Source organism: Streptosporangium heterodermiicola (assembly GCF_051390675.1).
Lineage (GTDB): Bacteria > Actinomycetota > Actinomycetes > Streptosporangiales > Streptosporangiaceae > Streptosporangium.
Genome location: NZ_JBPJSR010000013.1, coordinates 115,344 through 170,531 on the forward strand (window position 1 = coordinate 115,344; position 55,188 = coordinate 170,531).

A 55,188-nucleotide genomic window follows, 5' to 3' on the forward strand; every position below is an offset into this window, starting at 1 on the left:
CCGAAGAGCCCGAAGAGCCCGAAGACCCCGAAGACCCCGAAGAGCCGCTGCCGTGCGGGTCGAGCCCGACGATCATGGCATCGGCCGGTCATGCGGCGGCCTGACCACCAAGACACGCGCGCTGGCCGACGGCAGGGGCCGCCCGCTCGTGGTGCTCGTCAGCCCTGGTCGGGCCGGGGACCCTCCCACGTAGGTCCTTCGGTCGCTAGAGTCGAAGCCGTTGCGGAATCCCGTCCGCCTGGGGAATCGAGGAGCACTGATGGCTACAACGATGACCGGAGCTTCCGTTCGCCCCTCGGTGACCGCGGTCGCAGGCTTGTGACGCCGCGCGTGTAGCGGCGAAGCCGGCACACATCCCGGTCGCCGGGGCGAGGTGACACGTGTCACCGGCCCTTGGCGCCGTCTGGCGTCTCCGTTCGCCTTTCCGGGAGTTCTGCCGTGTCCGCTCGTCGTTCCTCACTGCTCCGTGTACGTGTCCTGGCCGAACGCCTGATCGCTGCCCCGTTCGGCAGGGGATCTCAACGGCCCAGGTCGGCTCCGCCCGCTCCTAACTCCGCCGATCAGACCGTCGACCGGAATGTCCGCCTGCTGAGCTGGTTCAACTTCTTCGGCGACTTCCGCATGTACGGGCCGATCATGGTCATCTACTTCGCGCAGGTCACCGGCTCGTACACCGCTGCCGCCAGCCTCCTGGCGGTGAAGATGCTGTCTTCGGCGGCGTTCGAGGTCCCTACCGGGATGCTCTCCGACCGCCTCGGCCGACGCGGCACGATGATCGCCGGTGCCGTCGTCATGGTGGCCGCCCATCTCGGGTACGCCGGGGCTCCGGGCTACGGTCTCCTCCTGGCGGCTGTCGTGCTGGAGGGATTGGCGACCTCGCTGTGGAGCGGCAACAACGAGTCCCTGCTCTACGACACGTTGCTCGAAGCCGGCCGGGAGGAGGAGTTCCCCCGGCACTCGGGCCGGGTGAACTCGATGTTCCAGATCGCGCTCGCACTGGCGGCGGCCATAGGGGGCGTGGTCGCCGGCGCGTGGTCGCTTCGTGTGGTGGTCGTGCTGTCGGTCGTGCCGCAGGTGCTGTGCGTGCTCGTCGCCTTGCGGGTCCGGGAACCGCGGGTGCACGACCCGCTGGAATCGAACGTGCTGGCGCATCTCGGGTCGGCCCTGCGCGGCATCCGCGGTAATCCGGTGCTCCGCCGGATGACTCTGGTGTCGGCGCTTCGCTACAGCGGCGAAAGCGCGGCCCAGTTGTCGCCTGTTTTCGTGGCAGGGCTGTGGCCGCTCTGGGCGCTGGGCCTGTGGCGCACCTTCGGCCATGGCGTGGCCTTCGTCGGCTTCCGCGTCAGTGGCTGGGTGATCGGCCGGGTGGGCGCGGCCCGCACCTTGCTGTTCGGTGAGCTGTTCGACAACGTGGCGAACCTCGTGGCGCTGGTCAAGCCGACGGTGTTCTCGCCCGTGCTGCTCGGATCACCGGCCTACGGCATGTCGACGATCGCCCAGCAGACGTTGCTGCAGCGCGAGTTCACCGACCGGGAACGCGCGACGATGGGTTCGCTCGCGTCGCTCCTCGGCAGCGTGCTCTACGCGCTCGTCGCCCTGGGAGCCGGCCTGGTGGCAGACCGCTGGGGCATCGTTCCGGCGTTGCTCGCGATCCAGGCGGTGGTGCTGGTCGCACTTCCGCTCGCCCGCTCGGAGGCGTCCCGCCTGACGAGCAGGTGAACACCGAGGAGCGGAAGTGGTTCTTCGAGGGCCACGGCACGGTAGACGTCGACGCCCGCCTCCCGGCGCACTACCGATGCTCCCGGCCGGTGCGGGACCTCGCGGGGTTCGCCGGTTGCCGGGAACCGCTCCTTTTCGTTTGGGGCCCTTTTCCATCGCCTGGACGAAGACATCGAGGACCCGAGTGGCCGGGCACTGTTCCGGCTGTTGACAGGTGCCCGGACAGCAATCAAAGTATGCGTTTGTACCTCTCAATGCAGCAGTTGCAAGCGGCGCTCGGCGGCGCGGCCGGGTGGAAGAACCGGCCACGCTCGTGGACCGGGAAAAATTCAAGTCGCATGGAGGTAAAGATTGGCCGGCATTCGAAGTAGAGCGCACGACCGGCGGCGGGGAGTGGCCGGAAGACTCAACGGACGGCGTGGAAGAATCACCGCGTTCACGGTGCTCACGGCCCTGATCTCAAGTTTAGGCGTGACCGTAACGCCGGGCGTCGCGCATGCCGACGGACCCGGTCCGCGGATTTCCTGCCCGACCGACCCCACTATCGTTTGGCGGCTGGCGTTCTACGGCCGCACCCCCTATTTGGCGGGGTACCGATACACCGCGGTTTCCACTGCTTCGACGTTCAACGTGAGTGACGCCCGTGTCGTGGACAACGCCCTTGACACGCCAATCAATGCGACGTTCAGCTCATCGCAGTCACGAACCTGGCGGATCAGCGTCACAGTGGGCGCGACAGCCGAGCTGACCGGATATTTGCAGACCAATGTCAGCACGCAGATCGTGCAGGAACGGACCACCGCCATCGGTGTGGACGCCAGCCTCGTCGTCCCTCCGCGCAGCAGGGTGACCGGGCAGTACGGTGTGCAGGCGTACGACGTGGTCTACGACGTCCAAACGGTGTTCTCCTGGCCGGCGGTCGTGGGACGACCGCGCGAGCAGTGCTTCGACCGGGGCACCCAGCGGGGCACCACCAACGCTCCGACCGTCACCGAAGGCTGGCGCTTCACCGCGGGCTGACCGGAACCGGCGCGGAGGCAACGGAGGCGGCGGAGGCGGCGGAGGCACCGAGACAATCGGTCCTCCGCATGCCGTTTTCTTAACCACGGCTCAGCCGGGCGCCGCACTGTTCGCGTCCCTGCGGGAGCGCAGCCCCTGCCCGTCGGCGGTGTTCGCCCGTCGTTTTCCTCGGGTGGAGTCGCGCCGCCGGGCGGCTTAATGAAACGGGGTTTTCGAAGAAGGACGTGCGGTCGACGGGGGTCGCCCGCCAATATTCCGGGGCGGCCGGCGGGATCGAGAACTTTCAGATCGGGTGTTCTGCGCGTACGCAAGCCAGAAAGGATGTGCTCTGGTCGATCGAGAACCCTACCCGCCCACACCGTGGAGCGGTCGAAGAATGCTTCCGGTGCGGTGAAGAACGATACCGGGCTCGATCACTGTCAAATGCGCGGCCACCGGGCCTGGTATCGGCATATAACACTCTGCGCGGCAGGCCCGTACTCCTGGTCCACCCCCAGCAGGTGGCTGAAAAAGAGGGTCCTGTCCACATCGGCCACCGGGAATGGCGACGCTGAGCATCAACAAGGTCCGGCGTTCACGGAATCGCGTTGTATTACACGCCGTTCGTATTAAGGGCCATGTCCTGAAGCGGTCCGAACGGAGAAGGCGAACCCGGCAACGAGCCCGCGACGGCCACCGCCGCAGACGTGAAAGACACAACCTGTCGTCGCAGTACTAGACCGCGTCTCGCGGGCCGGCGGTCAGGGTGAGGCTGCCGGGGATCGCGGCGAAGGCGTCGCGGACGTGGGCGGCCAGGTCGGCGCGGGTGGCGGGACCGGGCTGGGATGTCCACGTCTCCAGGGCACGATGGAACGCGGCGACGAGCATGTCGATGGCGAGTCGCGGGCGCAGGTCGTGCGGGTCGGCCAGGGCGAGCCTGTGGTGCAGGATCGCGAGCGCGGCGCGGCTGGTGCGGTCGCAGAAGTGCAGGCCGTGCGCGTCCATGGAGGGGGTCTTCTCCGCGAGCAGGTGGCTGAGCCGGACGCGACGCGCCCAGCCCTCGGCCGTCATGCGGCCGAGGGTGGCGAGCAGGGCTTCCTGCAGCATCTCCAGGACGGAACGGCCGCCGGAGGCACGGGATTCGAGGTCGTCGAGGAAGGCCGTCCACATGTCGTGGAGGGGCGCCGTCGCCACGTCCTCCTTGCTGCTGAAGGTACGGAAGAAGGTGCGTTTGGAGACCTCGACCGCCTCGCACAGGTCGTCGAGCGTCGTGCCGTCGAAACCCCGCTCGGTGAACAGCTCCAGGGCGGTGTCGATCAGCGCCTGGCGGGTGCGCAGCTTCTTGCGTTCGCGCAGTGGCAGCCGGTCGGCCGGGGCGACCGGCGAGGTCGGCGAGGTCGGCGAATGAGGTGGGGCCGGGGTAGTCATCGCGGCCAGTGTAGCGGAGCGCGAATGCCTCTTGTAGGTTTATGCCACTCAGTGGCGTTATGGTGGCCGTCGACGGTTACCGCTGTTTCGGTGAGTCTTCGGCGAGCCGGTGGTTGCCGCTGTCCCGGAGAGTTGTCCCAGCGAAAGGTGCATCACCCATGCGTGCTCTGCTTGTCGATCGTTCCGTGCCCGGTGGGTTGCGGCTCGGTGAGGTCCGCGATCCCGAACCCGCCCCGAACCAGGCGCTGATCCGGGTGACGGCGACCTCCCTCAACCACGGCGAGGTGAAGTCCGGCCTGGAGAACGCCCCCGAGGGAACGGTGCCGGGGTGGGACGCGGCCGGGGTGGTGGAGCGGGCCGCCGCCGACGGCTCCGGCCCGGCCGTGGGCACCCCCGTGGTGACACTCGCCGGCGACGGCGCGTGGGCGGAGTTCCGGGCCGTCGACACGGAGCTGATCGGCACGGTGCCTCAGGGGGCCGACCCCGGCGCGGTCAGCACGGTCCCGGTGGCGGGGGCCAGCGCGCTGCGCGCCCTGCACCGGCTCGGTCCCGTCGTCGGCAAGCGGGTGCTGGTCACCGGTGCCACCGGAGGGGTCGGGCGGTACGCCGTGCAGCTCGCCCGGCTGGGCGGCGCGCACGTGACGGCGTCCACCGGCGACCCGGTCGCGCACGGGGACGGCCTGCGGGCACTGGGCGCGCACGAGGTGGTGGCGGGACCGTCCGGGATCGGCGACCCGGTGGACGGCGTCGTGGAACTGGTCGGCGGACGGCAACTGGTGGACGCTTTCGGCAAGCTCGCCGCGGGCGGCACGCTGGTGTCCGTTGGGCACACGACGGACGAGGGTGAGCACTTCCCGTTCGGGGCGCTGCTCGGCGACCAGGGCCGCCACGACCGCTCGGTCGTCACCTTCTTCCTGCTCGGCTGTCCCGGGCTGGCCCCTGACCTGACCTGGCTGGCCGGGCAGGTGGCGACCGGAGCCCTGGCTCCGCGGATCTCCTGGCGGGGTGGCTGGGACAAGGCCGCGGAGGCGGTCGAGGCACTCCTCGGTCGCCGGCTGCACGGCAAGGCGGTCCTCGACATCGGCTGAACCCGCCGTTCCGGCCCGCGGCCACCGCGGTCGTAGTCGCGGTGAGATGGACCACCGGGTTCCCGGGAAACCGGCGACGCCGTGGACGGGTTCTCCCCGTGCCACCGATTCCTTTTCCTGACACCGGCCGTCGGTAACGTGTGGGGACGTCAACGAGAGGACACGGAGATGGACGGCAGGCATCCCGCACTCGCGCGGCTCGACGTGCTCGTCGGACGGTGGACGGTGCAACCGAAGGTCGACGGCGTCGGCTCGGCGTGGACCGAGTTCGCCTGGCAGGAGGGCGGCGCGTTCCTGCGCCAGTACACCGACGCCGATCCGATCCCGCCCACCACGCCGGACCCGTGGCGGGACCACGCGCCCTTCCCGACCACCACCGTGATCGGCCTCGACGACGCCGCCGGGGAGTTCACCACGCTGTACGCCGACGCCCGGGGCGTGTACCGGGTCTACCGGATGACGTTCGCCGACGACGTGTGGACGATGTGGCGGGACGCGCCCGGGTTCAACCAGCGCTTCACCGGCACGCTGAGCGCCGACGGCGACACCGTGGACGGGCGGTGGGAGATGTCGGAGAACGGCGTGACGTGGAACCTCGACTTCGAGCTGACCTACACCCGCGTGCGCTGAGGGACCCGATCGCGTCCGCGTGCGGTGAAGGGCCGGACCGCGTCCGCGTGCGGTGAAGGGCCGGACCGCGTCCGCGTTCCGGACCCCGCCCGCGTGCGTCCGGAGGCATCCAGGGTGCGCACACTCGCGTCCGGTGGGTGCCGGTCCGCGTCCGTGCGCGGTGAAGGGGGCCCGGGCGCCTCCCTCCGGATGACGCCCGGGACCGGGGGTCAGGGACGGCCGTGGTCCTCGCGGAGGCGCGTCTTGAGGAGTTCGCCGCTCGCCTTGCGCGGCAGCGCGTCCACGAACGAGACGTCGGCGGGGCACTTGAAGTGGGCCAGACGCTCCCTGGCCCAGGCGATCAGCCGCTGGGCGGTGACCGGCTCCGCGCCGGGGGAGGTCCGCACGGCCCTGCCCGGCCTGCGCGTCCTGCTGGTCCACGGCGCGTCGGCTGACGGCGCGTCGGCTGACGGTGCCTCGACTGACGGTGCCTCGACTGACGGTGCCTCGGTTCACGGCGTGTCGGTTCACGGCGCTCAGGCCGAGGGCGCCCCGGATCGTGGCGCGGCCGCCGGTGACGGTCCGGCCGGAGGCGGATCCCTGCCCGCCGGGGCCGTCGACCTGGACGCCGAGCTGGCGGCCGTCGTACGGAACAAGGCGGACGGGACCGAGACGGACGGGACCGAGGCCGACAGGGCCGAGGTGGACAGGGTGGACAGGGTGGACAGGGTGGACAGGGTGGACAGGGTGGACAGGGTGGACAGGGTGGACAGGGCGGACAGGACGGTCCGGGCGTATGCCGAGGCGCATCCCGCCGACCCCCCGCCGTCCAGGACGTGGCGGTCGTCGGCTACCCGGACGACGTACTGGGGGAGAGGGTGTGCGCGGTGGTGGTGCCGCGCGAGGGGAGCGCCCTCACCCTCGGCGAGCTGGTCGGCCACCTGCGCGCCGACCGCATCGCCTCGTACAAGCTGCCGGAACGCCTGGAGCTGCGGGACACGCTGCCCCGCAACCCCGTCGGCAAGATCCTCAAGCGCCGTCTCAGGAGCGAGATGGCGCACGCACCGGAAGCGGCCGGGGAAAAGGGAGTGTGAGACATGGACGACGACGCGAAGCTGCCGGTGGTACGGGACATGGTCGAGGCGTGGAACGACCTCGACTGGGACCGCGTGGTCGGGCTGTTCGCGCCGGACGGCGTGCTGCACAGCGTGATGCGGGAGCCCCTGCGAGGACGCGAGGCCATCGGTGAGCGCCTCGCCGTCCTCGCCGACGGCCTGGAGCGGCTCACCCCGCACGTGCGGGCGCTGGGGGTGGTCGACGGCCGGGTGTTCCTGGAACGCCTCGACGTCTTCGACGTCCGGGGGCATCACGGGGAGGTTCCGGTCGTCGGCGTGCTGAGCGTGGCGGACGGGCTGGTCACCGAATGGCTGGAATACTACGACCGGGCCACCCTGCTGCGCGGGATGGGTCTCGGTACGGACTTCGCGGCATGACGACCCCCGCTCCGCACGGCCCGGGGACCCCCGGCTCCGCGACACGGGGTGCCGGGACGCCGGGCTCCGAGGTGTCCTGGCCGGGCGCGTCCGGCCGCCGTCCGTCCGGGTCCGGCTCGTGGGGGGGCCGGACCCGGCGGGCCGTACGGCTCGGCATGGACGCGCGGGACGGCTGGGGCTCGCTCCTGAGAGCCGCCGTGCGGCGGTTCGGCGGGCGGACCGCGATGGTCGCGCACGGGGACGGCGGACCTACCGCGAGCTCGGTTCCAACGCCGCCAGGCTCGCCAACGCCCTGCACGGGCTCGGGGTCCGCCCCGGCGACCGGGTGGCGCTGATGGCCGGGGACCGGGCCGAGGCGCTGGAGGCGTACATGGCCTGCGCGTTCGGCGGGTTCACCGCCGTGCACGTCAACGACCGGCTCAGGGCGGGCGAGGTCCAGGCGATCGTCGACGACGCCGACGTGCGGGCGTTCCTGCACACGGACAGCCGGACCGAGGTCGCCGAGGCGATCGCCGGGCCCGGCATCCTGGTCAGCGCGGGGCGGGAGCCCGCCCGGGGCGCGCTGCGCTACGCGGACCTGCTCGCCGGGGCCTCCGACCGGCTTCCCGAGCCGGGTCCCGGTGGGTTCCCCGCCGTGATCGGCTACACCAGCGGGACGACGGGCGACGCCAAGGGCGTGGTGGTCGAGGACGCCACGCTGGCCAGGATCATCCGGCACATGCCCTTCCACTACCGGCTCGCGCCGGGCGGCGGGTGCGCGTTCACCGGCACGTTCTCCTTCGTGGCCGGGTTGTGGGGGGTCATCCTGCCGCACCTGTACCTCGGCGGCACTCTCTCCTTCATGGCCGGGCTGACGCCGGACGCGTGGGTGGACGCGATGATCCGCGAGCGGTCCGCCTTCACGTACGTGCCCAGCCCGCTCGCCCCGGCCTTCGTCGCGGAGGTCCGGCGCCGCCCCGAGGTGCTCGGCACCCTCCGCGCGGTGCTGCACTCGGCCTCCGCGCTCCCGCCCGGTCCCGGCTCGCGCCCGCGTCCACGCGTGACCCCGGCTCGGCTCCGGCCCGCCGGGCGGACGTCCCGGACCGTGGTCGGGAAATCGCGCACCGTATCCGTGGTGTGCTTCCTCGCGTAATGTGCGAGGTATTGGATACTTCGTGTCATCGCATACTTACCGAGCGCAGAAATCGCCGATCGCGCGAAATCCGTGCCGGGCGTACGGCAATCAATGGCCGTGACCTCTTTGTGGCCGATCGTATCCATGAACCGTCATCCCCTTCCTCAAGGGTAGATCGTTCCTATTCCGGGGAAAACCCGTATGGAATGCGGCGAGGGCCAGGTCGGGGCCGCTGGGGGCGGGCGTCACGGATCTCCTGGACGGCGGATTCCCAGCGTGTCCGGATGATCGCAGCCTGCTTCCGGAGCGTTCCGTGGGCGAGGGAATCCAGAGGGTGCCCGGATGACGTGAAATTAGTTCGGATCTGTTTCATGAAAAATATTCAGATGAAATCCATGCCGATAGGTTGATTCCTGACCCATAATCGCCGTCAAGAACATTAAGGATCGTGAAAAGGGAGCGCTGCGTTGTACGGCAGAACCTCTCCGCTGTTCATCGGCCGGAAGCGGGAGCTCGACTTCCTCGGCGAGGCGTGGGGGGAGGCCAGACGCCGCGACGCGCGGATCGTGGGTGTCCGGGGGGCGTCGGGAATCGGCAAGACCGAGCTGGTCGAACGCTTCCTGCGCACCGTGCCCGGCGTGCGGACCGTCCGCGCCTTCGGCGACGAGGACGCGCTCGTCCACCCCTGGGGAGTGCTGGAGCAGATCGCCGAGCAGCTGCCGACCCCGGCGCTCGCCAGGACGCTGTCGGGCCAGGCCGAGGCCGCCTTCATCGGGCAGGCCCTCGCGGCGGAGTTCGCCGCAGCGGACGCGCTGATCGTGGTCGTCGACGACGCGCACTGCGGCGACCGGCAGTCGATGGCCGCGCTCCGCCTGGCGGCCCGGCGCCTGCGCAACGCCCAGGTCATGCTCCTGGTCGTCCACCAGGCTCCCGGGTACGCGACGGGAGCGGCGCCGGACGCCCCCCGCCTGGAGCTCCACGAGGGCTGGGAGCGGATCTTCGACTCGGCGCAGGGCCGCCTGCTCCAGGTCGACGGGCTCCCCGCCGACGACCTCGTGAGACTCGCCGTCGCGACCGGCCACGACGGGCTCACCCCCTCCGGCGCCAGGAGGCTGCACGAGCACACCGACGGCAACGCGCTGCACTCGGTGCTCCTGCTGGACCAGGTGGAGATGCACTCGATCAACTTCGGCAACGGCCCGCTGCCCGCCCCCCGGGGCATGACGCAGGCCGTCGTGGCGCGGCTGGCGTCGTGCGACCGCCGTACCCGCGAGGTCGTCGGCGCGGCGGCGGTGCTCGGCCGCCGCTTCGGCCTGGCCGACCTGCGCGCGCTCTCCGGCGTCGCCGACGCCACGACGCCCCTCGAAGAGGCCGCCGACGCCGGGCTGGTCAAGGAGATCCCCGGCACGGGAGGGCAGGAGTTCGCGTTCACCACCCTGCTCGTCTGGGACCGCATCTACTACGACTCCGGCGTCGAGCGCCGCCGGGCGCTGCACCGCAGCGCCGCCCTGCTCGGCGGTCCCGGCGCGCTGTGGCACGGGATCGCGGCGTCCGGCGGCGGTACGGACGGCGAGCTCGCCGCGCTCGCCCAGGAGGAGGCCCAGTCCCTGCTGTCGCGCGGCAGGCTCCCCCTCGCGGCGGTGTACGCCCGCCACGCCGCGGAGCTGACCCCGCCGGGGCCCGACAGGGTGGCCCGGATACTGACGGCCGCGGAGACCCTGCTGGTCTCCGGTGACGCCACCGTCGCCCGGCGCTACGAGAGCGAGATCCTCGCGATGCCGCGAGGTCCCTGGCGCGACTACGTCGCCGGTTACCAGGCCCTGATCTCCGGACGCGTCGCGGAGGCCAAGCTGTTGTTCGTCCAGGCCCTGGGCGCCGTCGGGCACGACAGGGCGGAGAGCCCGCAGGCGCCCGCGGACCTGCGGGCGCGCATCGCGGCCCAGCTCGCGATCATCGGGGTCGTCGAGATCTCCTACCCCGAGATGGTCGAGTACGGCACGGCGGCCGTCGCGGCGGGCAGCCACGAACCGTGGGTGCGCGCGTTCGCCTGGTTCGCCCAGTCCCTGGGCTGGACGCTGGCCGGACGTGCCGAGGAGGCGTTGGCGTCCCTGGTGGACGCCGACCTGCCGGGTTCGGTGGCCGGGCTGGACGGGCTGGTGGCCCGCGGGATGATCCGGCTGTGGACCGACGACCTGGAGGGCGCGTCCGCCGACCTGCGCGAGAGCGTCGCGCGGGCCACGCGCGGCGAGGCGCTGCGGGTCGGCCAGGCGCTCGGCTTCCTGGGCGAGGTCGAGTACCGGCGGGGCAGACTCGACGACGCCGTCCAGTTCACCCGGCTCGCCGTCGGCGACGCCGAGGAGAACGAGCGGGTCTGGGACTACGCGATCCTGCACTCCCTGGCGTGCTTCCCCCGCGCGGCCCGGGGCGAGTGGGACCGGGCACAGGAACACGCCCGCCAGGCCGCCGACTGGGCGCCGATCGTCGAGAGCAGGGCGAGCCTCGCCTACGCGGCGGGCGCGCGCGCGTCGATCGCCCAGGCCCAGGGCGACGTCCAGCGGCTGCTCAGCGCGGCCGAGGCCATCGAGCTGCACTACGACTCCCTGGAGCCGGGCACCCACCTGTTCGGCCCGATCGGCGCCGACGCGCTCTCCCAGCTCGGCCGGGTCGACGAGGCGGACGCCTCGCTGGGCGTCTTCACCGACAGGGCCGCGTCGAGCGGGCGCCTCTCGACCCTGATGTCCATCGCCAGGGTGCGGGGCCAGATCGCCGCAGCCCGGGGCGACCACGCGGGTGCCGTACGGGAGTGCGAGGAGGCTCTCTCCCTGGCCCGCGAGGTGGGGCTGCCGATCGAGGCGGGCAGGATCGACCTGGTGATGACGCGCTCCCAGCACGCCCGGGGCCGTCACGCCGAGGCGGAGCGGCTGCTGAGGCGGGCGCTGGTCGCCTTCAACCGCACCGGCGCCGCTGCCTACGCCGACCTCGCCCTGAAGACGGCCGGGGAGCTGAGGCTCTCCGTGGACGGCCCCAACGCCGCCTTCAGCAGCCTCACCGGGGCCGAGCGCGAGGTCGTGGCGATGGTCTGCGAGGGCCTGACCACCCCCGAGATCGCGCGGAGGCGCTCGGTGGTGGTCAGCACCGTGGAGACGCAGCTGAACCGCATCTACGCGAAGCTGAACGTCGGCAACCGGCGCGAGCTCCGCGCCGTCCTGTCCGACCCCGACGAGTAACCGGCCCCGGAACCCGGCCCCCGGCGCCGCGCACCGGCACCAGGCACCCGGCGTCCGGCTCGCGGCTCGCGGAGAGCGGTGCCTTGGCCGTGCCCGCGTACGGGAAACACGCACGTCGGGGTACCGGAGTCGGGCATGTCGAGGTTTGTCGTGTCATCCGTAGGGGTGGTACCTGGACGCTTTCCCGATCCCCGGTGATTACCGTGGGCGCTTGCCAGAGCGCCGGGAGAGCGGCGCCGCCGACAGGAGGCCGGAATGCGGTTGACCATCGACGTCCAGAGGACCGCCACCGGTCACATCGCCGGGACGGTCGAAGCCGATGACTCCGCGCCGCCCGTCCCCTTCCACGGCGTCATCGAGCTGGTCACCCTCCTGGAAACCCACCTGGACGGATGACCGGGCGAGAGGGCGCCGGAGGCAGTCGTCCGCGCAGTGTCACGCAGGGGGGAGAGCATCAGATGGGCACCACGTCCCACCTCGGGAGGGAACACCGCCGCCGGCCACAGGTCATGACGGCCCCGCGAGCCGTGCGGGGCACGCGGGACGTACCGGCCACGCAGGGCGCGCAGGTCCGGTGGGCCGGGCGGAACGGCCGCGCGGCATCGGCCGGGGCCGCCGCGTGAACACCACCATGACGGTCTTCGCGCCGCCGACCCAGAGCGGCCACGACCTGCTGGACAACTGGATACGGCCGATGTGCGCGAGGCTGGGGGTCCGCCTGGCGGTCGCCCTTCCCGGCGCCGGACAGGACACCGCGCTCGCGGCGCAGCGGGCGTCGACCTTCGTCGTGTGGGACTGCTCGGTCGAGGGGCCCGACGACGTCTACGCGGCCTTCAACATGCGCGCCAAACTCGACCCCGGCAGCATCGTCCTCAGCCGTACCCCGCTGCCCCGCAACGTGCTGACCCGCGCCAGCCACGCCCCCGCCCACGGCGAGACCCTGGGCAACCCGGAGCTGGGCGAGTGGCTGGAACGGCGCCTGCGCCGCGTGCTGGGCACGGTCCGGACGCCCGCGTCGCGCCTGCCCGAGCCCCGGCGGCACTACTGGATGTTCGACAACCCGGCCGACTACTTCCTCAGCTTCCACGGTGATCACCGGCAGGAGGCGGAGGAGTGGCGCGCGGGCTTCGAGAGGGCGCACTCGGTCACCGTGCGGATGGTTCCGCCCCGCGAGTACTCCTACCCGGCCGAGGTGGTCACCCGGCAGCAGATGTGGGAGGGCGTGGCGCGGCTGATGTACGAGATCATCGCGACGGGGAGGGCCATCGTCCATCCCTCGCCGGACTACTTCTCGTCGTTCTGGACGGTGAGCGAGCTGCTGGCCGCGCTGTGGCTGCTGCCGCGCGGCCCCAAACCACCCATGATCACCTCCGCGTACGCCGCCCGGCCCTCCGGCGGCATCCGGCGGCTGGAGCACCTCACCGCCCGTACCGTCCTGGGCGTCCCCCTGCTGGGCGACGCCCACGCCGACCGCTTCGCCAGGCTCATCAACCACGCCGACCCGATCACCACCGCCCCGGAGATCCACAGACCTACGGCGGGCGGGGGAGAGGCCGTCACCGGGACGGTGAAGCGGGTCGGCCGGCACGACCCCGAGATGGCGACCTCACGGTTCTGGGACGAGATGCGCGTGCCCTGCCCGGTCTGCGCCCCCCGGGGCGGGACCGCCGCGAAGGTCGACTGGGACCGGCACATGGACCTGTCGTGGGACGAGCGGGGCGTGGACCACTACGGCTACTTCACCGCGCGGCGCGAGGAACTCCGCACGGGAGGGATCCGCTGCCCCGGGTGCCGTACCCACCTGAGGCTCGTCAACGAGCACGGCGTCCGCACGCTCTGGACACCGCTGCCCGAGGGGGAACCCGAGCGGGACCGGCCGGTCATCCAGTGCGACCCCGTCTGGCAGGTGCTGCCGGACGGACCGCGAGGCGCCGAGCCGCTCTCCGGGCGGAAGTCCGCCGACGCCCTTCTCGACCTCCAGGACAGGGGGTTCGCCGCCGAGACGAGGTGGGTCTCGGCGCACAGCTCCGCCTAGCCGGGCGAGGGGTCCCCTCCGGGGACTCGTCACCCCGCGAATGGGAGCGTTCCAAAACGTCAGAAGACCTGTTCGCCGCCGTCGACGGGCTCGACCCGGCTTGGCCGGCAGGAGGCGAAAGCGCAGTGAGAGGAGGCGAGACGGATCCCGTTCACACCGCTCAAGGAGAGTTCCCACGCTCAGGGAGAGTTCCCACCCCCAAGGAGAACGGATGAACGCCATCCCTTTCCGGCCCGCGGGCCGGGCGCCGGGGTGAGGTCCCGGTGAAGGCGGAGGACGACGGGGGAACCGCCGGGCTCCCCCGGGAAACGCACGGGAAACCGGCGGGGAGGCCGGTCCGGGACCCGGATCCCGGCCGCGTCGCCGACACCTCCAACGACTCCGGCACCCCTGGCACCCCCGCCGCCCCCGGTTCCTCCGGTGCTTCCGGCGGGGCCGCGGACCGCGAGCGCGACCTGGCCCTGTCACTGAGCCGTCGCTCCGGCGAGCTCGCCGCCGCCGGGCGCCACGAGGAGGCGCTCGCCGCGAGCGAGGAGGCGCTGGAGATCATCCGGCGGCTGGCCGGGGACGATCGCGACACCTACCTTCCCGACCTGGCCCTGTGCCTGGCCGGGGCGGCGATGCGGTACGTCCGGCTGGGCCGCAGGCACGACGCGGTCCGCGCGGGACGCGAGGCGGTGGCCGTCAGGCGCGAACTGGCGGAGGCGCGCCCCGGCGAGTATCTGCCCCACCTCGCGGGTTCGCTGAACGGCCTCGCCTGCGACCTGGGCCGGATCGGCAGGCCGGAGGCCGCCCTGGACGCCGCCCGCGAGGCGGTCGGCATCTACGAGGAACTCGCCGCCCGGAACCCGGCGGCACACGAGCCGAGCCTCGCGATGGCGCTGCACACGCTGGCCCAGCGCACGGCGTCGCTGGGGCGGCTGGAGGACGCCGTGGTCCACAGCATGCGAGCCGTCTCGATCCGGCGGCGGCTCGCCACGGAGAACCCGCCCGGCCACTCGGTGGCCTTCGCCACCGCGCTGCACGGCCTCGGCTGGCAGCTGGCCGCGCTGGGACGCCGCGAGGAGGCCATCGCCGCCTACGCCGAGTCGGTGACGATCCGCCACCGGCTGGCCCGCTCGGAGAACGCCCAGGCCGCCGACCACGACTACCTGGCCTCCGTGGCGGGGGAGTGGGCGGACCTCCTCATGGACGCGGGACGCATCCCGGCGGCGATGGAGCCGCTGGAGATCGCCAGAACCGCCTCCCTGCACGCCGGTGACACCGAAAGGGCGAACCGCCTGGCCGCCCTGATGGAACGTGCCGGAAGCAGCCGCGTCTGAGCCTCCGCCTCCCGTACGGGGGCGGCCCCGGCTCCGGCTCCCGTACGAAGAGGTTGGGACGAGATCCGCGGCCCGCGCGGGAGGAGGGGACTCGCGCGGGCCGCGGATCTCGCGAGCGGGAGCGCGGCGAGCACCGGCGTGATCGCGGCGAACAGCCGGTCACCGGGCCGAGGCGGGGCAGAGCGGGGCCGAGACGGGGGCGGAGGCGGGGGCGTGGGTGGCCCGTTCGTGACGAACTACGATTGACGCCGGGCGTGCGGGCGCTGTCCGCCGCACGTCACCGTCCGTCGGCGACGGCCACCGCCGGCATGATCCTCGGCCGGGCCGTGACACAACCATGACACGGCGAGGACGAGGCGGGCACACGGCCGGCCGACAGTGGAAGGGGCCGACCGGCGGACGGGTCATGGGCGAGTTACGGGAGCGTGCTGTGAAACTCGGGGGCGTGTCGCGGGTGTTGCTGATCGAGGACGACCCGGCCGTACGGGAGGGCCTTGAGCTGGCCCTGACCCTGCACGGGTACCGGGTGCGCGCGGTGGAGTCCGGCGAGCAGGGGCTGGACCGGCTGCGTACGGATCTTCCCGACGTCGTCGTGCTCGATCTGATGCTGCCCGGCATGGACGGGTTCGAGGTCTGCCGCCGCATCCGGGCCGCCGGCCAGCTGCCGATCATCATGCTGACCGCGCGCGGCGACGACATGGACGTGGTGGCCGGGCTGGAGGCGGGCGCCGACGACTACGTGGTCAAGCCGGTGCAGCCCCGGGTGCTTGAGGCGCGCATCGGCGCCGTGCTCCGGCGGATTGGCCGGGACCAGGCGGAGCTGGAGCGGCACGGGGACCTGACCATCGACCGGGCCGGGATCGTGGTCGCCAAACGCGGCGTGCCGGTGGATCTCGCCCCGACCGAGCTGCGCCTGCTGCTTGAGCTCTCCGGCACGCCGGGCCGGGTGCACAGCCGGCGACAGCTGCTGGAGTCGGTGTGGGAGCACGGGTACTTCGGCGACTCGCGCCTGGTGGACGCGTGCGTGCAGCGGTTGCGCGCGAAGATCGAGGACGACTCGGCGACGCCCGTCTACGTGCAGACGGTACGCGGGTTCGGGTACCGGTTCGGGCCGGTGTGAGCCGCCGGTGACACCTCGGCCGAGCCTGGGGCTGCGCGCCCGGCTGCTGTTCGCCTTCGCGCTGCTGTGCGTGGTCACCGCGGCGTCGGTGGCCGGCGGGATCTACGTCCAGGCCCGCAACGACATCCTGCGGAGGACCCAGGACGCCGCGGTGCAGGCGATGACCGGCCGCCTGCAGGCGCTCTACCCGTTGCGGAGCGCGGCGCCCGGCCCGGACGAGCTCGGCGAGATCGCCGCGGGCGCGGCCGACCAGAACAGCTTCGCGGTCGCCGTCTACGGCGAGCTGCACTCGCCGATCCCCCCGTCCCCGCCCCCGTTGTCGGGGCCCTGGAGTCCGGACGGGCAGGCGCAGGTCCTGGATCTCGGGGTGATCTCACCGAGGTTGCGGCAGGTGGTGGCCGGCGGCCGTACCGCGTGGCAACGTGTGGTGTGGCAGAACGGGCCCATCCTGATCATCGGCATGCCGATGCTGATCACCGAGCGGGACCGGACGACGCGGGTGTCCGGCATCGAGGTCTACACCGCGCGCAGCCTGCTTCCCGAGCAGCGCAGCATCGACGCGCTCGCCACACGAGCCTGGCTCATCGGCGGGGCGGCCCTGGCGTTCGCGGTCCTCCTGGCGTTGCTGGCCACCCGTGGCGTGCTGGGCCCGGTGCGCGAGCTCGGCCGGGCGGCCCGCCTGCTGGGCGAGGGCGAGCTGCGGACCAGGATCGCGGTGCGCGGCTCCGACGAGCTGGCCGACGTGGCGCGTACGTTCAACGACACCGCCGCGGAGCTGGAACGGCTCGTCGGGCAGCTGCGCGAGATGGAGGCCGACGCCCGCCGGTTCGTGGCCGACGTGTCCCACGAGCTGCGCACCCCGCTGGCCGCGCTCGCCGCGGTCGCCGACGTCCTGGGGGAGGAGGCGGACCGGCTGCCCATGCCCGCCGACAGGGCCGCCAGGCTGGTCAGCCAGGAGACGCTCAACCTCACCGCCCTGGTGAACGACCTCATCGAGATCAGCGGGTTCGACTCCGGCGTCGCGGCCCTCGCGCCGGACGAGGTCGACGTGGCCGAACTGGTACGCGCGACCCTGCGCGTCCGGGGCTGGCCGGAGCTGGTGCGCACCGAGGTTCCGGCCGGGGTGACGGCGCGGCTGGACCCGCGCCGGGTGGACGTCATCCTCGCGAACCTGGTCGGCAACGCCCTGCGGCACGGCGAGCCACCGGTGTCGGTACGGCTGCGCGCCGACCCCGGCTGGATCGTGCTTGAGGTCCGCGACCACGGGCCGGGGCTGGACGAGGGGGTGCTGCCGCACGTGTTCGACCGGTTCTTCAAGGCCAGCGCGGCCAGGGCCAGGTCCGAGGGCAGCGGCCTGGGCCTGGCCATCGCGCGGGAGAACGCGCGGCTGCACCGAGGCGACCTCACCGTCACCAACGCCCCGGACGGCGGCGCCGTGTTCACGCTGCGCCTGCCGCGTCAGCCACCCGATCCGGACGGAAGCGCCGTGTCCACGCCACGCCCGCCACACCGGGCACCCGACCCGGACGGAGGCCCCGGATGAGGACCGGACCCGCCCGCCGCGTGCTCGCCGCGGGCCTCGTGTCGCTCGTCGCCGCGGCCGGCTGCGGCGTGCAACCCAGCGACGTCATCCCCGCCGGTGCCCCGCCGAGCGGGCGCGTCGCACCGGCCACGACGGTCACCCTCTACCTGGTGAAGAACGGCCGGGTCGGCGCGGTGACGCGGCCCGGTGGTCGTCCGATGCTCCCGGCGGACACGCTCGCGCTGCTGGCGGACGGCCCCACCGCGGGGGAACGGGCGGACGGGTTCACCACCGACGTCCCGCCGGAAGCAGGCCCGTTCTCGGTGACCGCGAAGTCGGCCGGTCACCTGGTGGTGACCCTGTCCACCCCGGCCGGCGAGCTGTCCACCCCGGCCGTCGAGCAGATCGTGTGCACGGCCGCCGCCTCGGTGCCGGGAGGCCCCGCCCAGGTCACCGTCGTCGGCGCCGGGCGGAGCGTCGGCCCCCGGAACTGCCCGGGGTGACGGTTACCTCGGGCGGACCGCCGTGCTCGCGGGAAGATCGAGCGGAGCGTACGGCCGAATCGGCCGGTCGGTCGGCCGGTTGGTCAGCGCGAAGTCGGCCGCCGCCTCCGCGTGCAGCCGGGCGCTCGGCAGCAGCGGGACGGCGGTGTCCTTCTCGGTGATCAGGAGCTCGATCTCCGTACAGCCGAGGATGACGCCTTCGGCCCCGTCGGCCGCGAGATCGGCGATGATCCGGGCGTACGCGTCCCTGGAGGATTCCCGGAGCACCCCGCGCACCAGCTCGTCGAAGATCACGTGATGGGCCAGTTCCCGCTGCTCGCGCCGCGGGACGACCACGTCGAAGCCGTGGGCGGCCAGCCGATCCCGGTAGAAGGGCTGCTCCATGGTGAAGCGGGTGCCCAGCAGGCCGACCCTGCGCATCCCCCTGGCGCGGACCTCCGCGCCCACGGCGTCGGCGATGTGCAGCACGGGCACGCTCGCGGCCCGCGCCACGTCGTCGCTCACCCGGCTGAAGGTGTTGCTGCAGACGAGCAGGACCTCGGCGCCGAGATCCTCCAGTTTCCCGCCTGCGCCGGCCAGCAGCGTACTCACCTCGTCCCAGCGGTCGGCGAAGATGAGGTCCTCGACGGTCGTGTAGTCGACCGACCAGATGAGGCTGTTGGCGGAATGGCTGCCGCCGAGCCGCTCGCGTACCCGCTGGTTGATGATCTGGTAGTAGATCACCGTTGATTCCCAGCTCAACCCGCCGATGAGACCGATGGTGCGCATGGAACTCCGTTTCGATGTCTTGACGGCCCGTGCCGGCAGGCCGGCCGGTGAAGGTGACGCCACCGTCAGGTCAGGTCAGGCGGGGCGCCGGCGTGGACCCGCCCGATCCGCCCGGCCCCCCGGTGACGCGTCGGCGGTCAGGCTCCGGCCAGCGCGCGGGCGCAGGCACCGAGCCCGATCTCGCTGGAGGCCTTGACGAACACCACGTCCCCCGGTTCGAGAAGCGAGGTGGCCAGCCTGATGGCCCCGGCCACGTCCTCGGCGGTGTGGACGGCCACGCCCTGGTTCGAGGACTCCGCCGCCTCCGCCATCGCGAGCGGATCCCCCGCCCCGACCGCGATCAGCACGTCGAAGCGGAGGCCGGCGACGAGCCGGCCCATCTCCGCGTGCCGGGCGCGGGAGGCGTCCGCCTGCTGACCCATCGCGCCGAGCACGGCGACGGTACGGCGGGTGCCGGCCAGGGCCCTCACCGCCCGCAGCCCGGCCCGCACGGACTCGGGGCTGGCGTTGTAGGCGTCGTCGACGACGGTGACGCCGTCAGGTCGTTCGACGATCTCCAGCCGGCCCGCGGAGCGCCGCCGCGCGGCGTTCAGCCCGTCGGCGATCTCGGCGACGCCCAGGCCGAGTACGGTGGCGACGGCGGCGGCGGCCAGGGCGTTGGCCACCTGGTGCTCGCCGATGAGGCCGAGCTCGACCGGGGCGCGGCCGGAGGGCGTCACCAGCTCGAACGCGGTTCGCGCGCGGCCGGCCATCCGTACGTTCTCGGCTCGCACCCGCGCCTCCGCCGACCGGCCGTACAGCAGGATCCGGGCCCTGGTGCGGCCCGCCATGCCCATGACGTACGGGTCGTCGGCGTTGAGCAGCGCGAACCCGTCCGCCGGGAGTGCCTCGACCAGCTCGCCCTTGGCCTCGGCCACGTCGGCCGGTCCGGTCCCCATGCGCTCCACGTGCGCGGTGCCGACGTTGAGCACCAGCCCGACCCGGGGCGGTGCGATCCCGGTCAGGTACGTCAGGTCGCCCTTCCTGCCCGCGCCCATCTCCAGCACCAGGTACCGGGTGGCGGCGTCGGCGCGCAGCACGGTGAGCGGCAGCCCGAGCTCGTTGTTGAACGACCGGTCGGTGGCGACCGTCGCGGCGTGCCGTTCGAGCACCTGGGCCAGCAGGTCCTTGGTCGTGGTCTTGCCCACGGAGCCGGTCAGGCCGATCACGGTCGGGTCGATGTGGTCGAGCAGGTGCCTGGCGAGCAGGCCGAGCGCGAGCTGGACGTCCTCGACCACGAGGGCGGGCACGCCGACGGGCCTCGATGCCAGCACGGCGACGGCGCCGCCCGCGACGGCGCCGGCAGCGTGGTCGTGACCGTCGACGCGGGCGCCGGCCGTCGCGACGAACAGGCCGCCGGGCACCACCTCGCGGGAGTCGACCGCCGAGGGCGCCGTCACCGGCGCTCGCGGGTCGCGTACGTCGTACAGGCTCGCGCCGACGACCCGCGCGATCTCGTCCAGCGTCATGGGGATCACGAGCCGCTCCTGGCGAACGCGAGGTCGACGAGGCGGCGCAGCAGGTCCGGGTACGGGACACCGCTCGCGGCCCACGCCCTGGCGTAGACGGAACGGGAGGTGAAGCCGGGCATGGTGTTGATCTCCAGCACGCGCAGGCGTCCCGTGTCCTCCTCGTAGAGGAAGTCGACACGGGAGAGGCCGTAGCCGCCGATCGCCCGGAAGGCGCGCAGGGCCAGCTCGCGCACGTCCTCGGCCACCCGTTCCGGCAGCACGGCGGGGATGGCGGCGATCTCGGCCCGGCTGAGGTACTTGGCCTCGTAGTCGAGCCAGTCGCCGGGCACGATGAGCTCGCCGGGCACCGAGGCGTCCGGGGTGTCGTGGTCGCCGAGCACGCCGCAGATGATCTCGCGCGCGGTCACGCCCTGCTCGACGACGACCACCCGGTCGTGGGCCAGCGCCAGATCCACGCCCGCGCGCAGCTCCTCCATGGAGGTGACGCGTGAGATGCCGATGGAGGAGCCCATGTTGGCCGGCTTGACGTACATCGGCCAGTCGAGCGACTTCACCAGCCCCCAGGAGTCGGTGGTGGTGCGCCATTCGTGCTCGGTGAACCACACATGTGGGGTGACCGGAATGTCCTCCGCCAGGAACGCGTGCCGCATCGCGACCTTGTTCATGGCCACCGCGGAGGCCATGACGCCGCAGCCCACGTACGGGATGCCCAGCGTCTCCAGGTGACCCTGGACGACGCCGTCCTCGCCGAACGGCCCGTGCAGCACGGGGAAGACCACGTCCGCCAGATCGCGTCGCAGTTCCACCGGCCACCTGCCCCGCCGGTCGATGATGACGGGGACGGGCTCGTACAGATCCCTCGGCAGAGCGTCGAGCACGGCCTGCGCCGACTGCAGCGACACCTCGTGCTCCGCGGACGGCCCACCCGCCAGCACGGCCACGCGTACGCGTTCGGTCACGATCGATCAACCTTCCTCGGTGGCACGGAGACGGCCGGGCCCACCGCTGGGGCAGGCGCCGGTCGACCCCGTCCACTGTCGGCCGACCGTGTCCCCGTCTCGTCAGCGCCGTGTCATCGTTGTGTCACGGCCACGCCGGCCACCGTCGTCCCGGCTCGGCGAGCCCGGCGACCTTGAGTCCCGGACGCGGGGCGAGCCGGTCTCCCTCGCTGGGCGGCTCGACAGCGGCGATCCCCTCGTTTCCGCGTCACGGCCGGTGGCGCGTTCGATGTCGGATCATTGGTCCGACTCCCCGGATCGCACCCGTGGGCGGACCCGGACGGGACTACAGCCGGTCCGTGTACTCGCCGACGTGGCCCACGCCGGGGTGGGGCCGCCGTCGTGGCGGCCTGCCGCCGCTGTCCGGGCGGTACTCGAAGTGCCACCACTCGTTGTCGTAGACGCGGTACAGGTCGTAGCGGGCACCGTGTTCCTCCAGCCAGCGCGCGCCCTCATGGGGGCGTACGTCCAACGCGACGCCCTTGACGTGGCAGGATTCCGCCGGTGGCAGCACGAGCATGCGCGCCATCGCCGGGGAGCCGGAGCGGCGCACCTCCTCGTCGAACATCCGTTGCTGGACCTGGGGATCGCGGTATCCCGAGGTGAGGCCGATGAGCTGGCCGTGACGCCAGAGCGCCCGGGTGCGCGCCGCGGTGAACGCCGCGAGGGTGCCGCCGGTGAGCCCGGTGAGGTCCTCGGCGGGGAATCGCGTCCGCAACGCCCAGCGGCAGGCCAGTTCGCGGGCGCGGCCGGGACGCCGGACGAACGCCGCGGGCAGCAGGAACACGGCGAGCACCAGCGTGACCACGGCGTACAGCCGGTCACGGGGCCGGGGTGGGATCGTGCGTGGCTCGTTCATGACGAACCACGATCGGCACCGGACGTGCGCGTCCTGTCCGCCGCATGTCACCGTTTCTCGACGGCGGCCACCGTCGGCGCGACCGTCGGCCAGGCCGTGACACGACCATGACACGGCGAAGACGAGCCGGGCACACGGCCGGCCGGCAGCGGACGGGTTACGGGAGCGTGCCGTGAAACTCGGGGGCACCGGCACCCCGGGCCCGGGTGGCCGGGACGCGCGGCCTCGGTTCGGCCGGCGGGGTTCGTGACCCCGGCCCGGATGACCCCTCCATCACCCCGGCCGGGGTCCTACCCGGCGATGGACCGGGTGCTCTGGCGGCCGTGAGCGCCGTTACGAGCAGGGGCGTGGCCGTGGCCGTGGTCGTGGTCGTGAGTACGGTCACGAGCAGGTGCGTGGGCGCGGGCGAGAGCAGGGATCGTCCTCGTCACGCGAAGCATCCGCCCACGCCCTGGCGCGCGCCCCGGTTGAAGGCGCCCAGGCGTTGCGCGGCGGTGCCGTGGTCGCTCACGTCGGTCCAGGGGGTGTCGTCGGCGTGCGCGCGCAGGGCCGCCGCGATCTCCTGGGTGTCGCCGGTCTCGAAGTACAGGGTGCCGTCGTCGCCGGCTCCGAAGAGCGTCGCCCCGGCGAGGCAGTCGGCCTGGAGTTCGAGCTGCCGGGACAGCAGCCTCTCGGGAATGCGGGCCTGGACGGCGTGGGCCCATTCGTGCGCGATGATCAGATAGACCCAGGCGTCCCCCTGCCGGTACCCCATTCGCATGAGGTCGACGTCCCACGCGACGAAGTCGTAGGGCGGCCAGCAGTACAGCGCGTTGTCATCGGGAAGGGGATATCCCCGACACGTCGGCGTGTCGCTCCACCCGCCGTCGTACGCGCCGAGAACGCGCGGGGGCGAATACCTGCCGGGGAAGAATTCCGACCAGTGCGCCGCCCAGAACCGGTTGATGACGTATCGGGCGCTGCGGATGTCCTCGTTGATGTCGTCGAGGCTCCTCGCGTCGGAGGCGTTCACCGGGGCGTTTCCGCTCGTCGTGGCGGCCGCGGTGCCTGTGGGGATCGTGATCAGCACGCTGACGAGCAGCGCGACGAGCGCGAGACGAGTGCTTCTCCATCGTGAGGATGCCATGGGCTTCTCCCCTGTCACTGGCGGCCACATACCGGGCGCAACGGTTTGTCGCGGGGGTTTCAACAGGGCACGGTCACCATATGGGGAAAGGTAATACGAGAGAAGCGCTATCGCGAGATCGTATGGAATATCGTGCTAATTCTTCTCTGGATTCGGTGGATTATAGGCACGTCGTAAATCGGTGCGAAGCGGAAGTGATCCCCGGCGGGCCACTCCCGTCACCGTGACTCCGGAGCGGGAGACGACCGAGACTCCGGAGTGGGAGGCGACCGAGCCCCGGCCGGCGTCGTGCCCGCTCCTCCACGCGAGCGGCGCCGATCTGCCGGCACGCCGGTCAGGACCGCGACAGGGTCATCGCGAAGGCTCGGGCAAGGCACGCAGGGCGGGCCGGCTCAAGACGGTGGCCTCGCGTCTGACGGTCAAGGACCTGGCCGCCCTGGTCGCCTCAGGCCAGGGCGAGACATGAGTCTGGTCCCGCCGATCACGCGGCGGGACCAGGACCCAAAACCTTCATCGGCCCTTCAGCGGCCTTTTCGGCTGTTTAGTATCCGCGCTGCCAGGGCGAACAGTTCGCGGTGCCCGAGCCGGCACACACCCTGAGCTGATCGATGCTGCCGCCGTCGGCCGGTCGCTCCGATCCACAGCCGTCAGCGGACCCGTTGGCGTCGCCGACGGAGTCGCGCAGTCCCTTGGCGGTGATGTACTCCGTACGGATGCCGAGATTGTCGGCCCTGACGTCGCAGGCTCGAACCATGGTGCTGTTGCTGTATGACGTACCGGAGCCGGCCTTGGCTCCATTGACGTACACGACCACCGTTACGTCCGCCGCGCTAGCCGGAGCCGCGGAGAAAAGCATTCCCAGTGCTGCCACCGCGGTGAGCAACATTACGCGCACTGACTTGCCCATAATTCCTCCCTACATCAAGCGGCGAACACCTCGCCGAAACCACTTGTGATGGATCCGCTGCGTTCCCATCACGTAAGAACATCGCAAACATCGGGCGATGTGTCATTGACAATGCGCGCCAATCTTTTGCCGTCCAGCGCACCGTCTCCGCCGGAGGTTCTCCAGCCCGGCCGAGCCCATGCGCTGACCCAGAGGAACGAGTCACTCAAACTTGAGTTCGCACGAGGCCTGGAGTGGCCAACCTTCTGCTTGTGACTGAAAGTCGCATGTCATCACTGGACTTCTCGCCCGATCGCGCGGGAACACGGTCGAGAATCGATTTCGTTCTGAAGAGCGAGCGTATTGTCATCGAAACAAAGACGACGCGGAGGGCGCCCGGCAAGAAGGATGTGGCCGAAGAACTCATCGTGAACATCGAGCGACCTGAGGGGCACCCGGACCGTGGAGCCCTCATTGCCTTGGTCTGTGACCCGGAGCATCGCATCGATAATCCTCACGGATTCGAACGTGATTTAACACGCAGGCACGATGGTCTCATGGCTTATACATACGTGATCCAATGAAAAATGTCCCGGCGTATCTGTAAATCAAAGCGACGGGCAACCCTGTTAATCTTCAAGCAGGTGAGCACCGTCGTGGTGGCGGATGGCCGTCGCCCGGTCCTGGTGCATGGCGTCGAGGACGCGGATGGCGAATGCCTCGGATGCGAGTTCCCGGACCTCGTCGGCGGTGACCCAGCGGAAGGCGCGGGCTTCGTCGGTTTCGGTGAGCTGGCCGCTGACGACCTTGCAGTGGAAGACGAGAGTACGAGTTGAGGAGTTGGTCGTGGCCGAGCTGCCGTTGCCGGATCTGGACCCGACCAGTGATCGGGCCGTTTCTCGGCAGATCGTCGATCACATCAGACATGCGATCGAGCGGGGCGTCCTCGCCGAAGGTGACAAGGTTCCCTCGGAAGCTCACAATGCCCTGGCTTCGCCACTCTGATTTGTCAGACAGGTCTTGGATCGAGCATCTGTGGCGGGCGGCGCGGTCGAGCGTCAATTGGGACTGGACAGCGTTACGCCTGGACGTTCTTGCCCGCCTCGGCGATGAGTTCGATGAGGTCGGCGAGGAGTTTAGGACTGGCAGCGATGGTGGCTCCGGAGCTCATGGTGTGCGGGCTGCCGTCCATGTCGGCAATGGTGGCCCCGGCTTCGCGGGCGATGAGCACTCCCGCCGCGGTGTCCCACGGCTTGTTGCTGAGCATGATGATGGCGTCCGTCTTGCCTTCTGCCACCCAGGCGAGGTCGACAGCGGCTGAGCCGAACATCCGGACGCGTTGCACGCGGGCGGCGAGCTCATGAGTGAGCGCCAGGCGAAGTCGGTTCTTCCTCTCCGCGTCACCGTCCACGGCATAGTCGCCGATGGAGACCACGGCGGCGTGAAGGTCACCGGTCTGGCTCGCGCGAATCTCCCGTTCGTCCGCTTGTGCTCCATGACCTTGTGCCGCGCTGTAGCGGGAGCCGAGGAACGGCAGGTCGATCACGCCGAGGATCGGCATGTCCTTGTCGACCAGACCGAGGGAGACGCCGCACAGCGGGATGCCGCGCAGGAAGTTGGCAGTTCCGTCGACCGGGTCGAGTATCCACATGAGACCGCCTTCGGCAGCGGTTGTGGCCCCCTCCTCTTCGCCGAGGAACCCGATGTCGGGTGTCTCGCGGCTCAGGAAGCTGCGGACCGCGTGCTCCACGGCGTAGTCCACTTCGGTGGCCATGTCGCGGTCGCCCTTGGCGGTGACGGCTCCGGGAAGACGAGTTTTCACGATCTCGGCGGCGATGGTGACGGCCTGCTCGGCGATGGGCAGGAGTGTGTGGGCGTCGACGGTCATACGGGGCTGCTCCGCTCCCACATTGAGGTGAACACCTGGTCGAAGACGGGAAATAGGCCGTCAGCGGCGGTGTTGTCGTTGATCACGATGGTAGGGGAGCCGGCTCCGCGAGCCTGAGGGAGGTACGGCTGCACCACGCATGTGGTTTCGTCCGCGATGAGGATGTTGAAACGGATCGTCTCGTCGTGGACCCGCGACTCAAGTAGCTTGGCCGCCTCTGGCGTGAGTCTCCCCCTGAGACGAGTCAACATGCTGATATTGAGCGTGGTGAGTGTGCCGTCTCTGTAGCCTTCCTCATCCTCGCGGGCGCGGATCGCGCTTCCTTCAGGATTGAGGAACAGACATCGGATCGTGGTTCCGCTTTCGAGAAGTCGTTTGAGCCGGTGATCGGGGTAGTTCTGGCAGAGCACGTTGAGTGACAGTCCGGCGGCGTTGATCTCTCTGGCGCTGTCGAACAGAACTGAGGGTGGATAGACGGAGGTGAACGCCGACCGGCTGCCGAACACCGCCGCCACATCGGCCAGCTGGGGAGCGGGACAGATTTCGGCGATGCGATCTGCGCTCTTCGGCGGTTCGACGTCGCCCCTGGACGCGAGGACTTCACTCTTTCCCAGAGAGAACAGCTCTTCGGCGGATCGGCCGGGGAACATCGTCTCCAGAACTCGGCAGTGATCGGAGTACGGCAGGCCTTTGAACTCTCCGGAGAGCCAACGATGAAGCTGGGCACGACTCGGCCATTTTCCCTGCAAGGTTAAATCTAGCAATCCAGCCGCTTTGTCATATTCCTTGCAAAAGGTCCTATATGTCTGCCAATGGCGTTGCCGTAAAAGCGTCTTCGGCAGAATCTGTCGATCGGTCATGATCAACACCTTGGGTAGGGGGGACTGGCCATGCCGGGTTATCCATGGATGCGAAGCGAGAGGAGACATAGAGGAGACAAAGGGAAACGTGATGAATACAGATGACACACGAACGCCGTCGAGACGTGACGTGGTTCCGCGAAACCCTCACGTCATGGCTGAGCAGCGCATTTCACGCAGCGGACGGCGTTGGAGGCATTTACCCCTCCGCGTGGGCCGCTTGCCACCTCACGCGAAGGCGCGTCCCTGTTCCGGGCGGGTGATGACTGCTCGACGTGCTTGGGGGAGGCGTTCCTCCGCTGTGGTGTGGGAGTGGCGATCGTGAGGGAGCCGTTTGAATTGTTCGAGCCTATGGTTCCCACGGGAATGACCGCGCTGGAGACGGCGGAGTCGCTTCGGTGTGAACTCGCTGTTCAACAGATCGCCTGCGATGTCCACGACGGGTACGGGCTGGCGCTGGTGCCGGTCTGGGTGGGTCTGGTCGTCTGGTGTGACGGGGAGCGGTTCTGGTGGCGTACCGGTTGGAGCCTTCGGCGTGGCCGTTTCGTCTGCGCCTGGCATCCGGCCAGTGATCCCGAGCGGGCCGCAGGCTGGATCGCGGCGATTTACGCGGAACTACAGGAACGGCACACACCACCCTGGCTGCTCCCAGAGGTCGCGGGGATGGATCATGGGCCGCGCTGAAGGGCAGGCGTCGCCGTACGCCGAGCCGGTGACCTGCGGAGCGGGGTTCACCGTGCTGCCCGTGTCTGAGGAGTGCGTCAGCCCGTGGCGCGTCGCCATGCTTCGGCGGGATCACGCGCGGCTGGAGTGGCGGTCACCGGACGACATCCTGGAGCGGGCGCGTCCGGAGGCGTGGACATGCGCGTGCCGGGCCACGTTCTACGAATTGCACGTCGGCGCCGGGCAGGGATTCATCCGGCGGATCCTCCAGGACGAGGGCGGTCACCGGGTTCACGAGACTCGGCTGTGGCGGATCGGTGAGGCTCGGGTCGTCTGGTCGGCGTCGTTAGCCGGGCAGGCCCGGTAGACGAGTGTGGCGATACAGCCGTTCGGTGTGGAGGGCACCGCGAAGGTCGTACCGTCACACTCCTCACCTGAGGGAAGGGGGGCCTGTACGTCGTCCGTGGATCCGGCTCCCGGGTGGTGTGTCAGCCCGCCGGGGGAGCGGAGCTCTCGCGGACGACGAGGTCGGTGGAGAGCTCGACCCTGCGGGGCTCGGGGGACTCGCCGCGGGAGATGCCCAGGGCCATGCGGGTGGCGAGGAAGGCCATCTCCTCCAGGGGCTGGCGGACCGTGGTGAGCGGCGGCCAGGCGGACTTGGACAGGGGCAGGTCGTCGAAGCCGACGACGCTCAGGTCGTCGGGGACGCGCAGCCCGCGCTGCCTGGCCACCTCGAAGACGCCGAAGGCCTGCAGGTCGCTGCCGGCGAAGATGGCGGTGGGCCGGTCGGGCAGCGAGAGCAGGGTGTGGCCGTGGTCGTGGCCGGAGCCGACGAGGAAGTCGCCGTGCAGGATCAGCGCCGGGTCGACCTCGACCCCCGCCGTCTCCAGCGCGGCCCGGTAGCCGTCTATGCGGGCCCGGCTGCACAGCACGTCGGGCGGGCCGCCGATCATGCCGATCCGGCGGTGGCCGAGCTCCAGGAGATGCCGGGTGGCGGTCAGGCCGCCCTGCCAGTTGGTCGCGCCCACCGACGCCACGCCGGGGGCCGGCTCGCCCTCCGGGTCGACGACCACGAAGGGGATCGAACGGGAGTTGAGCCGGTCGTACCGCTGTGCCGAGAGCCGGGAGCCGACGATGATCACACCGTCGGTGCGGCGGGCGGCGAGCCGGTCGAGCCAGTCGCGGCCGGGACCCTCGTGGGTGTGCAGGACGGAGATCACGATGCTGGCCTCGGCCTCCGCGGCCGCCTTCTCCGCGCCGCGGATGAGCTCCATCGCCCACGGGCTCTCCAGCTCGGCGAAGATCAGGTCGATCAGGCCCGCCGGGCCGTCGGCGCCGGTCGCGCGCCGGATGTAACCGTGCTCGCGGAGGAGCCGCTCGACCCGCCTGCGGGTCTCCGGCGACACCTCGGACCTGCCGTTGATCACCTTGGAGACCGTGGGGGCGGAGACGCCCGCCTCCTCGGCGATACGGGCGATCGTCACCCGGGGCTTACCTGGCATGCCCGGCAGCATATCCGAAACCTTTCGGAGTGTGCCCGGTGGCCTGGGAATACGTCTTCTTCCCTCACCGTGGAGATCTCGCGCGATGAGCCGATCGCGCTTGAGGGTTTTCTCCGCGCCCGAAGATAGAAAATTTTTGCGATCGGCAGAAATGTTCACCGGCTCGCGTCACGGCTGTGAGCGCCGTACGCGGGGACCGGCTACCGGTGAGGTACGCCGGAGAAGGGCGGCCCGGAGGCGCCGCCGGACTCCCGCAGGGCGGTGAGGAGGGCGAGCGGTGTCGCGGCCGCCCAGGCCTGGGGGGAGGACGAGTGCGGGTAGGGCACCGGGTCCGGGTGCTCGTCGCGCCCGTACCCGGCCATGACCTCCGGCAGCCGCCAGCCATGCCCGGCCGCCGCTCTGACCAGGCCGCGGGCGACGGTCGCGGCCTGTTCGGCGAGTCCGGAGCGCGCCAGGCCGAGCACGATGACGGCGTTGTCGTGCGGCCAGATGCTGCCCAGGTGGTAGGAGAGCGGGTGGTAGGGGACCTGGCCCGCGGCGAGCGTGCGGATGCCGAAGCCGGAGAAGAAGTCGGGCCGCAGCAGCCGCCGTCCCACCGCCAGCTCCTCCTCGGGGGCGAGGATGCCCGACCACAGCAGGTGCCCGGCGTCCGAGGCGAGCGCGTCGACCCGCCGGTCCTCCCCGTCCAGGGCGAGCGCGGGGAAGGCGTGCCCGGGCATCCAGAAGTCGCGGCGGAAGCGGACGCGCAGGTCCGCGGCGGCCTCCTCCAGGTGGCCGGCCCAGCGCGGATCGCCCCACACCGTGCGGGCGAGCCGGGCCGTGCGGACCAGGGCGTCGTACGCGTACCCCTGGACCTCGCAGACCGCCAGGGCGCCCTCGGCCCGGGTGCCGTCGGAGAAGCGGACGGCGTCGGCGGAGTCCTTCCAGTTCTGGTTGACCAGGCCGCCGCCCGCCGCGTCCGAGGTGTAGCGGAGGTATCCGTTCCCGCCGAGGCCGCCGTCGCGGAACATCCACTCCACCGCCGCGCGCGCCTGCGGTTCGAGGCGCCCGGCCAGTCCCGGGTCGCCGGTGGCGGCGGCGTGGGCCTCCAGCAGCACCAGGAAGAGCGGGGTGGCGTCGACGCTCCCGTAGTAGCGGCCGTAGGGGACCTGCCGGAAGTGCGCGAGCTCGCCGTGCCGCACCTCGTGCACGATCCTGCCCGGCTGCTCCAGGCGGGCGGGGTCGTCCCGCGTCCCCTGGACGGCGGCGAGCGCGAGCAGGGTGTCGGCGGCCAGGGCGGGCCGGTACGGCAGCGCGAAGAGCGAGGTCAGCAGGGAGTCGCGGCCGAACAGGCCGAGGAACCAGGGGACCCCGGCCGCGGGCACCCGCAGCGCCTCGCCGCCGGGGCCGGACGTGGGGACGCGCAGCCGCGCCAGGTCGGCCAGCCCCTGCTCGCAGGCGCGGGCCAGTTCCTCCCATGAGGTGAGGTCGCGGGGGAGGGGCCGCGCGCCGGTGAACTCGCCGGTGTCGGCCTCCAGCCGCTTCCGCACGGTGTCGGGGGAACCGGGTGGGGACGGTTCCCCCGTACCGTGCGGGACGGCCAGGACGGTGAGCCGCAGGTCGGCCGTACCGTGGGCGGGCAGCGCGAACCGCCAGGTCAGCACGCGGGCGGTGCCCTCGCCCTCGCCTTCGACGGGACGGGTCCGGTGCGGTGGCGGCGCGGCGGTGACGATGGTCCGCGAGGACCAGGTCTCCCCGCGCCGGTAGTGGAAGGCGACCCCGTCCGGTGTGTCGTGCGCGGTGCGGCGCGCGCCGGGCTTCTCGTACGCGCGGTGGTCGGCGCGCAGCTCGAACTGGTCCGCGAAGTCGGCGTCCACGTGGAGTTCGAGCTCCACGACGGCGGGCTCGCCGCTGTTGCTCACCAGCCGGACATGCTCGGTGAGGGCGCCCTCGGCCACCGCCTGCCGCCGGAAGACGGTGTAGGCGGGAGGGTGGTCGCGGGTGCCCGCCGGGGTGAGCACGCAACCGTCGTCGGAGGAGGTCAGCAGGGTCAGCGGTACCGGTACAGCGTCGCCCCCGGTCGGTGGGACCGGCGCCGTATCGCTCGCGGTCAGCGGGACGGATGGTACTGGCGTCGCGTCGCCCGCGGTCGGCGGGGTGGGTGGTAGCGGTGCCGGTGCCGTGCCGCCCGTGGTCAGCAGCCAGCGGCTCAGGTGTCTGGCGTCCCTGATGAACAGCCCGTCCGTCGCGGTGCCCCGGGTGCCGTGAATGTCCCCGTGCGCGGTCACGGCGGCGAAGGTGCCGCTGTTGACGAGCAGGCGGCCGGTGCTCATCGGGCGGAGCCCTCCTCGCGGGATCCGCCTCCGGGGGCGGCTTCGGGAACGCCTTCGAAGACGCCTTCGGAGACGCCTTCGGAGACGTCTTCACGGACGCCACGGGACGCGCCGTCGCCGGGTGCGTGGAGCAGGTCCAGGGCCAGGGCGGCGGTCCAGCTGAAGCGCCGGATACCGCGTCCCTCTCCGGTGTACGGCTCCACGTACTCGGCGAACCCCGTGCGGTGGGCCGCGTCCAGGACCTGCGCGCGCAGCCGGTCGGCCGCTCCGGCCTCGCCGTGCCGCACCAGGCCGCGGTGGACCAGCCAGGCCGTGTTGAACCAGCTGGGACCGCGCCAGTAGCGGTTGCCGTCGAACTCCTCCGCCGTGAGGTCGTAGCTGGGCACGAGCCGGACCTCCCCCAGGCGGAAGCGCGGCCCGCGGGCGGTCCGCATCAGGGCCGCCGCGACGTCCTCCGGCAGGCCGGGGACGATCAGCGGGGCGAGCCCCGACACGCCGTACCCGGGCACGCGCTCGTCCGTCACGAGGTCGCGGGGGAGGAAGATCCCGGCGGCCGGGTCCCACAGCCGGTCGAGCAGGGCGCCGGTCGCGGCCTCGGCCCGCCGCCGGTGCGTTCCCTCGTCCGCGCCGACGACGCGGGCGATCGCGGCGAGCGCGTGCTCGGAGGCGATGAGCAGGGCGTTGAAGCAGGGGTCCTCGACGGCGAAGGCGTGCGGGGTGCGCGCGTCGTCGTAGCCGTGGTCGCGGTAGGTCGCGGCCAGGCGCACGTACCGCGCGTAGTCCAGGTCGGTGGGCCGGTCGGCGGGGGCGCCGTGGTCGAGGTCGGCCCGGCGGAAGGAGTCGCGCGGCGCGGGCTCGACCCTGGCCAGGGCCGCGTCCCAGCTCGGGCTGTTGTCCAGCCCCGGCTCCCACGGGTGCACCACCGCGGCCAGCCCGCCGCCGCCCAGGTCCCTGGAGATGGCCAGGTAGCGGTGCCAGGCGGCGAGCCGGGGATAGACGCGCGGCAGGAAACCCCGGCGTCGCGATTCGGCGGGGTCGGCGAGGTGCACCAGCCAGGCGGCCAGAGCCTGGACGGGTGGCTGGACGATTCCCGAGGTCTCGACGGTGGAGGGCGCGCCCGTGTCCCGGTCCGTGCCGGAGGAGCGCCAGAAGTCGGGGCTGGGGAAGTAGGCCCCGAGGGGTACAGACGGGTTGAAGATGATGTGCGGGATCCGGCCGTCGCCCCACTGCGCGCCCAGCAGCGTCTCCAGCTCGCGCTGGGCCCGGCGCGGGGCGAGGTGGCGCAGCCCGATGGCGACGAAGGCCGAGTCCCAGCTCCACTGGTGCGGGTACAGGGCACGCGAGGGAACGGTCGCCGCCCCGGTCCAGTTGCCGAGCAGGACGTGCGCGGCGGCCCGGCGCAGGTGGTCCCGGCGGCCGGTGCCGGAGGCGGCGGCCGCTTCGAGGACGGCGGTCATCCGGCGGGCCGCTGCGAAGGCGAAGGCCGCTGCGAAGGCGAAGGCTGGTGCGAAGACGACGGCTGGTGGGAAGGCAATGGCTGCTGCGAGGACGACGGTTGCTGCGAGGACGACGGCTGGAGGGAAGACGACGACCGGTGCGAGGACGTGGACCGGTGTGAGGACGACGCCTGGGGCGGGAAGTGCGGGAAGGAGGCGCGTCGCAGGAAGGCCGGGATCGAGCGCACGGCCTGGACCGGGTCCCCGGTGAGCCTGCACTCGACCGCCAGGTAGCCGTCGTAGCCGATGGCGTCCAAAGCGCCCAGCCAGGCGGGCCAGTCGAGGTGGCCCGCGCCGGGCTGCATGCGGTTGGAGTCGCTGACCTGCGCGTGGCCGACCAGGGGCGCGGCGGCGAGGACGGCGGCCGCGGGGTCGGTCTCCTCGATGTTCATGTGGTAGCTGTCGACGCCGATCCGTACCGAGTCCAGGCCGACGGCGCGGATCAGGTCGGCGGCCTGCTCCAGCCGGTTGACCATGTGGTCCTCGTAGCGGTTGAGCGGTTCGAGGAAGAGCGTGACGCCCTCGGAGCGGGCGTGCTCGCCCAGCTCGGTGAGCCCCTCAAGCAGCACCTCGCGGTCCCGCTCCTCACTGCGCGGCGGCTCGAACGGCGGCAGCCGCCGCGAGAACATGCCGTACGAGGCGGGGGTCTGGGCGCCGAGCCCGCCGAGCTCGCCGATGACCGACAGCTGCGACTTCATCTGCTCGATCGCGTCGCGGCGCAGGTCGTCGTCGAAGGCGCCGAAGAAGTGGAGCATGTCCACGCACACGGTCGGCATGACGACGCCGTCGGCCTGGGCCCCGCGCAGCTCGGGCAGCCGGTCGCGGAAGTGGAAGGCCCCCCTGGCCCGCAGCTCGACGGCGTCGTAGCCGGCGTCCCGCGCGAACTCCCACTTCTCCTGGAGCGTCTCGCCGGGGAGCAGCTGCTCCTGGCAGGCGATCTTGAGCATCGTTCGTCAGCCTCTCAGAACTCCAGGACGACCTGGAGCGCGTCGGCGGGACGCTCATCCAGGAGGACGTATGCCTCGGCCGCGTCGGCGACCGGCACGACATGGCTCACCAGGGACTTCACGTCGACGTGCCCGTCGGCGACGAGCCGCAGGAAGGTCCGCTGCAGCCGGTCCACGCTCCAGCGCCCGGACAGCTGCGGCGGGACCCCGCCGATCTGGGAGGAGACGAGCTGTACGCGGTTGTGGTGGAACTCGTCGCCGAGCCGCAGCCCCGCGCCGTCGCCCTGGTAGAAGCCGGAGGCGACGACGCGCCCGCCCACGGCGACCGAGCGGATGGCCTCGTGCAGGGCCGGGTGGGCGCCGCTGATCTCGATGGCGACGTCGGCGCCGAGCCCGCCGGTGGCCTCGCGGATCCGCTCCGCGACGGCGTCGGCGCGCGCGTTCAGGGTGCGGGCGGCGCCGTACTCCGCCGCCTTGGCGAGCCGGGAATCGAGCGCGTCGACGGCGGTGACGCGGGCGCCGCTCAGCTCCGCCAGTCGGGTGGCGAGCAGGCCGATCACCCCCTGGCCGAAGACGGCGACGTCCTCGCCGAGGTGGATGTCACCGGCGAGGACGGCGTTGTACGCGATGGCCCCGACCCTGGCGAAGGCGCCCGCGAGCGGGGCGAGCCCCTCGGGGAGCGCGTGGCCGATCATCCGTTCGGCGGGGACGATGCCCTCGCCGCGGTGCCCCCAGATGCCCCACACGATCTCGCCGGTCCCGGGCAGTCCGGGCGTGCCCGCGAGCTCGGGGGAGACCTCGGCGACCTCGCCGACCTCGGAGTAGCCCCAGCCCGCCACCGGGTACGAGATGCCGGGCCCCGCGTCGCGGAAGATCCTGGCCTCGGGGTCCCAGGTGCGGGTCAGGTAGGGGTTGGTCCCCCGGTAGGCGGTGAGTTCGGTGCCCGCGGAGATTCCGGAGTACAGGGTCCGGACGCGCAGGTGGCCGGGAGGCAGGGGGAGGGACTCGCCGGTGGCGACCTCAACCTGACGGGGGCCGGTGAACTGGACGACACGTTCCACAGGAGCTCCGGAAGATCGTTTTTGTGTATCTGTTGGACAAATAATGCTGGCTTGTGTCGAAGATAGCCCAAACTTAGGTCTTGTCAATAAGCAAAAGTGGTGCTCTGATGCAACACGTACGAAACACGGCGGCAGTGAGGAAGATCTATGCGCAGGCGGTCTCGAAGGTCGAGGACACTGGCGGCCGCTGTGGCCGTCGCGCTGGGAATCGGGCTGACGTCCGGTTGCGCCGCGCGGGGTGAGAGCGCTCCGGACAACAGGATCACGGTCTGGAGCCTGGAGAACCTCACCCCCCGGATGGAGGCGACCAAGAAGGTCGTCGCGGCCTTCGAGAAGGAGAGCGGCGTCCAGGTGGACCTGGTCGGGATCGACGAGGGCCAGCTGCCGCAGCTGATCATGTCCGCGGCCGCCGCGGGCACCCTCCCCGACGTCCTCGGCGCCGTACCGCTCGCCCCCGTCTGGCAGATGTACACCAACGGCCTGCTCGACACCGCCGCCGCGGGCAGGATCGTCGAGGCGCTCGGCGCGGGCACCTTCAACCGCAACGCGCTCACGCTGACCGGCGACAGGACGACCAGGCTCAGCGTGCCCAGCGACGCCTGGATGCAGATCCTCGTCTACCGCAAGGACCTGTTCGCCAAGGCGGGGCTCGCCGTCCCCGACTCCTACGACGCCATGCTGCGGGCCGCGCAGGCCCTGCACGCCGGCGACGTCAGCGGCATGTCACTCGCCACCGACCCGAGCGACGTCTTCACCCAGCAGAGCTTCGAGGACCTCGCGCTCGCCAACGGCTGCGGCCTCGTCGGCCCCGGCGGCGACGTCGGCCTCGACAGTCCCCAGTGCCGGCAGGCGTTCGCCACCTACCATCAGCTCGCCGCCGACTACGGCGCCCCGGGCACGCAGAGCGTGGACTCGACCCGCGCCACCTACTTCGCCGGCCGTTCCGCGATGATCGTCTGGTCCACCTTCCTGCTGGACGAGCTGGCCGGACTGCGCGCCGACGCGCTGCCCAGCTGCGCCCAGTGCGCCCAGGACCCCGGCTTCCTCTCGGACAACAGCGGCATCGTCACGGCACTGAAGGGCCCCGGCGCCGCCGAGCCCGCCCAGTTCGGCGAGATCTCCTCCTGGGTGGTCACCCGGACCGCCGAGACCGCGGCCTCGGAGAAGTTCGTCCAGTACATGATGGGCACCGGGTACGAGGGCTGGTTCGGGATGGCACCCGAGGGCAAGGTCCCGGTCCGCGACGGCACGGCCGAGGACCCGGACAAATACCTTGAGGCCTGGCGCGCCAGCGACGTCGGCGTCGACACCAGGAAGCCGATGAAGTCCGTCTTCTCCGCGGAGTTCCTCGACCAGCTCGCCTCCGGCGTGAGCGACATGCGGCGCTGGGGCCTCACCGAGGGGCAGGGCGCGCTGGTGGGCGCGACGCTCGGCGAGCTTCCCATCCCGAAGGCGGTCGGCGCGATGACCTCCGGCCAGATATCCCCGGAAGAGGCCGCCAGGGAGGCCGACGAGGAAGTCACGGCCCTGCAGAAGTCCCTCCAGTGAGCCCCCGCGGCCCCGTCCCCCCGAGGAACCCACGATGAGCAACACGATGAGCACCCCGATGAGCAACACGATAAGCACCCCGGTGAGCACCACGATGAGCGGCACATGAGCACCACACAGGGCGCCGAGCGGCGCCGGCCCCCCGAGACGAGCCCGGAACCCGAGGTACGGCGGGACGGCACCCCCACCCTGGCCCAGCGCGAGAACAGGACCGGGCTGGCCTTCGTGTCGCCCACCGTGCTCGTCGTCCTGGTCGTCGTCGTCCTGCCCATCGCCTGGACCGTGCTGCTCGCCTTCCAGAGGGCGCGGCTGATCGACATCCAGGGCATGGGCCTGCTGTCCAACTGGACCTGGGAGAACTTCGGCGAGGTCTTCACCTCGCCCGGCTTCTGGACCTCGCTGTGGACCACCCTGGTCTACACCGCGGGCAGCACCGCCGGGTCGATCGCCCTCGGGCTGGTCGCCGCCCTCGCCCTGCGCCGGCCCTTCCGCGGCCGGGCCCTGCTGCGCGGGTCGATGCTGCTGCCCTACGTCGCGCCCGTGGTGGCCGTCACGTTCGTCTGGGAGATCGCCCTCAGCCCGCAGTTCGGCATCGTGAACGAGCTGGGCACCCGGCTGCTCGGCTGGGACAAGCCGATCGCCTTCCTCGCGACCCGCTCCCACGAGATCTCCATCCTCGGCTGGGACGTGGAACTGCCGCTCGCCCTGCTCACCGTCATCGCCTTCGAGGTCTGGCGCTACTTCCCGTTCGCCTTCCTGTTCCTGCTCGCCCGGCTGCAGGCCGTGCCCGCCGGTATAGAGGAGGCCGCCACGGTGGACGGCGCCACGCTCACCCAGCGCTTCCGCCACATCCTGCTGCCCCAGCTGATGCCGGTGATCGCGCTGCTTTCCGTGCTGCGGTTCATCATGACGTTCAACAAGTTCGACGACGTCTATCTGCTCACCGGGGGCGGCTCGGGCACCGACGTCGTCGCCGTGCGGGTCTACGACTTCCTCACCGCCCGCTACGACGTGGGCGCGGCCGCCGCGCAGGCCCTGGTCCTCGCGGCCGTCCTCGCCGTGCTGCTCGGCGTCTACTTCAAGTTCTTCGCCAAGAGGGTCCAGGAGGAGGCGTCATGAGCCGCGCACAGGTCGAGGAGAGGACCTTCGCCGTCGTGCGGTGGGGCGTGATCGCCTTCCTCGCGGTCATCACGCTCTTCCCCTTCTACTACATGCTGCTGCTGTCGGTGAAGCCCATCGACCAGCTGCTGCTCGACCCCGGCCGGCTGTGGGTGACGCTCTCGGAGTTCACGGTCGACACCTACCGCGACGTCCTGCGGTCGGTCGACGACGGCGGACAGGGCTTCCTGAGGATGCTCGGCAACTCCGCGCTCGTCGCCCTCGCCACCGTGGCGCTCACCCTGCTCGCCTCGGTGCCCGGCGCCTACGCGGTGAGCCGCCTCAGGTTCTTCGGCGGACGCCAGGTCAGCGCGGTGTTCCTCGCCGTCTATCTCTTCCCGTCCACCCTGCTCGCCGTCCCGCTGTTCGTGATGTTCGCCAAGATCGGCCTGCAGGGCAGCCTGACCGGGCTCGTCATCGTCTACATCGCGCAGACCGTGCCCGTCTCCATCTACATGCTGAAGAACTACTTCGTCACCATCCCCAAGAGCGTCGAGGAGGCCGCGGCGCTCGACGGCTGCTCGCGGGCGCAGATCCTGCGCCGGATCGTGCTGCCCCTGGCCGCGCCCTCCCTCATGGCGACCGGCCTGTACGTCTTCATGATCGCCTGGAACGAGTTCCTCTTCGCGCTGCTCTTCCTCGCCGCCGCCCCCGACCAGTGGACGGTCTCGCTGGGCCTGCAGCAGCTCGCCAACGGCATCGAGGTCCCCAAGACGGTTCTCATGGCGGGGTCGGTGGTCCTCACGATTCCCGTGGTAGTTCTTTTCTACGCCGCCGAGAGGCTCCTCACCGAGGGTCTCACCAGCGGCGCGGACAAGAGCTAGAGCCGAGGAGAGACACACCGGATGGCAACGCCCTGGAGCACCGCAGGCCACCTCCTGGAACTGATCCGCACCGGGCAGGCGCGCACCCGGGGTGAGCTCCAGCGCGTCACCGGCCTGTCACGCTCCACCGTCGGCCAGCGGCTCGACCAGCTCTTCGACGCCGGGTGGCTGCGCGCCGTCCCCGGCGGGCAGTCGACAGGGGGGCGCCCCTCCAACCTGCTGGAGTTCGACACCCGGCACGCCGTCGTCCTCGCCGCCGACCTCGACGTCACCCACGCCCGCGCCGCCGTGATGGACCTGGCGGGCGGCGTCCTCGCCGAGCACACCGGGGCCCTGCCGATCGAGGACGGCCCCGAGATCGTCCTCGACCGGCTCGGCCTGTGGTTCGCCGACCTGCTGGCCGCGGCCGGGACCGCTCCAGAGGCGGTCTGCGGGGTGGGCCTGTCACTCCCCGGGCCCGTCGACACCTCGTCGGGACGGGTCGTACGGCCGCCGATCATGCCGGGCTGGGACGGCTACCCGGTCCCGGAGCGGACGCGGAGCTCGCTCGCCGGGCACGCGGGGGTGGACGCCGCCGTCCCGGTCCTCGTCGACAACGACGCCAACCTGATGGGACTGGGCGAGCAGCGCCACGCGTTCGCCGACTGCTCCGCGTTCGTCCTGGTCAAGGTCTCCACCGGCATCGGCGCGGGCGTCGTCGTCGACGGCAGGGTCTTCCGCGGCATCGACGGCGGCGCCGGCGACCTCGGCCACATCCGCCTGCACGACCGGTCCGAGGCCCGCTGCATGTGCGGCTCGTACGGCTGCCTGGCCGCCGTCGCCAGCGGCCGGGCCCTGGCCGGTCAGCTCGCCGCTCTCGGCGTGCCCGCCCAGTCGGGCGCGGACGTCCGCGCCCACCTCGACGCGGGCTCCCCCGACGCGGGGCGCCTGGCCCGCGAGGCCGGACGCCGCTGCGGGGAGGTGCTCGTCACCGTCGTCACCCTGCTCAACCCCGGCGTGCTGATGATCGCCGGAGACCTGGCGGAGACCCACTTCGTCACCGGGGTACGCGAGCTGCTCTACCAGCGCGCCCTGCCCCGGGCCACGCGCAACCTGCAGGTCGTCACCTCCCGGCTCGGCGACCGCGCCGCGCTCGCCGGGGCCACCGCGATGGTGGTGGAGCACCTGTACGCCCCCGACCAGGCCGACGCCCGCCTGGCGGCGCCGGCCCGTCCGCACCACCGCTCACCGGCCGGAGTCGAATCGTGAACACCACCGCCCCCGTCGAGGTCGGCCTGATCGGTGCCGGCCCGTGGGCCCGCGCCATGCACGCCCGGATGCTGGCCGCGGGCCCGGAGACCCGCCTCACCGCCGTCTGGGCGCGCCGCGCCTCCGCCGCCCGGGAGATCGCCGGTCCGTACGGGGCGGTCGTCGCCGGCACGCCGGAGGAGCTGTTCGACCGGTGCGAGGCCGTCGCGTTCGCCGTACCCCCCGCCGTCCAGGCGGAGCTCGCCGTACGCGCGGCGAAGGCGGGCAGGGCGGTGCTGCTGGAGAAGCCGCTGGGGCCCGACCTCGCGTCGGCGCGTGCGGTGGCGGAGGCCGTCGCCGAGGCGGGCGTCGTCTCGCAGATGGTGCTGACCAAGCGCTACCACCCCGCCACCCGCGACTTCCTGCGCCGCGCCGCGCTGCTGGAGACGACCGGTGCCCGCTCGTGCTACCTGCACGGCGCCTTCCTCGGCGGTGAGTACGCCACCGGCTGGCGGCTGGAACAGGGAGCCCTGCTCGACCTCGGCCCGCACCTGCTGGACCTGCTGGACGCCGCGATCGGTCCCATCGCCGCCCTCCGGGCGACGGGCGACCCGCGCCGCTGGGTGGAGCTGACCTGCGAGCACGAGAACGGCGCCGTCAGCCAGGCGTCCCTGTCGGGCAGCGTCCTGCTGCCCGGCGCGCGCACCCGGATCGAGCTGCTCGGACCGGAGGGGGAGCTCGTCTTCGACACCTCCGGGATCGACCACGAGGAGTGCTGGCCCGTCCTGCGCGCCGAGTTCGCCGCCGCCGTGCGGTCGGGCCACCCGGGCGAGCTGGACGCGGCCCGGGGCTTGCGCCTGCAGGAACTGATCGACGCCGCGACGCCGCACTGACCTCGCCGTGCGGGCCGCCTGCCGCCTGCACGCCGACCTCGCCGTACCGGCCGCCTCCGCTTGGCGTCTCCGCGCCGACCTCGCCGTGCGGGTTATCCGGGGTGCTGCGGAGGCGTCAGGCATGTGAGGCAAGTGGGCCTCCGGCCAACGTGCCTGGCGCGATATCTGGGGTTGTCAGGCACGTTAGTCATGTCCGATTCCAACGTGGCCACTCGGTCACGACGAGCGACGCGCCGATGCGCGGTCAGAAACGATGCTTCCCGCGACGACGCGGACGGCGGCAGGGCCGGTCAGGGCCACGAATACGGTGAAGACCGCCGGGACAAGGAGCGCTGCCGACAGGGAAGCGACCTCCGCGACGTATCCGATGACCGCAGGTCCGGTCAGGGCGCCGCCGAAACTGATCGTGGTGACCGCCGACAGCGCCCGTCCCGGTCGGGTGGCCATCGCCCCGACGGTGCTGAAGATCACCGGGACGACCGTGGCCATGCCGGCCCCGACCAGGCTCCAGCCCGCGATCGCGCAGGCGACGGCGCCCGAACCGGCCAAGGGGGAGACCAGGACGAGCGCGTATCCGGCGGTGGCCACGGATCCGGCCAGCCGCATGGTGCGGGCGGGGCCGAGCCTGGCGCGCAGCGGATCGCCGAGGAAGCGGGTCACGGTCATCGCCGCCGCGAAGGCGGTGTAGATGACCGACGCCGTGGCCGGTTCGGCCGCGAGTTCCCAGCGGGCGTGCACGGCGGCCCAGTCGGTGGCTGTCGCCTCGCTGAGATACGCGGCGAAGACCACCGAACCCATGAAGGCGATCATGCCGACACTCAGCACGACCGGCCCGCCGGCCTCCTTCGTGACGGGCACGGGAGCGGTGAGCAGGAAGGGGCCGGGGACCAGGGAAACGACGATCACGGTGACCGCGACGGACACCATCAACATCCGCACGTCCACGCCCGCCGCCAGCGCCGCCGCGATCAACGCGCCGCCGATCACCCCGCCCAGGCTCCACACACCGTGCAGACTCCCCATGACGGGCTTGCCGAGTGCGCGCTCCACCTCGACGCCGTGCACGTTCAACGCGATGTTGACCGCGCCCGTGGCCGCGCCGAGCGGCAGGACGGCGACCGCCAGGACCCCGTAGGACGGCGCGAGAGCGACCCCGGCCAGCACGAACGCGCAGAGCGGCGTCGCGACCCGGAGTAGCCGGCGGCTGCCCCACCGATCGGCCGACCGGCCGGCGAGCGGCATCGTGACGAGCGCCCCCACCGCCAACAGGAGCAGCAGCGTGCCGATCCGGCCCGGACCGAGTTCGAGCCGCTCGTCGACCGCGGGCAGGGTCGCCACCCACAAAGCGTTGAGCACCCCGGCCAGCCCGAAGAACAGGGATAACGCCACCCGCTCACGCATCGACGCGATGCCCGTGTGAGCAGCGTCCCGCGACCGTCGTCAGATCCCGCAGGCTCACCAGATCGAGATCGGCGCCCGTGACGCCACGCACCCCTGCCACCGTCATCCCGGCAGCCCGACCGGCCCGGACCCCCGCCGGTGCGTCCTCGACCACAAGGCAGTGACGTGCATCGACGCCCAGGAGCTCCGCTCCCAGGCGGTAGCAGGCCGGATCGGGCTTGCCCTGGGCGACGTCGTCCGCGGTGACCAGAACCGGAGGCTTCGGCAGCCGGGCGGTCCCGATCCGCGCCAGCGCCAGCGGACGGGGACACGAGGTCACGATGCCCCACCGCTCGTCGTAGTCGTCATAGGAGTTGAGCAGGTCGACGGCTCCCGGCATCGCCGCGACGCCGTCCAGGTCCGCCTCCTCCAGACGCAGATTCTCCTCGGCGTCGGCGACGACCTCGGCGGGTGTCAGGCCGACGGCCAGTTCGGCGATCGTCTCGATCCCCGGACGTCCCGGCGAGACCTTCATGATCACCTGTAGATCCACACCCCGCTTGACGGACCAGGCCGCCCAGGCCCCGCCCACCGCGGCATCGGAGTCGACCAGCGTTCCATCCAGATCGAACAGCACCGCACAGAAGTCGCGCACCAGCACCTCGCTCATTGTTTTGTTCTCGGCGAGAGCATAATCAGGGGATGGCGGATGCCACAATGGGAGGCGTGCACGCGCCCACAACCAGTACCGAACTGCGGCTCCACAACCTGATCCGGCTGCTGCGCGCCGTGCACGTCGGCGGCGCGGAGCTCACCCGCTCCCAGCTCACCCGCGAGCTCGGGCTGGCCCGAGGCACCGCGACCGTCCTCATGAGTGAGCTGGCCGCCGCCGAAACGGTGCTGGAACGCCCTCAGACGGATCGGCCGCGCGGACGCCCGACTCACCTGGTCGGCCCACACCCGCGAGGCCCGCTCGCGCTCGCCGTCGACCTGCGGGAAGACTCCTGGTCCATCTCGGCAGCCGCTCTGGGCGGCGCGTCGCAGATGCTCGAATGCCGCCACCACACCGCCGGTCTGGCCATCGAGGTGCTGGCCGAACTGTCCGGCGCGCTACGACACCGCATGGCCGAGCTCACCGGACGGGTGGTGGGCATCGGCGTCGCGGTCCCCGCCAGCGTGCGCGACGGCCGCATCGTCGACGCGGTCCATTTGGACTGGCACGACGTCGACCTGATCTCCCTGCTGCGACTGGACGACGACCCTGTCGTCCAGCTCGGCAACGACGCCAGCCTGGCGGCGCTCGCCGAGGCGCGCCGGGGCGCCTTGCGCGGCGTCGACCTCGGCCTGCATCTGCATGTCTCGCTGGGTGTCGGCGGGGCACTCGTCGTCGCGGGAAGGCCGCTGACCGGCGCTCATGGCATGGCCGGAGAGTTCGGCCACCTCCCCCTGGCGGGCGACCCCCGTCGCGGGTGCGCCTGCGGATCGACCGGCTGCTGGGACCTCGACGTGGGGGCCAACGCGCTGATCCGGCACCTCGACCATGACATCCCGATCCACCGCCGCCTCCACCACGCCGGACAACTGATCGCCGAGGCGGCCACCGGCAACCCGGCGAGCGCCCGCGCGGTCGACGCGGTCGCCCGGGCACTCGGCCGAGGCATCGGCGCCCTCGTCAACGCGCACGACCCCGAGACCGTGACACTGTCCGGCCTGGGAGCCCAGATCCACGAGGTGGCCGCACCGGCGGTGGCGGCGGGGTGCGAAGAAACTCTCATGGCGTTCCGGCGGCGAAGCCCGGCCTTGCTCGCGGTATCCGGCCTCGGTGCCGCGGCCCCGCGCATAGGCGCCACAGAATTGATCTTCGACGCCTTCCTGACCACGGAGGGCCTGCGAACCTGGCGGGATCGACCGAGACGGGTCCTGCCGGACGAGGCCCCGCGAGCCACACCGATCTCCTGGTAAGCCTCCGGGGAGGACTGCCGCGATGACGGTCTTGGCAGCCGGGTCGGCACCCTGGCCCAGAGTGCTTCCTGCCCGCCGTCACTGCCTTTCGGCGATCCTCGTCAGGGCACGGTACCGAGGCGGTGGCGTCACTGATTCCCCTGTCGGCCCCCTGCTGCCCGGTAGTGCGACTCCAGAGCCTCGGCGGCTCTCCAGCTTGCCTGACATACCTTAACGACCTTCTAACCGCTGACCAGCCAGTTCAGTCGACAACCCCGGATAACCGGGGCGGCCTCCGCCTGTCGCCTCCGCGCTGACCGTGCCGTGCCGGCCGCCGCCGCGCCGATCGCGGCTTCGCCGGCCGCCACGCGCCGGCCGCCGCCCTGCCGGCCATGGTCGTCGCGGTCCTCCACCGAGCGCGGTCACCAGAACGATGATCTGCGACGAGTCCGGCCGGTTTCCTTCGCGTAGCCGGTTCTTTACCGACCACAAGGATGAGAGGATTCTATTTATATAGTTTCATACAGGCTCGGAAGGGAGATCCGGCATGGGTGGGGATGAGGTCACGCGGCTGCGTGCCCTGCGGGTGAAAGTGGCCGGCACCCGTCGCGAGGCCGGGTGGCGCCAGGCTCTCACCCAGGCGATCCTGCGCCGGTGCACGGACGAGGACATCCCGGGCGCCACGCACCGGGAAGATCTCGACGAGGCGGCCGAGCACGCGGGCTGGCTCCTCGCCCACGACTGCGACCAGTGGTCCTTCGCCCTGGTGGGACGGGTGCACGAGGTGCGGTGGGAGGACTTCGGCGACCCCGCCGACCGTGACGTCGCCATCACCATGCTCTCCGAGGCGGACGACCTCCGCGAGGAGAGCGCCTGGTTCAGCGCCGCCGACCACGAGGCCCTCGCCGAGCTGCTGCTGAGCCGCCACGCCGACCGGGGCGTGCCGTACGACCTGGACCTGGCGGTCGACAGGCTCAGGGCGGCCCTGCGCGGGTGCGACGACCGGGCGTCGGCCCTCTACCTGCGCTACCGGCTGGGCACGGCGCTGGCCACGCGCGTCACCGGTCAGGGGGCGGGGCCCGCGGACCTCGGCGAGGCCGTCGCCCTGCTGGAGAACGTGCTCCCCCACATGCCGGAGGGCGACCCGGCCACGTACCAGGCGACGTTCGCCCTGGGCGGGCTCCTGCGGAGGAGGGGGCTCGCCAACGGCAGCGCCACCGACCTGGAGGCGGCGCTCGCGCACCTGCGGACCGCCGTCTCCCTCGACCCCGGCGACACCGACGCGGCGGTCCTGCTCGGCATGGTGCGGCTGGCGCTCGGCCACGCCTGAGCGCCGCCCGCCGGGAGACGGGCGGATTCGGGACGTCAGCTCTTCCGTCCCGCGCCCCACGGCGGCGTGACGTAGGCGCGGTAGGGCCGCAGCACCACGTTGAGCCACGCCAGCCCCTCCGGGCCGTCGAGGTCGACGTGGAGCGGGGCCGGTGACAGGGGCAGGGGACCGCACCGGTCGAGGAACAGCACGACGCTCCGGTGCGGCAGGTCGCGACGGGAGATCCAGTCGAGGCCCGCCGCCGTCAGCCGGCCGCGCCCCACGGGTCCGTCTCGGCGCGGAGGAGGCCGTTGACGGTGAGGACGACTGGGAGGGGGAGGTCCCCGGCGCCGAACTGGAAGCCGGGAAGCGAGGTCGCGCCGTCGGCGCGGCGCAGCCGCAGCAGGCCGGGAAGGTCCGGGTCCACCCCCGCCGCGCGCAGCTCCTCCGGGGTCCGGGAGGGAACGGCCAGCAGCCTCTCCCTCGCCCCCGGATCTCGTCGTCGAGGTCGAGCTCGGCGAGGTCGGGGAGCATCTCCCTGAACCGCTCCAGCGTGGCCGGCAGTTCCCGGGCCGCGGGTCCCGCGCGGTGGTCGCCGAACTCGGCGGCGATGGCCCGGCGCAGCGGGTGGCCCGCCGGCAGCGAGGTTCGTACCAGCTCCAGCAGGGCCGGCCAGGCCGGGCCCGCGGACTCGTCAGGCTCCGCGGCGATCCGGTGCAGCAGCGCCCGCACGCGCGCCCAGGCCGCCTCGTCCAGCGTCTCGCGCAGCTCGTCGAGACGGCCGGCCAGCAGGGTGACGAGATCGTCGTCGTCGGGCATCCCGCTCTCCTATCTTCCGCGATGGGTGAGGGGCTTCCGCGGTGGGTGAGGGCGGACGGTCAGCCGTCCTCCCATAGGCGGTCCTCGGGGGCGCTCGACGGGGGCTCGCCCACGCGGGTGGCCGCCGCCCGCGCCTCGGCCAGCAGCGGATGCCCGTCGCCCAGGGCCGGCCGGCCGTGGGCCAGCGGCCGGCGGTCGAGCAGCGGTGCCAGGAGCGGCGCCACCTCCTCCACGCCGCCCGCGCTCATCCGGCGCAGCGCGAGATCCAGCCGCCCGGCCAGGACGAGCGGATGGGAGGCGTCCAGCGACTCACCGCCCAGGGCGACGAGCGCCGCGCTCGCGGCGTCGGCCTCGTCCCCGTGCCCGAGGGCGTGCGCGGCACGGGCGGTCAGCAGCAGCCGCTCCGCCTGGCCGGGGAAGTCGTCGTCCGTGCCGCGCTCGGCCTTGGCGAGGGCCGCCAGGACCCGCGCCGCGCCGGTCGCGTCGCCGAGGACCAGCTGCGCGGCGGCCTGGGCGCGCAACACCGCCCGCTCGGGCGGCAGCGCCCGCAGCGCGGTGAGCGCCTGGGACGGCTCGCCCGAGGCGGTGAGCGCCGTGGAGCGGATCAGCGTCGCCTCGGCGCCCAGCCGGGGCGACACCTGCCGCGCGAACCACTCCGTGGTGACGATGACCCCGGTGAGCAGGCGCACCGCCTGGGCGGGGAAGCCCGCGACCAGCTCGATCTCCGCCAGGCGCACCGTGTCGTACTGCGGCCAGTAGCCCTCGGGGGCCAGGTGTCGAGCGCGCACCCGGAGCGCCTCGGTCAGGTGGTGGCGCGCCTGCGCGGGCTGGCCCGCCGCGAGCAGCGCCTCGGCGAGGGTCACCCTGGCGGAGGCGGTGTTGACGTTGTCGGCCCCCAGGCGCTGCTCGCGGTCGGTCAGCGTCGCCTCGGCCAGGGTGACGCCGGTGACGACCCGCCCGGCGCGGGAGGCCGCCCTCGCCGTCGCCTGCCGGGTGAGCGTGAACCGCCGCCACGCGGGGACGACACCCGTGGCGGGGGAGGACTTGGCCCGCTGGTCGCCCACCTTCCGCAGCTCGCGCAGGCCCGCGCCGGGGTGGCCGGTCTCGACCAGCACCTCGGCCAGGTTGTGCCGCGCCCGCGCCCCGAACGACTCCGCGTCGGCCGGGGCGGGAAGCTCGCCCGCCACCCGCAGCGACCGCTCGAAACAGGCCCTCGCGGCCTCCAGGTCCCCCAGGCGCAGCAGGGCCAGCCCCTGCCTGCTGGTCACGTCGCACAGCGTCTGCCGGTCGGCCGGGTCGGACGCCAGCAGGTCCGCCAGCTCGCCGCCGACCTCCGCCGCCCGCGCCAGCAGGGGGCTGCTGTCGAGCAGGACCTGCAGGACCACCTCCAGGGCGCGGACCCTGGCCCGGCCGTTGGACCCCATCCGCTCGGTGAGCTCGGCCGTCCGCTCGGCCGTGTGCAGCCGCTCCGCCCACTCACCGGCCGGTGGCAGCAGGTCACGGGCCACCCAGTGCGCGCAGAGCGCGGCGGCCTGGCGGTCGGCGGGGCCCTCGGGGTCGTCGGCCATCGCCCGGAAGGCCAGCTCCGACAGGCGCCCGGCGCTCGCCGCCGCCCACCCCGCGGACGGGACGCCCACCGTCAGCGCGGCGAGCTCCAGCCGGGGCGCCAGATAGTGCGCGTACGCGGTGACGCGGCCCTCCCACCCGGCGGCGGCCGTGGCGCCGTAGACCTCCGTCACCTCCCACACCGGCGGGCTCTGCCCGGCCGGCGAGCGCTTCTCGGAGGTCGAGATGTCGCCGATGCCCAGGCGCACCTGGCTCAGCATGAAGCGCTCCACCTGGTGGAAACGCGCCACCCTGCGCAGGGCCGCGGTGACCAGGCCCTGCGCGGCGAGCAGCGAGCGCGGGGGCTCCGGCGCCCCGTCGCCCGAGACGAAGTCGTCGAAGGCGTGCTTGACCGCGAGGGCCACCAGCACGCGGCGGCTCCTGACCTCGTTGTACAGCCAGACGGCGCTGCGGCCCCTGTCGCCGTCGCCGCCCCGCGGCAGCCGTACCCGCTCGGCGACGTCCTCGGCCCGCACCTGGTGGTAGTCGCCACGGCGGAAGGCGTCGGCCGACGCCGCCGCGATGGCGGCGAGCCTGCGTTCCTGCGCCGACACCCTCCACCCCCTTCGGATCGCTGCGGATGAATATATCTCACTATGGTTCGGCGAACCTTAAATCAATGAGTTGACTATCGCAATAGACGCCCCGATGTCGCCCCGACATCGACCGGCTCGCGACCGGGAGGGAGGACACCCGCACCGGTTTGCTGGAGACCAGGAACCGGACGAGCAGCAGAGGTGATCATGTGTGAGATCGACATCGGACGGGCCGCCCAGTCGCTGGACCTGCGGGGCTGGGCCGTTCTGCGCGGGCAGGACTTCACGTCCGGCCACGGCGCCGACCACGCCGCGGTGACGGACATCGCCCGCCGCTTCGGCACCCCCTCCGCCCGCGACGCGGGACAGGCCGTCTGGGAGGTCAGGCCGCGCCCGGGGCGCGGCCACGGGACCTTCTCCGAACGCGCGGGACCCGCCCCCTTCCACACCGACGCCCAGTACCGCGCCCGGCCCGAGGACCTGGTCTGCCTGTTCGTGGTGAGGCCCGCGGCCGACGGCGGCGCCACCCTGCTGCTCGGCCGCGCCGACGCGGAGGCCGGGCTGGGCCGCCGCCCGCACGGTGACCTCGTCGCGGCGGCCCTGCGCCGGCCGCGCTGGGCCTGGACCGTCCCCGAGGCCTTCCGCTCCGCGCCCGGGGAGACCTCGCCGCCCGCGGCCGTGCTCCCCGGGGACGGCACGCTCCGCTGGCGGGCCGACAACCTCGCCCCGCGCCTGGACCCGTTCCAGCGCTGGGCCGCGGCCGAGTTCGCCGCCTGCCTGCGGACGGCCCCCGGGTCCCGGCGGATACGGCACGCCCCGGGGGGTGTGATCATCGTCGACAACCGGCGGGTCCTGCACGCGCGGAATCCCTTCCAGGACCCGCGACGGCTGGTGCTCCGGGTGCGGCTGTGGGCGCGCTGAGCCGGCGGGCGCTGACCCGCGACCCCGCCACGGCGCGCGAATGGGCGGCGGGAAGGGCCGCCGTGGCCACGGCGGTGCCGGCGCGCGGCGCCGAGGCGGACGCCTGGACGGTACGCGGCTGGGCGGAGGTCACGCTCGGCTGCGCCGTGCTCGGCCTCCCGGCCGCCTTCGACGGGCTCGACGACGTCGTCCGCGCGACCGGCGTCCGCGCGACCGGCGTCCGCGACGGCGGCCGGGGCGCCTCCAGGCTGCGCGCCCTGCGGTCGCTGCGCGGGCCCGTCCCTTCCTTTTACCCCGGCCCGGCGTCACCGGGCGAGGTGGCGCCGGTCGGCGCGCTCACCTGGCGGATGTGCGAGCTGCTCGCCGGGTTCTGCGACGCCGTCAGGCCCGCCCCCGCCCCGGACGGCCGTACCGGTGGCGGCCCGGGACGCGACTCGGGCCGGGCTCACCTGCGCTGGGGGGAGCGGTACCGGCCCACGCCCTCCCGCGACCACGTGATCGTCCCCGGCGCGGCCTTCTCCGGGATGCTCTGGCGCACCTGGATGCGCCTGCCGGGACGCCGAGGTCCGGTGAACGCGCTCGTCGACGGGCAGCGCCCGGTGCCCGGGCTCCAGCGGCGCGTCTGGCGCGGCATCCACGACGGCGCCCACCTTGACCACCTCGCCGCGACGTCCGGGGAGATCGAGTTCGGGGCCGGGCTGCTCGCCGCCGAGTCGTACGCGATGGCGGTGGAGACGGTCGCGCTGGTGGAGAGCGCGGCCCGCGGGGAGAGGGACCTGGCGGGGTGGCTGCGCCTGGGGCTCGTCGAGCGGATCGGCCGGGTGCCCGGCTTCCGCGAGCGGTCCTTCACCGGCGAGGGCCCGGCGCTGCGCGAGGCCCGGCGGTTCCGCGCCCCGGAACTCGAACCGCTGCCGACACTGTCGGCCGTCTACGTCACCGGGGCGCTGCGCCTCCTCGCCGGAGACGGCTCAGGGCTCGCCGACCGGCTCCACCGGGACCTGGTGGCCCGGTGGCGGGCGGCCTGCGCCACGTCCGCCCCCGCCCGGACCCTGACCGGACGGGCCGGGGAACTCCTCGCGCCCTCCCCTCAGGCCCACCCGGCGCCCCTGTCGGACAGGGCGCGCACGACCGCCTCCGCCACCTCGGGCAGCGGCACCGAGAGGTGGACCGCCCAGCGGGGGTGATGGCCGAGGTTGTCGAGGAGCGCCGTCCACAGCCAGCGCACCCCGGTCTCCAGAGGGACCCGCCCCCTGCCGGTCCCGACCAGCGGGAAGCAGAACGACGACAGGGGCGGCGAGAACGACGCCCGCTCCCTCTCGCCCAGCAGGAACACCTGGCGCACCGCCTGGGCGATCGTCGGCGGGGCCACGTCGTAGTCGTTGCGCCCGTGCGCGGCACCGCGACGGCGGCGTGGTAGATCCGCCGCACGCCGTTCGCGGCCAGGTCGCCGGGCCCCGTCGGGGCGACCGTCCCCGGCGCCACCGGGAGCCCGGCCCGGCCGTGGACGGCCGTCCAGTCGTTCAGCTCCAGCTGGACGACGTCCTCCAGCACCTCGCCCGTTGCGCCGCGGTGCGCCCCGGCCCGCCGCAGCGCCGCCGAGACCGAGGACTTGAACGTCTTCGACATCTCCATGTACACGTTCTCCGGCGAGACGAGGACGTCGACGCCGGTGATCAGCTCGATCGGCCGGACGTGCACCGTCACCCTCGCCCGCCCGGCCTCGACGAGCACCCTCGCCCGCCCGGCCAGGTGCAGGGCGTGCGGCGCGGGGTGCGACCTCAGGTCGCCGCGGATGGCGAGGATCTGCTCGGCCAGCTGCGCGAGCACCACGCGTTCCTGGTGTTTTCTGAACCGCTCGACGCTGATCCCGTACACCTGCGCCGCCCGGCGCCTGCGGTCGGAGGCCGGCCAGTCACGGGTGCCCTGGACGAGCCCGAACGTGTACGAGGCCGCGGAGCCGATGGTCGTCGCGCCGAGCCGTTCCGCGGCGTCGCCGATCAGCCGTTCGGCCGCCGCCACCGGCTCCAGCCCGGGGTGACAGGTGCTCACCGCCTGCCACAGCGCGGGCAGCGCCGCGTCGCGAAGCCGGAGCAGCCCACCGCTCGCGCAGGATCCGCAGGTCGGCGACGAGGCCTTCGTGCGAGGGAAGGGGGGCCATGGGATGGAGGGTTCCCCGTGCGGATGATCGGCAGACCCTTCCCCTCTCACCGGGCCGCCGGGGCGCGGGGGCGGTGCGGTCAGGGGGCGGCGACCGCGACGAAGCCGGCCCAGTGGCGCGGATGCCCGCCGTCGTCGGCCCAGTCCCAGGCCGTCCCCCGCTCGTCCTCAAGCAGGTGGCGCGCGTCGGCGACGTGTTCGGCCAGCGTCTCGTCGCCCAGCTCCGCCGCCGCCCGCCCGGCCCTCGCCACCATCCGCCCGTACGCGGCGAGATGGCCCGCCCGGTCGCGCAGCCGGAAGGCCTCCTGGGCCTCCCGCAGCGCGCCGGGCACCGAACCCGACCGGTCGAACCTCTCGTGGAACTCCGTCATGAGAAGGGCGGGGTGAGGACCCCGCAGCCGTCCGGCCAGAGCCCGTACCCGCCGGTCCGTGCCAGGCGGGTCCACGCGAGAGCCCGCAGCAGTTCCCGGGAGCCGGGGGCTGCGGAGTCGGCGGCGGCGCGGAACAGGCGCAGCGCCTCGGCCGAGTCACCGGCGAGCGTGGCGAGCGTTCCCCTGGCGACGAGGTCCGCGGGCTCACCGGTGGGCGGGTCGAGCGCGGCGAACGCGGCGGTGTAGTCGTCGTGCGGCTCGTCGTAGACGGGCGAGACAGGGGGAACAGGGGGAACGGGGGAAACGGAGGAGGGGTCCGTGCTCAACGCCGCTCCGTCTCTGGGCCGGGTGTGCGGTCTTCGACCGTAGGGGACGGGAGAGCGGGGAAGAAGGAGAACCGGATATCGGACATCGGGGCGTCGTTTCCGGCACCGTCCCAATCACGGGGGAGACGGACCCGCCCTCGTACCCGGGCCGCGGGCACCGGGGCCCGGGTACGTTCTCACTTACCGGGCCGCTCACCGCCCGAGCCCGGCCGCCGCCCGCGCACGGCCTTCGCGGCGGTCCTGACGGCCGCGATGGCCGCCGCGCCCGCCGCTCCGACCAGGGGTTCCCGCTCCTCGTCGGCCGTGGGGCCCGGGTCGGGGTGGGCGGGGCCTGCCCGGCCCGCGCGGACGGCCTCCAGCTGCGCGGCGAACGCGAGCCCCAGGAAGAGGGCGACCGAGCTGAGGAACGACCACAGCAACAGCGCCATGACGGCCGTGAGCGGTCCGTACGTCGCGCCGAAGGTGCCGCTGCTCTCGGTGTAGAGGGCCAGCAGGAGGGTGAAGACCGTCCACAGGGCGAGCGAGACCAGGGCGCCGAACGCCAGCCAGGTGTGGCCTGGCTGCCTCCTGCGCGGCGCGGCGCGGAACAGCACCGAGGTCGACAGCAGCGCCAGGAGGAAACCGAGCGGCCAGCGCACCAGGTTGAACGCGTCCGTGGCACCGTCGTTCCAGTCGTAGACCTGCGCCAGGGCCCTGCTGATGGCGCCGCCGCCGACCATCACCACGAAACCGGCGGTCATGAAGGTTCCGGCCGTCAGCGCCATCACCAGGGCCCGGCCGTACTTGCGGTGGAACGGCCGGTCCCGCTCGACGCCGTAGATGCGGTTCGCCCCACGCTCCACCTGGGCCATGGCGCTGGTCAGCGAGAACAGGGCGGTGGCGAGGCCGAGCCAGAGCGCGAGGGCGCCCCCGGTACGGCCCGCCTGCCGGTGGCTGTCGGCGAGGACGGCCTTGACCGCGTCCACCCCCGCCCCCGGCGCGAGCCGGCTCAGGATCAGTTCCAGCACCTCGCCGAGATGCTCCTGGTTGATCACCGAGCTCAGCCCGACCAGCGCGATGGCGCCGGGGATGATCGACAGGCAGATCTGGAAGGCCAGTGCCCTGGCGTTGGTCAGGCCCTCGCCGTACCTGAACCTGGCGACGGAGTCGCGGGCCAGGTGCCAGCGGCCGTATTTGCGCAGGGTCGTCCACGCGTGGTCGGCGGAGAGCTCTTCGCCGTTCATGGTCCGCGTCTGCGGGACCTTCGTCGCTGTTCCCATCTCGGACGGCCCGCTACCCCGAAAGCGGGGTCGCGAACAAAACGTCCCGGACTGTGGCCGACGACACTGGATAAGAGGCCGATTCTGGGTAGGGCAGGCCCATGGCTGAATTCCTCACAGATATCAAGGAGCTCCGGGCGCGGGCGCGTCAGGAGATCGACAAGGGTCCCATCACGTCGGCCTACGGCGCGGACCTGCCCCGGGTGATCCAGGTGTGCAACGAGGCCCTGGCGACCGAGCTGGTCTGCGTGCTCCGCTACAAGCGGCACTACTACACCGCCTCGGGCATCCACGCCGGGGTGGTGGCCGCGGAGTTCCTGGAGCACGCCGCCGAGGAGCAGGAGCACGCCGACCGTCTCGCCCAGCGCATCGTCCAGCTCGGCGGCGAGCCGGACTTCAACCCCGAGACGCTGGCCGCGCGCTCGCACGCCGAGTACGACGACAGTCTCGACCTGATCGAGATGGTCAAGGAGGACCTGGTCGCCGAGCGGATCGCGATCGCCTCCTACACCGAGATCGTCAACTGGCTGGGCAACGACGACGTGACCACCAGGCGCGTCTTCGAGGACCTGCTCGCCCAGGAGGAGGAGCACGCCGACGATCTCAAGAGCCTGCTGGAGAGGCTTCCCGGCGCCCTGTCCGGCGGGGACTCCGGGGAGCGGGGCTGAACGGCGGCCGGGGGCCGTCCGGCGCCGGGTGACCTGGCCCCCGGTGGTCGAGGGGCCGGGATCCGGCGGCCGGAACCCGAAGCGACAGGGGCCCGGTGACATCGGCCGGGCCGGTCGCGCCGGTCGCACGGCGCGGCCCGGCAGGCCCTGGTACGAGCGGGCCCTGGTACGAGCGGCCCGGCCCGGTCAGCCGGTCGTGCAGGACACCTCGGGGGAGGGGGAGCCCGTACCCGAGGCGATGAAGCCGAAGGTCGCGGTCGCGCCGGAGGCCAGGGAGCCGTTCCAGGCGGCGTTCCGCGCCGAGACGGCGGCTCCCGACTGGGTCACCGTCGCGTTCCACGACTGGCTGATCTGCCGCCCGGTGAACGTCCAGTTCGCCGTCCAGCCGGTGACGGCCACCGGGCCGTTGTTCCTGACGGTCACCTCGGCCTGGAAGCCGCCCGGCCACTGGTTGGCCGTACGGTAGGCCGCCGTGCAGCCGGCACCGGGCGTGGGGGTGGGAGTCGGCGTGGGGTTCGGCCCGGCGCCGAGCAGCGCGGCCAGCGCGGGGAACCACCGGTCGGAGATCTTCTGGTCGCCCGCCGCGTTGGGGTGCACCCCGTCGTAGGTGTCGGACGCGGTGCTGAAGCCCGTCCACTGGTCGACCACGACCACCGGTGACCGCGCGGTGGTCTTGCCCGCCACCCAGCCGGGGATCGCCGCGTTGAGCGCGGAGACCCGCTGCGCGCACTCACCGCACGTGCTCGGGTTCATGGGGATGATCTGGGCGACGAGGACCTTCGTGTCGGGGTTGCTCGCCCGCATCTGGTCCACCAGCTTGCCGTACGCGGCCAGGATGGTGGCGGTCGGACGGTTACTCCAGGCGTCGTTGGTGCCGAAGTGCATCAGCACGATGTCGGGCCTGGCCGTCGCGAGCCAGCCGGGGAGCTGGTTCTGGTCGGCGACGTTGGTGACCAGCGCCCCGCCGTGCCCCTCGTTGTCCCCGTCGTGCGCGACGCCGCAGCCCTGCGGCGGCAGGGTGCCGACGAAGTCGATCCCGGTGTGACCGGCGTTCACGAGGCGGTTCCAGAGCAGCGCCCGCCAGCATCCGGGGGAGCCGGTGATGGAGTCGCCGAGCGCCATGATCCTGGTGGCCGCCGCCTGGGCGGGGGCCGCGGTGCTCACCAGGAGTCCCATGGTCACGACCACGG

At 72.3% G+C, this 55,188-nt stretch carries 55 protein-coding genes (1 of these 55 cut by a window edge); 30 read left to right on the top strand and 25 right to left on the bottom strand.

What is annotated here, in order from left to right; translation table 11 throughout:
* Positions 1–438 precede the first annotated feature (438 nt).
* Together ACSC1Q_RS26725 and ACSC1Q_RS26730 are read left to right on the top strand one after the other, a co-directional pair.
* Positions 439–1,719, top strand: coding sequence for an MFS transporter (locus tag ACSC1Q_RS26725; RefSeq protein ID WP_436761427.1), 1,281 nt, complete (start codon positions 439–441; stop codon positions 1,717–1,719).
* Between the two features lie 726 nt (positions 1,720–2,445).
* Positions 2,446–2,739 carry a hypothetical protein gene (locus ACSC1Q_RS26730; protein ID WP_436761428.1) on the top strand — a complete coding sequence of 98 codons (294 nt, stop codon included), beginning with the start codon at positions 2,446–2,448 and terminating at the stop codon, positions 2,737–2,739.
* A 714-nt stretch (positions 2,740–3,453) separates the two neighbouring features.
* Here ACSC1Q_RS26730 and ACSC1Q_RS26735 read toward each other — a convergent pair.
* Entirely contained in the window at positions 3,454–4,146 is a 693-nt protein-coding gene (locus tag ACSC1Q_RS26735; protein WP_436761429.1) for a TetR/AcrR family transcriptional regulator, read from the bottom strand.
* A gap of 158 nt (positions 4,147–4,304) precedes the next feature.
* Here ACSC1Q_RS26735 and ACSC1Q_RS26740 point away from each other — a divergent pair, with 158 nt between their 5' ends.
* Together ACSC1Q_RS26740 and ACSC1Q_RS26745 are read left to right on the top strand one after the other, a co-directional pair.
* The gene (locus tag ACSC1Q_RS26740) at positions 4,305–5,234 is read left to right on the top strand and encodes a zinc-binding dehydrogenase (protein WP_436761430.1); all 930 of its coding nucleotides are present in this window, start codon (positions 4,305–4,307) and stop codon (positions 5,232–5,234) included.
* Between the two features lie 168 nt (positions 5,235–5,402).
* The gene (locus tag ACSC1Q_RS26745) at positions 5,403–5,864 is read left to right on the top strand and encodes a hypothetical protein (RefSeq protein WP_436761431.1); all 462 of its coding nucleotides are present in this window, start codon (positions 5,403–5,405) and stop codon (positions 5,862–5,864) included.
* A 209-nt stretch (positions 5,865–6,073) separates the two neighbouring features.
* On the opposite strand, the gene ACSC1Q_RS26750 is transcribed toward ACSC1Q_RS26745, so the two are convergent.
* Positions 6,074–6,250, bottom strand: coding sequence for an AMP-binding enzyme (locus tag ACSC1Q_RS26750; RefSeq protein ID WP_436761432.1), 177 nt, complete (start codon positions 6,248–6,250; stop codon positions 6,074–6,076).
* Between the two features lie 189 nt (positions 6,251–6,439).
* On the opposite strand from ACSC1Q_RS26750, the gene ACSC1Q_RS26755 reads away from it, so the two are divergent.
* The 10 genes from ACSC1Q_RS26755 (at position 6,440) to ACSC1Q_RS26800 (ending at position 18,179) form a co-directional block, all read left to right on the top strand.
* Complete coding sequence (locus ACSC1Q_RS26755; RefSeq protein WP_436761581.1) at positions 6,440–6,937, top strand: AMP-binding enzyme; 498 nt, start codon at positions 6,440–6,442, stop codon at positions 6,935–6,937.
* A gap of 3 nt (positions 6,938–6,940) precedes the next feature.
* On the top strand, positions 6,941–7,336 hold the full coding sequence (locus ACSC1Q_RS26760; protein WP_436761433.1) for a nuclear transport factor 2 family protein: 396 nt from the start codon (positions 6,941–6,943) through the stop codon (positions 7,334–7,336).
* Positions 7,337–7,454: 118 nt separating this feature from the next.
* Positions 7,455–8,468, top strand: a complete 1,014-nt coding sequence (locus tag ACSC1Q_RS26765; RefSeq protein WP_436761434.1) for an AMP-binding protein — start codon at positions 7,455–7,457, stop codon at positions 8,466–8,468.
* A gap of 449 nt (positions 8,469–8,917) precedes the next feature.
* The gene (locus ACSC1Q_RS26770) at positions 8,918–11,677 is read left to right on the top strand and encodes a helix-turn-helix transcriptional regulator (RefSeq protein WP_436761435.1); all 2,760 of its coding nucleotides are present in this window, start codon (positions 8,918–8,920) and stop codon (positions 11,675–11,677) included.
* Between the two features lie 255 nt (positions 11,678–11,932).
* Positions 11,933–12,073 (top strand): hypothetical protein, encoded by a 141-nt coding sequence (locus ACSC1Q_RS26775; protein WP_350971714.1) that lies wholly within the window; start codon positions 11,933–11,935, stop codon positions 12,071–12,073.
* 223 nt (positions 12,074–12,296) lie between these two features.
* Entirely contained in the window at positions 12,297–13,712 is a 1,416-nt protein-coding gene (locus ACSC1Q_RS26780; protein ID WP_436761436.1) for a hypothetical protein, read from the top strand.
* A 263-nt stretch (positions 13,713–13,975) separates the two neighbouring features.
* Positions 13,976–15,034, top strand: a complete 1,059-nt coding sequence (locus ACSC1Q_RS26785; protein WP_436761437.1) for a tetratricopeptide repeat protein — start codon at positions 13,976–13,978, stop codon at positions 15,032–15,034.
* 445 nt (positions 15,035–15,479) lie between these two features.
* Complete coding sequence (locus ACSC1Q_RS26790) at positions 15,480–16,154, top strand: response regulator (RefSeq protein WP_436761438.1); 675 nt, start codon at positions 15,480–15,482, stop codon at positions 16,152–16,154.
* Between the two features lie 7 nt (positions 16,155–16,161).
* The gene (locus ACSC1Q_RS26795) at positions 16,162–17,697 is read left to right on the top strand and encodes an ATP-binding protein (RefSeq protein WP_436761439.1); all 1,536 of its coding nucleotides are present in this window, start codon (positions 16,162–16,164) and stop codon (positions 17,695–17,697) included.
* On the top strand, positions 17,694–18,179 hold the full coding sequence (locus tag ACSC1Q_RS26800) for a GerMN domain-containing protein (RefSeq protein WP_436761440.1): 486 nt from the start codon (positions 17,694–17,696) through the stop codon (positions 18,177–18,179). Before ACSC1Q_RS26795 ends, ACSC1Q_RS26800 begins: the two co-directional genes overlap by 4 nt.
* Positions 18,180–18,182: 3 nt before the next feature.
* On the opposite strand, the gene ACSC1Q_RS26805 is transcribed toward ACSC1Q_RS26800, so the two are convergent.
* The 6 genes from ACSC1Q_RS26805 to ACSC1Q_RS26830 form a co-directional block, all read right to left on the bottom strand.
* Complete coding sequence (locus ACSC1Q_RS26805; RefSeq protein ID WP_436761441.1) at positions 18,183–18,947, bottom strand: aspartate/glutamate racemase family protein; 765 nt, start codon at positions 18,945–18,947, stop codon at positions 18,183–18,185.
* A gap of 137 nt (positions 18,948–19,084) precedes the next feature.
* Complete coding sequence (locus ACSC1Q_RS26810; protein WP_436761442.1) at positions 19,085–20,464, bottom strand: UDP-N-acetylmuramoyl-tripeptide--D-alanyl-D-alanine ligase; 1,380 nt, start codon at positions 20,462–20,464, stop codon at positions 19,085–19,087.
* A complete protein-coding gene (locus ACSC1Q_RS26815; RefSeq protein WP_436761443.1) occupies positions 20,461–21,417 on the bottom strand; it encodes a D-alanine--D-alanine ligase family protein in 957 nt (318 codons plus the stop codon). The genes ACSC1Q_RS26810 and ACSC1Q_RS26815 overlap by 4 nt, the downstream gene beginning before the upstream one ends.
* A 325-nt stretch (positions 21,418–21,742) precedes the next feature.
* Positions 21,743–22,315 carry a D,D-peptidase/D,D-carboxypeptidase VanY-N gene (gene vanY-N, locus ACSC1Q_RS26820; RefSeq protein ID WP_436761444.1) on the bottom strand — a complete coding sequence of 191 codons (573 nt, stop codon included), beginning with the start codon at positions 22,313–22,315 and terminating at the stop codon, positions 21,743–21,745.
* Positions 22,316–22,742: 427 nt separating this feature from the next.
* Positions 22,743–23,441: a neutral zinc metallopeptidase gene (locus ACSC1Q_RS26825; protein ID WP_436761445.1), complete on the bottom strand. Its 699-nt coding sequence runs from the start codon at positions 23,439–23,441 to the stop codon at positions 22,743–22,745.
* 541 nt (positions 23,442–23,982) lie between these two features.
* A complete protein-coding gene (locus tag ACSC1Q_RS26830) occupies positions 23,983–24,348 on the bottom strand; it encodes a hypothetical protein (RefSeq protein ID WP_436761446.1) in 366 nt (121 codons plus the stop codon).
* Between the two features lie 233 nt (positions 24,349–24,581).
* Between ACSC1Q_RS26830 and ACSC1Q_RS26835 the strand changes: the two genes are divergently transcribed.
* The 3 genes from ACSC1Q_RS26835 to ACSC1Q_RS26845 are packed head-to-tail and all read left to right on the top strand — an operon-like array spanning position 24,582 to position 25,332.
* The gene (locus ACSC1Q_RS26835; RefSeq protein WP_436761447.1) at positions 24,582–24,911 is read left to right on the top strand and encodes a PD-(D/E)XK nuclease domain-containing protein; all 330 of its coding nucleotides are present in this window, start codon (positions 24,582–24,584) and stop codon (positions 24,909–24,911) included.
* A 60-nt stretch (positions 24,912–24,971) separates the two neighbouring features.
* Entirely contained in the window at positions 24,972–25,163 is a 192-nt protein-coding gene (locus ACSC1Q_RS26840) for a hypothetical protein (protein WP_436761448.1), read from the top strand.
* A 10-nt stretch (positions 25,164–25,173) separates the two neighbouring features.
* Positions 25,174–25,332, top strand: coding sequence for a GntR family transcriptional regulator (locus ACSC1Q_RS26845; protein ID WP_436761449.1), 159 nt, complete (start codon positions 25,174–25,176; stop codon positions 25,330–25,332).
* Positions 25,333–25,405: 73 nt separating this feature from the next.
* On the opposite strand, the gene ACSC1Q_RS26850 is transcribed toward ACSC1Q_RS26845, so the two are convergent.
* Together ACSC1Q_RS26850 and ACSC1Q_RS26855 are read right to left on the bottom strand one after the other, a co-directional pair.
* The gene (locus ACSC1Q_RS26850) at positions 25,406–26,215 is read right to left on the bottom strand and encodes an inositol monophosphatase family protein (protein WP_436761450.1); all 810 of its coding nucleotides are present in this window, start codon (positions 26,213–26,215) and stop codon (positions 25,406–25,408) included.
* A complete protein-coding gene (locus ACSC1Q_RS26855; protein WP_436761451.1) occupies positions 26,212–27,075 on the bottom strand; it encodes a DUF5919 domain-containing protein in 864 nt (287 codons plus the stop codon). The genes ACSC1Q_RS26850 and ACSC1Q_RS26855 overlap by 4 nt, the downstream gene beginning before the upstream one ends.
* 366 nt (positions 27,076–27,441) lie before the next feature.
* Here ACSC1Q_RS26855 and ACSC1Q_RS26860 point away from each other — a divergent pair, with 366 nt between their 5' ends.
* Positions 27,442–27,759 (top strand): hypothetical protein, encoded by a 318-nt coding sequence (locus ACSC1Q_RS26860; protein ID WP_436761452.1) that lies wholly within the window; start codon positions 27,442–27,444, stop codon positions 27,757–27,759.
* Positions 27,746–28,105: a hypothetical protein gene (locus ACSC1Q_RS26865; protein ID WP_436761453.1), complete on the top strand. Its 360-nt coding sequence runs from the start codon at positions 27,746–27,748 to the stop codon at positions 28,103–28,105. The genes ACSC1Q_RS26860 and ACSC1Q_RS26865 overlap by 14 nt, the downstream gene beginning before the upstream one ends.
* Before the next feature lie 121 nt (positions 28,106–28,226).
* Here ACSC1Q_RS26865 and ACSC1Q_RS26870 read toward each other — a convergent pair whose 3' ends face one another.
* From ACSC1Q_RS26870 to ACSC1Q_RS26890, 5 genes are all read right to left on the bottom strand, one after another.
* Positions 28,227–29,240: a LacI family DNA-binding transcriptional regulator gene (locus ACSC1Q_RS26870; RefSeq protein WP_436761454.1), complete on the bottom strand. Its 1,014-nt coding sequence runs from the start codon at positions 29,238–29,240 to the stop codon at positions 28,227–28,229.
* Between the two features lie 200 nt (positions 29,241–29,440).
* Entirely contained in the window at positions 29,441–31,552 is a 2,112-nt protein-coding gene (locus tag ACSC1Q_RS26875) for an amylo-alpha-1,6-glucosidase (RefSeq protein WP_436761455.1), read from the bottom strand.
* Complete coding sequence (locus ACSC1Q_RS26880; RefSeq protein WP_436761456.1) at positions 31,549–33,009, bottom strand: MGH1-like glycoside hydrolase domain-containing protein; 1,461 nt, start codon at positions 33,007–33,009, stop codon at positions 31,549–31,551. The genes ACSC1Q_RS26875 and ACSC1Q_RS26880 overlap by 4 nt, the downstream gene beginning before the upstream one ends.
* Complete coding sequence (locus ACSC1Q_RS26885; protein WP_436761457.1) at positions 33,006–33,995, bottom strand: TIM barrel protein; 990 nt, start codon at positions 33,993–33,995, stop codon at positions 33,006–33,008. The genes ACSC1Q_RS26880 and ACSC1Q_RS26885 overlap by 4 nt, the downstream gene beginning before the upstream one ends.
* Positions 33,996–34,009: 14 nt before the next feature.
* Positions 34,010–35,056 carry a zinc-dependent alcohol dehydrogenase gene (locus ACSC1Q_RS26890; RefSeq protein WP_436761458.1) on the bottom strand — a complete coding sequence of 349 codons (1,047 nt, stop codon included), beginning with the start codon at positions 35,054–35,056 and terminating at the stop codon, positions 34,010–34,012.
* 147 nt (positions 35,057–35,203) lie between these two features.
* On the opposite strand from ACSC1Q_RS26890, the gene ACSC1Q_RS26895 reads away from it, so the two are divergent.
* From ACSC1Q_RS26895 to ACSC1Q_RS26915, 5 genes are all read left to right on the top strand, one after another.
* Entirely contained in the window at positions 35,204–36,604 is a 1,401-nt protein-coding gene (locus ACSC1Q_RS26895) for an ABC transporter substrate-binding protein (RefSeq protein WP_436761459.1), read from the top strand.
* A gap of 105 nt (positions 36,605–36,709) precedes the next feature.
* The gene (locus ACSC1Q_RS26900) at positions 36,710–37,723 is read left to right on the top strand and encodes a carbohydrate ABC transporter permease (RefSeq protein ID WP_436761460.1); all 1,014 of its coding nucleotides are present in this window, start codon (positions 36,710–36,712) and stop codon (positions 37,721–37,723) included.
* Positions 37,720–38,586 (top strand): carbohydrate ABC transporter permease, encoded by an 867-nt coding sequence (locus ACSC1Q_RS26905; protein WP_436761461.1) that lies wholly within the window; start codon positions 37,720–37,722, stop codon positions 38,584–38,586. The genes ACSC1Q_RS26900 and ACSC1Q_RS26905 overlap by 4 nt, the downstream gene beginning before the upstream one ends.
* Before the next feature lie 21 nt (positions 38,587–38,607).
* Positions 38,608–39,834 (top strand): ROK family transcriptional regulator, encoded by a 1,227-nt coding sequence (locus tag ACSC1Q_RS26910; protein WP_436761462.1) that lies wholly within the window; start codon positions 38,608–38,610, stop codon positions 39,832–39,834.
* On the top strand, positions 39,831–40,706 hold the full coding sequence (locus ACSC1Q_RS26915; RefSeq protein ID WP_436761463.1) for a Gfo/Idh/MocA family protein: 876 nt from the start codon (positions 39,831–39,833) through the stop codon (positions 40,704–40,706). Before ACSC1Q_RS26910 ends, ACSC1Q_RS26915 begins: the two co-directional genes overlap by 4 nt.
* A gap of 216 nt (positions 40,707–40,922) precedes the next feature.
* Here the strand turns inward: ACSC1Q_RS26915 and ACSC1Q_RS26920 are convergent, their stop codons facing one another.
* Positions 40,923–42,107 carry an MFS transporter gene (locus ACSC1Q_RS26920; protein WP_436761464.1) on the bottom strand — a complete coding sequence of 395 codons (1,185 nt, stop codon included), beginning with the start codon at positions 42,105–42,107 and terminating at the stop codon, positions 40,923–40,925.
* Positions 42,100–42,756, bottom strand: coding sequence for an HAD-IA family hydrolase (locus tag ACSC1Q_RS26925; protein WP_436761465.1), 657 nt, complete (start codon positions 42,754–42,756; stop codon positions 42,100–42,102). Before ACSC1Q_RS26925 ends, ACSC1Q_RS26920 begins: the two co-directional genes overlap by 8 nt.
* 32 nt (positions 42,757–42,788) lie before the next feature.
* On the opposite strand from ACSC1Q_RS26925, the gene ACSC1Q_RS26930 reads away from it, so the two are divergent.
* The gene (locus ACSC1Q_RS26930) at positions 42,789–44,048 is read left to right on the top strand and encodes an ROK family protein (protein WP_436761466.1); all 1,260 of its coding nucleotides are present in this window, start codon (positions 42,789–42,791) and stop codon (positions 44,046–44,048) included.
* 526 nt (positions 44,049–44,574) lie between these two features.
* On the top strand, positions 44,575–45,357 hold the full coding sequence (locus ACSC1Q_RS26935) for a tetratricopeptide repeat protein (RefSeq protein WP_436761467.1): 783 nt from the start codon (positions 44,575–44,577) through the stop codon (positions 45,355–45,357).
* Positions 45,358–45,392: 35 nt separating this feature from the next.
* Here ACSC1Q_RS26935 and ACSC1Q_RS26940 read toward each other — a convergent pair whose 3' ends face one another.
* The 3 genes from ACSC1Q_RS26940 to ACSC1Q_RS26950 form a co-directional block, all read right to left on the bottom strand.
* On the bottom strand, positions 45,393–45,620 hold the full coding sequence (locus tag ACSC1Q_RS26940; RefSeq protein ID WP_436761468.1) for a dCTP deaminase/dUTPase family protein: 228 nt from the start codon (positions 45,618–45,620) through the stop codon (positions 45,393–45,395).
* Positions 45,602–45,763 carry a hypothetical protein gene (locus ACSC1Q_RS26945; protein ID WP_436761469.1) on the bottom strand — a complete coding sequence of 54 codons (162 nt, stop codon included), beginning with the start codon at positions 45,761–45,763 and terminating at the stop codon, positions 45,602–45,604. The genes ACSC1Q_RS26940 and ACSC1Q_RS26945 overlap by 19 nt, the downstream gene beginning before the upstream one ends.
* A gap of 451 nt (positions 45,764–46,214) precedes the next feature.
* Positions 46,215–48,314, bottom strand: coding sequence for a tetratricopeptide repeat-containing protein (locus ACSC1Q_RS26950; protein ID WP_436761470.1), 2,100 nt, complete (start codon positions 48,312–48,314; stop codon positions 46,215–46,217).
* Positions 48,315–48,503: 189 nt separating this feature from the next.
* Between ACSC1Q_RS26950 and ACSC1Q_RS26955 the strand changes: the two genes are divergently transcribed.
* Together ACSC1Q_RS26955 and ACSC1Q_RS26960 are read left to right on the top strand one after the other, a co-directional pair.
* Positions 48,504–49,217, top strand: a complete 714-nt coding sequence (locus tag ACSC1Q_RS26955; RefSeq protein ID WP_436761471.1) for a TauD/TfdA family dioxygenase — start codon at positions 48,504–48,506, stop codon at positions 49,215–49,217.
* The gene (locus ACSC1Q_RS26960; RefSeq protein WP_436761472.1) at positions 49,205–50,401 is read left to right on the top strand and encodes a hypothetical protein; all 1,197 of its coding nucleotides are present in this window, start codon (positions 49,205–49,207) and stop codon (positions 50,399–50,401) included. Before ACSC1Q_RS26955 ends, ACSC1Q_RS26960 begins: the two co-directional genes overlap by 13 nt.
* Here ACSC1Q_RS26960 and ACSC1Q_RS26965 read toward each other — a convergent pair.
* Positions 50,305–50,586 (bottom strand): macro domain-containing protein, encoded by a 282-nt coding sequence (locus tag ACSC1Q_RS26965; RefSeq protein WP_436761473.1) that lies wholly within the window; start codon positions 50,584–50,586, stop codon positions 50,305–50,307. The genes ACSC1Q_RS26960 and ACSC1Q_RS26965 overlap by 97 nt on opposite strands.
* 240 nt (positions 50,587–50,826) lie before the next feature.
* Here ACSC1Q_RS26965 and ACSC1Q_RS26970 point away from each other — a divergent pair, with 240 nt between their 5' ends.
* The gene (locus tag ACSC1Q_RS26970; protein ID WP_436761474.1) at positions 50,827–51,255 is read left to right on the top strand and encodes a hypothetical protein; all 429 of its coding nucleotides are present in this window, start codon (positions 50,827–50,829) and stop codon (positions 51,253–51,255) included.
* A gap of 199 nt (positions 51,256–51,454) precedes the next feature.
* Here ACSC1Q_RS26970 and ACSC1Q_RS26975 read toward each other — a convergent pair whose 3' ends face one another.
* The 3 genes from ACSC1Q_RS26975 to ACSC1Q_RS26985 all read right to left on the bottom strand — a co-directional run bounded on the left by ACSC1Q_RS26975 (position 51,455) and on the right by ACSC1Q_RS26985 (position 53,294).
* The gene (locus ACSC1Q_RS26975) at positions 51,455–51,745 is read right to left on the bottom strand and encodes a hypothetical protein (protein WP_436761475.1); all 291 of its coding nucleotides are present in this window, start codon (positions 51,743–51,745) and stop codon (positions 51,455–51,457) included.
* Complete coding sequence (locus ACSC1Q_RS26980) at positions 51,742–52,071, bottom strand: hypothetical protein (RefSeq protein ID WP_436761476.1); 330 nt, start codon at positions 52,069–52,071, stop codon at positions 51,742–51,744. Before ACSC1Q_RS26980 ends, ACSC1Q_RS26975 begins: the two co-directional genes overlap by 4 nt.
* Before the next feature lie 176 nt (positions 52,072–52,247).
* Positions 52,248–53,294: a YihY/virulence factor BrkB family protein gene (locus ACSC1Q_RS26985; RefSeq protein ID WP_436761477.1), complete on the bottom strand. Its 1,047-nt coding sequence runs from the start codon at positions 53,292–53,294 to the stop codon at positions 52,248–52,250.
* Between the two features lie 137 nt (positions 53,295–53,431).
* Between ACSC1Q_RS26985 and ACSC1Q_RS26990 the strand changes: the two genes are divergently transcribed.
* Positions 53,432–53,998, top strand: a complete 567-nt coding sequence (locus ACSC1Q_RS26990; protein WP_436761478.1) for a ferritin-like domain-containing protein — start codon at positions 53,432–53,434, stop codon at positions 53,996–53,998.
* Between the two features lie 186 nt (positions 53,999–54,184).
* Here ACSC1Q_RS26990 and ACSC1Q_RS26995 read toward each other — a convergent pair whose 3' ends face one another.
* Positions 54,185–55,188 carry the 3' portion of a cellulose binding domain-containing protein gene (locus ACSC1Q_RS26995; RefSeq protein ID WP_436761479.1) on the bottom strand. 58 nt of this gene lie beyond the right edge of the window, so only the last 1,004 of its 1,062 coding nucleotides appear in the window; its start codon lies off the right edge, out of view; it ends in the stop codon at positions 54,185–54,187.

What these genes read in the sequence shown, in the direction of transcription:
- ACSC1Q_RS26910 (WP_436761462.1), top strand. Translation starts at nt 38,608, where the DNA reads ATGGCAACGCCCTGGAGCACCGCAGGCCACCTCCTGGAACTGATCCGC.
- vanY-N (WP_436761444.1), bottom strand. Translation starts at nt 22,315, where the DNA reads ATGAACGAGCCACGCACGATCCCACCCCGGCCCCGTGACCGGCTGTAC.
- ACSC1Q_RS26735 (WP_436761429.1), bottom strand. Translation starts at nt 4,146, where the DNA reads ATGACTACCCCGGCCCCACCTCATTCGCCGACCTCGCCGACCTCGCCG.
- ACSC1Q_RS26805 (WP_436761441.1), bottom strand. Translation starts at nt 18,947, where the DNA reads ATGCGCACCATCGGTCTCATCGGCGGGTTGAGCTGGGAATCAACGGTG.
- ACSC1Q_RS26885 (WP_436761457.1), bottom strand. Translation starts at nt 33,995, where the DNA reads ATGCTCAAGATCGCCTGCCAGGAGCAGCTGCTCCCCGGCGAGACGCTC.
- ACSC1Q_RS26860 (WP_436761452.1), top strand. Translation starts at nt 27,442, where the DNA reads ATGACCGCGCTGGAGACGGCGGAGTCGCTTCGGTGTGAACTCGCTGTT.
- ACSC1Q_RS26905 (WP_436761461.1), top strand. Translation starts at nt 37,720, where the DNA reads ATGAGCCGCGCACAGGTCGAGGAGAGGACCTTCGCCGTCGTGCGGTGG.
- ACSC1Q_RS26990 (WP_436761478.1), top strand. Translation starts at nt 53,432, where the DNA reads ATGGCTGAATTCCTCACAGATATCAAGGAGCTCCGGGCGCGGGCGCGT.
- ACSC1Q_RS26870 (WP_436761454.1), bottom strand. Translation starts at nt 29,240, where the DNA reads ATGCCAGGTAAGCCCCGGGTGACGATCGCCCGTATCGCCGAGGAGGCG.
- ACSC1Q_RS26800 (WP_436761440.1), top strand. Translation starts at nt 17,694, where the DNA reads ATGAGGACCGGACCCGCCCGCCGCGTGCTCGCCGCGGGCCTCGTGTCG.
- ACSC1Q_RS26895 (WP_436761459.1), top strand. Translation starts at nt 35,204, where the DNA reads ATGCGCAGGCGGTCTCGAAGGTCGAGGACACTGGCGGCCGCTGTGGCC.
- ACSC1Q_RS26775 (WP_350971714.1), top strand. Translation starts at nt 11,933, where the DNA reads ATGCGGTTGACCATCGACGTCCAGAGGACCGCCACCGGTCACATCGCC.
- ACSC1Q_RS26935 (WP_436761467.1), top strand. Translation starts at nt 44,575, where the DNA reads ATGGGTGGGGATGAGGTCACGCGGCTGCGTGCCCTGCGGGTGAAAGTG.
- ACSC1Q_RS26955 (WP_436761471.1), top strand. Translation starts at nt 48,504, where the DNA reads ATGTGTGAGATCGACATCGGACGGGCCGCCCAGTCGCTGGACCTGCGG.
- ACSC1Q_RS26920 (WP_436761464.1), bottom strand. Translation starts at nt 42,107, where the DNA reads ATGCGTGAGCGGGTGGCGTTATCCCTGTTCTTCGGGCTGGCCGGGGTG.
- ACSC1Q_RS26880 (WP_436761456.1), bottom strand. Translation starts at nt 33,009, where the DNA reads ATGACCGCCGTCCTCGAAGCGGCCGCCGCCTCCGGCACCGGCCGCCGG.
- ACSC1Q_RS26925 (WP_436761465.1), bottom strand. Translation starts at nt 42,756, where the DNA reads ATGAGCGAGGTGCTGGTGCGCGACTTCTGTGCGGTGCTGTTCGATCTG.
- ACSC1Q_RS26975 (WP_436761475.1), bottom strand. Translation starts at nt 51,745, where the DNA reads ATGACGGAGTTCCACGAGAGGTTCGACCGGTCGGGTTCGGTGCCCGGC.
- ACSC1Q_RS26875 (WP_436761455.1), bottom strand. Translation starts at nt 31,552, where the DNA reads ATGAGCACCGGCCGCCTGCTCGTCAACAGCGGCACCTTCGCCGCCGTG.
- ACSC1Q_RS26855 (WP_436761451.1), bottom strand. Translation starts at nt 27,075, where the DNA reads ATGACCGATCGACAGATTCTGCCGAAGACGCTTTTACGGCAACGCCAT.
- ACSC1Q_RS26740 (WP_436761430.1), top strand. Translation starts at nt 4,305, where the DNA reads ATGCGTGCTCTGCTTGTCGATCGTTCCGTGCCCGGTGGGTTGCGGCTC.
- ACSC1Q_RS26865 (WP_436761453.1), top strand. Translation starts at nt 27,746, where the DNA reads ATGGGCCGCGCTGAAGGGCAGGCGTCGCCGTACGCCGAGCCGGTGACC.
- ACSC1Q_RS26825 (WP_436761445.1), bottom strand. Translation starts at nt 23,441, where the DNA reads ATGGCATCCTCACGATGGAGAAGCACTCGTCTCGCGCTCGTCGCGCTG.
- ACSC1Q_RS26930 (WP_436761466.1), top strand. Translation starts at nt 42,789, where the DNA reads ATGGCGGATGCCACAATGGGAGGCGTGCACGCGCCCACAACCAGTACC.
- ACSC1Q_RS26745 (WP_436761431.1), top strand. Translation starts at nt 5,403, where the DNA reads ATGGACGGCAGGCATCCCGCACTCGCGCGGCTCGACGTGCTCGTCGGA.
- ACSC1Q_RS26760 (WP_436761433.1), top strand. Translation starts at nt 6,941, where the DNA reads ATGGACGACGACGCGAAGCTGCCGGTGGTACGGGACATGGTCGAGGCG.
- ACSC1Q_RS26830 (WP_436761446.1), bottom strand. Translation starts at nt 24,348, where the DNA reads ATGGGCAAGTCAGTGCGCGTAATGTTGCTCACCGCGGTGGCAGCACTG.
- ACSC1Q_RS26850 (WP_436761450.1), bottom strand. Translation starts at nt 26,215, where the DNA reads ATGACCGTCGACGCCCACACACTCCTGCCCATCGCCGAGCAGGCCGTC.
- ACSC1Q_RS26985 (WP_436761477.1), bottom strand. Translation starts at nt 53,294, where the DNA reads ATGAACGGCGAAGAGCTCTCCGCCGACCACGCGTGGACGACCCTGCGC.
- ACSC1Q_RS26900 (WP_436761460.1), top strand. Translation starts at nt 36,710, where the DNA reads ATGAGCACCACACAGGGCGCCGAGCGGCGCCGGCCCCCCGAGACGAGC.